Annotated in this window: 52 protein-coding genes and 1 riboswitch (2 of these 53 cut by a window edge); of the genes, 28 read left to right on the top strand and 24 right to left on the bottom strand. The window is 70.9% G+C overall.

The features are described 5' to 3' along the window. Window positions 1–746, bottom strand: the beginning of a protein-coding gene (locus tag ACTIMO_RS07380) for an ABC transporter substrate-binding protein (RefSeq protein WP_448181992.1). It extends 946 nt beyond the left edge of the window; 746 of the gene's 1,692 nt are visible here — the first part of the coding sequence; it begins with the start codon at window positions 744–746; its stop codon lies beyond the left edge, outside the window. A 144-nt stretch (window positions 747–890) separates the two neighbouring features. On the opposite strand from ACTIMO_RS07380, the gene ACTIMO_RS07375 reads away from it, so the two are divergent. Then, window positions 891–1,631, top strand: a complete 741-nt coding sequence (locus ACTIMO_RS07375) for a YoaK family protein (RefSeq protein WP_448181991.1) — start codon at window positions 891–893, stop codon at window positions 1,629–1,631. A gap of 4 nt (window positions 1,632–1,635) precedes the next feature. After that, window positions 1,636–3,060 (top strand): CPBP family glutamic-type intramembrane protease, encoded by a 1,425-nt coding sequence (locus ACTIMO_RS07370; RefSeq protein ID WP_448181990.1) that lies wholly within the window; start codon window positions 1,636–1,638, stop codon window positions 3,058–3,060. A 124-nt stretch (window positions 3,061–3,184) separates the two neighbouring features. Here ACTIMO_RS07370 and ACTIMO_RS07365 read toward each other — a convergent pair whose 3' ends face one another. Then, entirely contained in the window at window positions 3,185–3,856 is a 672-nt protein-coding gene (locus tag ACTIMO_RS07365) for a pentapeptide repeat-containing protein (RefSeq protein ID WP_422391443.1), read from the bottom strand. 162 nt (window positions 3,857–4,018) lie between these two features. Between ACTIMO_RS07365 and ACTIMO_RS07360 the strand changes: the two genes are divergently transcribed. From ACTIMO_RS07360 to glsA, 3 genes are all read left to right on the top strand, one after another. Continuing rightward, entirely contained in the window at window positions 4,019–5,470 is a 1,452-nt protein-coding gene (locus tag ACTIMO_RS07360; protein ID WP_448181989.1) for an APC family permease, read from the top strand. Window positions 5,471–5,540: 70 nt separating this feature from the next. After that, the gene (locus tag ACTIMO_RS07355; protein WP_448181988.1) at window positions 5,541–6,005 is read left to right on the top strand and encodes a hypothetical protein; all 465 of its coding nucleotides are present in this window, start codon (window positions 5,541–5,543) and stop codon (window positions 6,003–6,005) included. 45 nt (window positions 6,006–6,050) lie between these two features. Continuing rightward, window positions 6,051–7,865: a glutaminase A gene (gene glsA, locus ACTIMO_RS07350; protein WP_448181987.1), complete on the top strand. Its 1,815-nt coding sequence runs from the start codon at window positions 6,051–6,053 to the stop codon at window positions 7,863–7,865. 242 nt (window positions 7,866–8,107) lie between these two features. Here the strand turns inward: glsA and ACTIMO_RS07345 are convergent, their stop codons facing one another. Beyond that, window positions 8,108–8,605: an SRPBCC family protein gene (locus ACTIMO_RS07345; RefSeq protein WP_422391440.1), complete on the bottom strand. Its 498-nt coding sequence runs from the start codon at window positions 8,603–8,605 to the stop codon at window positions 8,108–8,110. A gap of 235 nt (window positions 8,606–8,840) precedes the next feature. Here ACTIMO_RS07345 and ACTIMO_RS07340 point away from each other — a divergent pair, with 235 nt between their 5' ends. Continuing rightward, the gene (locus tag ACTIMO_RS07340; RefSeq protein WP_448181986.1) at window positions 8,841–9,692 is read left to right on the top strand and encodes an NAD(P)H-binding protein; all 852 of its coding nucleotides are present in this window, start codon (window positions 8,841–8,843) and stop codon (window positions 9,690–9,692) included. Here the strand turns inward: ACTIMO_RS07340 and ACTIMO_RS07335 are convergent. After that, on the bottom strand, window positions 9,679–10,938 hold the full coding sequence (locus ACTIMO_RS07335) for a hypothetical protein (protein ID WP_448181985.1): 1,260 nt from the start codon (window positions 10,936–10,938) through the stop codon (window positions 9,679–9,681). The two genes, ACTIMO_RS07340 and ACTIMO_RS07335, sit on opposite strands and share 14 nt — an antisense overlap. Window positions 10,939–10,980: 42 nt before the next feature. After that, window positions 10,981–11,733: a TetR/AcrR family transcriptional regulator gene (locus tag ACTIMO_RS07330; RefSeq protein ID WP_448181984.1), complete on the bottom strand. Its 753-nt coding sequence runs from the start codon at window positions 11,731–11,733 to the stop codon at window positions 10,981–10,983. A 129-nt stretch (window positions 11,734–11,862) separates the two neighbouring features. Here ACTIMO_RS07330 and ACTIMO_RS07325 point away from each other — a divergent pair, with 129 nt between their 5' ends. Then, the gene (locus ACTIMO_RS07325) at window positions 11,863–12,810 is read left to right on the top strand and encodes an NAD-dependent epimerase/dehydratase family protein (protein WP_448181983.1); all 948 of its coding nucleotides are present in this window, start codon (window positions 11,863–11,865) and stop codon (window positions 12,808–12,810) included. Here ACTIMO_RS07325 and ACTIMO_RS07320 read toward each other — a convergent pair. The 3 genes from ACTIMO_RS07320 to ACTIMO_RS07310 all read right to left on the bottom strand — a co-directional run bounded on the left by ACTIMO_RS07320 (window position 12,807) and on the right by ACTIMO_RS07310 (window position 17,199). After that, on the bottom strand, window positions 12,807–13,784 hold the full coding sequence (locus tag ACTIMO_RS07320; protein ID WP_448181982.1) for a D-2-hydroxyacid dehydrogenase: 978 nt from the start codon (window positions 13,782–13,784) through the stop codon (window positions 12,807–12,809). The genes ACTIMO_RS07325 and ACTIMO_RS07320 overlap by 4 nt on opposite strands. Beyond that, on the bottom strand, window positions 13,777–15,102 hold the full coding sequence (locus tag ACTIMO_RS07315; protein ID WP_448181981.1) for an AI-2E family transporter: 1,326 nt from the start codon (window positions 15,100–15,102) through the stop codon (window positions 13,777–13,779). Before ACTIMO_RS07315 ends, ACTIMO_RS07320 begins: the two co-directional genes overlap by 8 nt. Before the next feature lie 66 nt (window positions 15,103–15,168). Beyond that, the gene (locus ACTIMO_RS07310) at window positions 15,169–17,199 is read right to left on the bottom strand and encodes a putative bifunctional diguanylate cyclase/phosphodiesterase (RefSeq protein ID WP_448181980.1); all 2,031 of its coding nucleotides are present in this window, start codon (window positions 17,197–17,199) and stop codon (window positions 15,169–15,171) included. Between the two features lie 195 nt (window positions 17,200–17,394). Between ACTIMO_RS07310 and ACTIMO_RS07305 the strand changes: the two genes are divergently transcribed. Both ACTIMO_RS07305 and ACTIMO_RS07300 read left to right on the top strand, forming a co-directional pair. Then, the gene (locus tag ACTIMO_RS07305) at window positions 17,395–18,369 is read left to right on the top strand and encodes an aldo/keto reductase (protein WP_422391433.1); all 975 of its coding nucleotides are present in this window, start codon (window positions 17,395–17,397) and stop codon (window positions 18,367–18,369) included. Between the two features lie 161 nt (window positions 18,370–18,530). Continuing rightward, window positions 18,531–20,228 carry an amidohydrolase gene (locus ACTIMO_RS07300; RefSeq protein ID WP_448181979.1) on the top strand — a complete coding sequence of 566 codons (1,698 nt, stop codon included), beginning with the start codon at window positions 18,531–18,533 and terminating at the stop codon, window positions 20,226–20,228. A 109-nt stretch (window positions 20,229–20,337) separates the two neighbouring features. Here ACTIMO_RS07300 and ACTIMO_RS07295 read toward each other — a convergent pair whose 3' ends face one another. Further along, window positions 20,338–21,150 carry an SDR family oxidoreductase gene (locus tag ACTIMO_RS07295; RefSeq protein WP_448181978.1) on the bottom strand — a complete coding sequence of 271 codons (813 nt, stop codon included), beginning with the start codon at window positions 21,148–21,150 and terminating at the stop codon, window positions 20,338–20,340. 83 nt (window positions 21,151–21,233) lie between these two features. On the opposite strand from ACTIMO_RS07295, the gene ACTIMO_RS07290 reads away from it, so the two are divergent. Together ACTIMO_RS07290 and ACTIMO_RS07285 are read left to right on the top strand one after the other, a co-directional pair. Then, window positions 21,234–21,680, top strand: a complete 447-nt coding sequence (locus ACTIMO_RS07290) for a hypothetical protein (protein ID WP_055769913.1) — start codon at window positions 21,234–21,236, stop codon at window positions 21,678–21,680. Between the two features lie 100 nt (window positions 21,681–21,780). Then, window positions 21,781–22,014, top strand: a complete 234-nt coding sequence (locus ACTIMO_RS07285; protein WP_055769911.1) for a hypothetical protein — start codon at window positions 21,781–21,783, stop codon at window positions 22,012–22,014. Window positions 22,015–22,134: 120 nt separating this feature from the next. Here ACTIMO_RS07285 and ACTIMO_RS07280 read toward each other — a convergent pair whose 3' ends face one another. Continuing rightward, on the bottom strand, window positions 22,135–22,290 hold the full coding sequence (locus ACTIMO_RS07280; protein ID WP_191931883.1) for a hypothetical protein: 156 nt from the start codon (window positions 22,288–22,290) through the stop codon (window positions 22,135–22,137). Window positions 22,291–22,631: 341 nt separating this feature from the next. On the opposite strand from ACTIMO_RS07280, the gene ACTIMO_RS07275 reads away from it, so the two are divergent. From ACTIMO_RS07275 to ACTIMO_RS07265, 3 genes are all read left to right on the top strand, one after another. Next, window positions 22,632–23,375, top strand: a complete 744-nt coding sequence (locus tag ACTIMO_RS07275; protein WP_448181977.1) for a DUF429 domain-containing protein — start codon at window positions 22,632–22,634, stop codon at window positions 23,373–23,375. A 61-nt stretch (window positions 23,376–23,436) separates the two neighbouring features. Beyond that, the gene (locus ACTIMO_RS07270; RefSeq protein WP_448181976.1) at window positions 23,437–24,414 is read left to right on the top strand and encodes a hypothetical protein; all 978 of its coding nucleotides are present in this window, start codon (window positions 23,437–23,439) and stop codon (window positions 24,412–24,414) included. Between the two features lie 119 nt (window positions 24,415–24,533). Beyond that, window positions 24,534–25,244, top strand: coding sequence for a GAF and ANTAR domain-containing protein (locus ACTIMO_RS07265; protein WP_235498735.1), 711 nt, complete (start codon window positions 24,534–24,536; stop codon window positions 25,242–25,244). A gap of 96 nt (window positions 25,245–25,340) precedes the next feature. Here the strand turns inward: ACTIMO_RS07265 and ACTIMO_RS07260 are convergent, their stop codons facing one another. Beyond that, on the bottom strand, window positions 25,341–26,081 hold the full coding sequence (locus ACTIMO_RS07260; protein WP_448181975.1) for a GAF and ANTAR domain-containing protein: 741 nt from the start codon (window positions 26,079–26,081) through the stop codon (window positions 25,341–25,343). Window positions 26,082–26,321: 240 nt separating this feature from the next. On the opposite strand from ACTIMO_RS07260, the gene ACTIMO_RS07255 reads away from it, so the two are divergent. Next, the gene (locus ACTIMO_RS07255) at window positions 26,322–27,041 is read left to right on the top strand and encodes a GAF and ANTAR domain-containing protein (protein ID WP_448181974.1); all 720 of its coding nucleotides are present in this window, start codon (window positions 26,322–26,324) and stop codon (window positions 27,039–27,041) included. A gap of 79 nt (window positions 27,042–27,120) precedes the next feature. Here the strand turns inward: ACTIMO_RS07255 and ACTIMO_RS07250 are convergent, their stop codons facing one another. Then, a complete protein-coding gene (locus ACTIMO_RS07250) occupies window positions 27,121–27,570 on the bottom strand; it encodes a poly(ethylene terephthalate) hydrolase family protein (RefSeq protein ID WP_448182105.1) in 450 nt (149 codons plus the stop codon). Window positions 27,571–27,908: 338 nt separating this feature from the next. Between ACTIMO_RS07250 and ACTIMO_RS07245 the strand changes: the two genes are divergently transcribed. Continuing rightward, window positions 27,909–28,196, top strand: coding sequence for a hypothetical protein (locus ACTIMO_RS07245; protein WP_055769899.1), 288 nt, complete (start codon window positions 27,909–27,911; stop codon window positions 28,194–28,196). After that, window positions 28,193–28,813, top strand: coding sequence for a sigma factor-like helix-turn-helix DNA-binding protein (locus ACTIMO_RS07240; protein ID WP_448181973.1), 621 nt, complete (start codon window positions 28,193–28,195; stop codon window positions 28,811–28,813). Before ACTIMO_RS07245 ends, ACTIMO_RS07240 begins: the two co-directional genes overlap by 4 nt. A gap of 12 nt (window positions 28,814–28,825) precedes the next feature. Here ACTIMO_RS07240 and ACTIMO_RS07235 read toward each other — a convergent pair whose 3' ends face one another. Continuing rightward, a complete protein-coding gene (locus ACTIMO_RS07235) occupies window positions 28,826–29,845 on the bottom strand; it encodes an LLM class flavin-dependent oxidoreductase (protein WP_055769895.1) in 1,020 nt (339 codons plus the stop codon). A 108-nt stretch (window positions 29,846–29,953) separates the two neighbouring features. Here ACTIMO_RS07235 and ACTIMO_RS07230 point away from each other — a divergent pair, with 108 nt between their 5' ends. Beyond that, window positions 29,954–30,370, top strand: a complete 417-nt coding sequence (locus tag ACTIMO_RS07230) for a VOC family protein (protein WP_055769893.1) — start codon at window positions 29,954–29,956, stop codon at window positions 30,368–30,370. Window positions 30,371–30,388: 18 nt separating this feature from the next. On the opposite strand, the gene ACTIMO_RS07225 is transcribed toward ACTIMO_RS07230, so the two are convergent. From ACTIMO_RS07225 to ACTIMO_RS07205, 5 genes are all read right to left on the bottom strand, one after another. Then, window positions 30,389–30,925, bottom strand: a complete 537-nt coding sequence (locus tag ACTIMO_RS07225; RefSeq protein WP_055769891.1) for a GAF domain-containing protein — start codon at window positions 30,923–30,925, stop codon at window positions 30,389–30,391. 320 nt (window positions 30,926–31,245) lie between these two features. Beyond that, complete coding sequence (locus ACTIMO_RS07220; protein WP_055769889.1) at window positions 31,246–31,641, bottom strand: universal stress protein; 396 nt, start codon at window positions 31,639–31,641, stop codon at window positions 31,246–31,248. Beyond that, window positions 31,638–33,257, bottom strand: a complete 1,620-nt coding sequence (locus ACTIMO_RS07215; protein WP_448181972.1) for a tripartite tricarboxylate transporter permease — start codon at window positions 33,255–33,257, stop codon at window positions 31,638–31,640. The genes ACTIMO_RS07220 and ACTIMO_RS07215 overlap by 4 nt, the downstream gene beginning before the upstream one ends. Further along, window positions 33,250–33,792, bottom strand: coding sequence for a tripartite tricarboxylate transporter TctB family protein (locus ACTIMO_RS07210; protein WP_055769887.1), 543 nt, complete (start codon window positions 33,790–33,792; stop codon window positions 33,250–33,252). Before ACTIMO_RS07210 ends, ACTIMO_RS07215 begins: the two co-directional genes overlap by 8 nt. 3 nt (window positions 33,793–33,795) lie before the next feature. Continuing rightward, window positions 33,796–34,803: a Bug family tripartite tricarboxylate transporter substrate binding protein gene (locus ACTIMO_RS07205; RefSeq protein WP_055769886.1), complete on the bottom strand. Its 1,008-nt coding sequence runs from the start codon at window positions 34,801–34,803 to the stop codon at window positions 33,796–33,798. A gap of 218 nt (window positions 34,804–35,021) precedes the next feature. Here ACTIMO_RS07205 and ACTIMO_RS07200 point away from each other — a divergent pair, with 218 nt between their 5' ends. The 3 genes from ACTIMO_RS07200 (at window position 35,022) to ACTIMO_RS07190 (ending at window position 38,126) form a co-directional block, all read left to right on the top strand. Further along, complete coding sequence (locus ACTIMO_RS07200) at window positions 35,022–36,614, top strand: ATP-binding protein (protein ID WP_235498734.1); 1,593 nt, start codon at window positions 35,022–35,024, stop codon at window positions 36,612–36,614. Continuing rightward, window positions 36,611–37,363: a response regulator gene (locus ACTIMO_RS07195; protein ID WP_448181971.1), complete on the top strand. Its 753-nt coding sequence runs from the start codon at window positions 36,611–36,613 to the stop codon at window positions 37,361–37,363. The genes ACTIMO_RS07200 and ACTIMO_RS07195 overlap by 4 nt, the downstream gene beginning before the upstream one ends. Window positions 37,364–37,442: 79 nt before the next feature. Then, window positions 37,443–38,126 (top strand): NADPH-dependent F420 reductase, encoded by a 684-nt coding sequence (locus ACTIMO_RS07190; RefSeq protein WP_055769880.1) that lies wholly within the window; start codon window positions 37,443–37,445, stop codon window positions 38,124–38,126. Between the two features lie 50 nt (window positions 38,127–38,176). Here ACTIMO_RS07190 and ACTIMO_RS07185 read toward each other — a convergent pair whose 3' ends face one another. After that, the gene (locus ACTIMO_RS07185; protein ID WP_448181970.1) at window positions 38,177–39,484 is read right to left on the bottom strand and encodes a hypothetical protein; all 1,308 of its coding nucleotides are present in this window, start codon (window positions 39,482–39,484) and stop codon (window positions 38,177–38,179) included. Window positions 39,485–39,499: 15 nt separating this feature from the next. Continuing rightward, window positions 39,500–39,574, bottom strand: a riboswitch (cyclic di-GMP riboswitch). 274 nt (window positions 39,575–39,848) lie between these two features. Between ACTIMO_RS07185 and ACTIMO_RS07180 the strand changes: the two genes are divergently transcribed. Then, window positions 39,849–41,921, top strand: coding sequence for a glycosyltransferase (locus ACTIMO_RS07180; RefSeq protein WP_082471399.1), 2,073 nt, complete (start codon window positions 39,849–39,851; stop codon window positions 41,919–41,921). After that, a complete protein-coding gene (opgC, locus tag ACTIMO_RS07175; RefSeq protein WP_448181969.1) occupies window positions 41,918–44,527 on the top strand; it encodes an OpgC domain-containing protein in 2,610 nt (869 codons plus the stop codon). The genes ACTIMO_RS07180 and opgC overlap by 4 nt, the downstream gene beginning before the upstream one ends. Window positions 44,528–44,540: 13 nt before the next feature. On the opposite strand, the gene ACTIMO_RS07170 is transcribed toward opgC, so the two are convergent. After that, a complete protein-coding gene (locus tag ACTIMO_RS07170) occupies window positions 44,541–45,305 on the bottom strand; it encodes a DnaJ family domain-containing protein (RefSeq protein WP_448181968.1) in 765 nt (254 codons plus the stop codon). A 142-nt stretch (window positions 45,306–45,447) separates the two neighbouring features. Beyond that, window positions 45,448–47,082, bottom strand: a complete 1,635-nt coding sequence (locus ACTIMO_RS07165; protein WP_448182104.1) for a glycoside hydrolase family 13 protein — start codon at window positions 47,080–47,082, stop codon at window positions 45,448–45,450. 205 nt (window positions 47,083–47,287) lie between these two features. On the opposite strand from ACTIMO_RS07165, the gene ACTIMO_RS07160 reads away from it, so the two are divergent. The 4 genes from ACTIMO_RS07160 (at window position 47,288) to ACTIMO_RS07145 (ending at window position 50,767) form a co-directional block, all read left to right on the top strand. Further along, the gene (locus tag ACTIMO_RS07160) at window positions 47,288–48,427 is read left to right on the top strand and encodes an ROK family protein (RefSeq protein WP_448181967.1); all 1,140 of its coding nucleotides are present in this window, start codon (window positions 47,288–47,290) and stop codon (window positions 48,425–48,427) included. 51 nt (window positions 48,428–48,478) lie between these two features. After that, window positions 48,479–49,117, top strand: coding sequence for a DUF2510 domain-containing protein (locus ACTIMO_RS07155; RefSeq protein WP_448181966.1), 639 nt, complete (start codon window positions 48,479–48,481; stop codon window positions 49,115–49,117). Between the two features lie 79 nt (window positions 49,118–49,196). After that, the gene (locus tag ACTIMO_RS07150; RefSeq protein ID WP_448181965.1) at window positions 49,197–49,862 is read left to right on the top strand and encodes an SDR family NAD(P)-dependent oxidoreductase; all 666 of its coding nucleotides are present in this window, start codon (window positions 49,197–49,199) and stop codon (window positions 49,860–49,862) included. A gap of 62 nt (window positions 49,863–49,924) precedes the next feature. Beyond that, entirely contained in the window at window positions 49,925–50,767 is an 843-nt protein-coding gene (locus ACTIMO_RS07145; protein WP_422391412.1) for an NAD(P)-dependent oxidoreductase, read from the top strand. Window positions 50,768–50,885: 118 nt separating this feature from the next. On the opposite strand, the gene ACTIMO_RS07140 is transcribed toward ACTIMO_RS07145, so the two are convergent. After that, window positions 50,886–52,370 carry a CoA-acylating methylmalonate-semialdehyde dehydrogenase gene (locus ACTIMO_RS07140; RefSeq protein ID WP_448181964.1) on the bottom strand — a complete coding sequence of 495 codons (1,485 nt, stop codon included), beginning with the start codon at window positions 52,368–52,370 and terminating at the stop codon, window positions 50,886–50,888. A 23-nt stretch (window positions 52,371–52,393) separates the two neighbouring features. Further along, a complete protein-coding gene (gene mmsB, locus ACTIMO_RS07135; protein ID WP_448181963.1) occupies window positions 52,394–53,284 on the bottom strand; it encodes a 3-hydroxyisobutyrate dehydrogenase in 891 nt (296 codons plus the stop codon). A 121-nt stretch (window positions 53,285–53,405) separates the two neighbouring features. On the opposite strand from mmsB, the gene ACTIMO_RS07130 reads away from it, so the two are divergent. After that, window positions 53,406–54,311, top strand: coding sequence for a LysR family transcriptional regulator (locus ACTIMO_RS07130; RefSeq protein ID WP_448181962.1), 906 nt, complete (start codon window positions 53,406–53,408; stop codon window positions 54,309–54,311). Between the two features lie 126 nt (window positions 54,312–54,437). Here ACTIMO_RS07130 and ACTIMO_RS07125 read toward each other — a convergent pair whose 3' ends face one another. Then, window positions 54,438–55,772, bottom strand: partial view of an MFS transporter gene (locus tag ACTIMO_RS07125; protein WP_448181961.1) — the 3' portion only. Its footprint extends 48 nt past the window's final position; 1,335 of the gene's 1,383 nt are visible here — the last part of the coding sequence; the start codon falls outside the window, past its right edge — the gene reads right to left on this strand; it ends in the stop codon at window positions 54,438–54,440.

Raw genomic sequence — 55,772 nt, 5'->3', positions numbered from 1 at the left:
GCGTCGTAGTAGAGCGGATCGCGCTCCACGGTGATCGAGGTCTGGGGCACGCGGTCCACGAACTTGAAGGGCCCCACGCAGACCGGGCTGGTGCCGAAGTCCGCCCCGTTCTCGGCGATGGCCTGCGGCGAGAGCATCATCCCGGCGCGGTCGGCGAGCGCGGCGGTCAGGGGAGCGAACGGCCGCTCGTAGCTGATCTCGACGCGGTCCTCGCCGACCGCGCGGATCCCGGCGATCGGGCCCAGTTCACTCTTGCGGGTCGAGCCCTCGAGGGTCAGGTGGCGTTCGAGCGTGGTCCGGACGGCCTCGGCGTCGAACGGGACGCCGTCCGCGAACACGGCGTCCGTGCGGACCGGGATGGTGACCGTGAGGCCGTCCTCGGAGACCTCCGGCAGCGCGGTGGCGAGCTGCGGGACGATCTCCCCCTCGGCGTCGATGTCGTAGAGCTTCTGGCACATGGTCTGCATGACGTACCGCGTGTAGAGGGAGGACGACGTCGTCGGGTCGAGGCGGTCCGGTTCGGCCGAGAGCGCCATCACGAGGTCACCGCCCTCCCGGACCGTGGCTTCCCCGAGGGGAACGCCCGTCACGTCCTCGCGGACCGGCGCTGCCGGCAGGGGCTGGATCGGTTGGCACGCGGTCAGGGCCGTGACCGCGATGGCGGCAGCGGCCAGGAGTCCGGCGGCTCTGCCGGACCTCCTGCCGCGCGCACTGCGGGCCTGCAGGTGCTGGTTCTGGTGCTGCATGGGGGTTCCTCACGAACGGACGGGACGGAACTGCTGCTGCGCTGCGGGATACAGCTTCTGCACGGGCGAAAGGATTGAATACAATCGCTCGTACGACGATAAGCTTCGTATACATTCGTTTCAAGACTGTTACCGAGGGAATTCATGGCGAAGAAGAAGGCGAAGAAGAACCCGCGCGTCGCGACGGACCGCCTGCACCTGTGGCTCATGCTCGTCCTCACCTTCTCGACGGGCGTGATCGACGCCGTCGGCTACCTCGGGCTCGACCGCGTCTTCACCGGGAACATGACGGGGAACGTCGTCCTCCTCGGGATGGCCTTCGCCGGCGGGGCGGACCTCCCGATCCTCCGGCCCGCCCTCGCCCTCGTCTTCTTCATGGTCGGCGCGGCTCTGGCCGGGAGCGTGCTGCGGAAGGGACCGGAGGGCTGGTCGGGGCGCACCTCGAGCACGCTGCTCACGGTGACGCTCGGACTCACCGCGCTCGCCGTCTACGTGGCCCTCGTCGACGTGCATGCCGCGGAGATCCTGGGCAGCATCACGACGTCGGTGCTCGCCACCGCGATGGGCATCCAGGCCGCCACGGCGAAACGCCTCAAGGTCGCCGAGATCACCACCGTCGTCGTCACCTCCACCATCACGGGCCTCGCGTCCGACTCCCGGCTGGCCGGCGGCAGGAGTCCCTTCTGGGCGCGCCGCTTCTCCGCCATCGCGCTCATCATGGCCGGTGCCGTCGTCGGGGCGCTCACCCTGACGGTGGACCTGTGGCTGGGCATTGCCGTGTCCGCGCTGCTGTCCGGCGTCGTGACCCTGGTGGGGCACCTGCGCCATCGGACGGACCGCCGCTCGGCGACGGCGGAGAACGCCAAGGAAACCGCATTACGGTAGGAGTATGGATCAGCTCGACCAGCACTACGCGTACCACCGCCTCGCCCGTTCATGGCCGCAGTACCGGTGGTGGAAACCGCTCCTGACCGGGCTGCTCGGACTGGCCTTCTACCTCGCGCTCACGGTACTGCTGCTCGTCGTCGGCGTGGTCGCGGCACTCGCGACCTCCGCCGACACGCAGCGGATCATGGAGGCTGCGGAGGCGCTCGATCTCAGCAACCCGGTGATCTTCGCCTTCACCCTGGTGTCCCTGATCCTCATGATTCCCGCCCTGGGCATGGCGACGTTCATCATCGGCCCGAAGCCCATCGGCCTGCTCTCCTCCGTGGCGGGGCGGATCCGCTGGCGCTGGCTGGTGACCTGCGTCGTCACGGCGATCGCCGTCTTCCTCGCGAGCCTGCTCGTCTCGACCCTCCTCACCGTGGTGTTCCCAGAGGACGGCCCAGCGCCGTTCGCTCAGCAGGACACGTCGGTCCTGTGGATCATGCTCGCGCTCTCCCTGCTCGCGGTCCCGTTCCAGGCAGCCGCCGAGGAGTACGTGTTCCGTGGATACCTGATGCAGGCGATCGGTGGCTGGCTGCGGCATCCGGCGTTCGCGATCCTCCTCCCCATCCCCCTCTTCGTGCTCGGTCACGGGTACGATCCCCTCGGCCAGGCCGACGTCGCGGTCTTCGCCCTCTTCGCCGGGTGGATCACCTGGCGTACAGGCGGACTGGAGGCGGCGATCGCCGTCCACGCGATCAACAACATGACCATCTTCGTCCTCGGCGCCGTCGGGGTGGTGGACGTGAACAACACCGAGGGCTCGGTGGGCGGGCTGGTCGTCTCGGTGGCGACCATGGCCGTCACGGCAGCCGTGATCGTGCGGCTGGCGAACCGGCGCGGGATCGGACGGACACGCCCCGGTGCGGCCGGTCCCACGGCGGCCCGGCCCGACCCCGTACCCGCGGGAGCCGGCCAGGGCGCACACCCCGGCTTCCCCGGGGGTATGCACGCCGTCGCCGGGGTCCCGGCCCAGGTCCGATCCTGGGACCCGACCCAGTACGGGACGGGCCGGTACGGGACCGACGGGCACGTCGACGCCCCGATCACTGCCCACTCCGCCGCCCCGCTGGTCCAGCATCCGGCCGGGCCGACGCCGGCACCCCTGCAGCGCCCGGTGTGGCAGGACCCGTTCGGATCGCCCGTCGACCGCCCGCGGGCAGGCGCTGCGCAGCCCGCACCGGGGCGCGACTACACCGCCGACCGTCATCCGCCCGGACCCTCGCATCCTGGCGGTCCGGGCTACCCCGCCGGCACGCCCTACCCGTCCGGTCCCGGCTACCCCGCGGCAACCTCGGCCGCGTCCGCGGCGCGCCCGGACTCTGGTGACGGCCAGGAGGCCCGGGACGACGACGGCGATCGGTCCGGGCACGAGGCCGGGCGCTGACCCTGCCCCGCGACGCCCGCCGGCACGACGCCGGGCGCCGGCCCAGGACGACGGCCAACGGTCCGGGGACGAGCCCGGCGCCGCCCCTACCCGACGACGCCCGCCGGCACCTCCGGCACCGGCGTCAGCCCTCCACCCGCAGACCCATGCTCTCGGCGAGGAACGGCGCGAGGAGGAGCATCTGCCCGTCGTCGATGGTCGCTCCCCGCAACCCGTCGATACCGTTGATGGTGCGGAAGCTGCTCGTCCGCAGATCCGTGTCCCTGAGCCGGGCCCCGTCGAGCGTGAGTGTGCCGACCGTGCAGTCCTGCAGGGCAACGCGCGTGGCCGTGCAGCCCGTAAGGTCCAGTTCTCCGATGATGCACCCGCTGATCAGGACATCCGTGAGACGGGCACCGCGCAGGTTCACGAAGTCGAGCTTCCCGCCGTCGAGGTGCACGGCGTCGAACCTGCTGTCGTACAGCTCGGCGGATCCCCAGCGCGTACCGCGCAGCGACGTCCCCCGCCAGCTGGTGCGGGAGGCCCGGAAAACCGGCGCGAACAGATCCTCGAAGGAACACTCGAGGAAGCGCGCGCCCCGCAGTTCCGTCCCGTCGAGGGAGACATTCTGCAGCAGGCACTCCTGCAGCGTGATGCCCGCGAGGTCGCCCGCATCGAGGACGGCGCGCGCGTAGAGCTCGCCCTCCCGGTGCTCGCCGTCGAGGAGGACGGGGTCATCGACCCGCGTGAGGTTCGACGGTGCGTGCAGGGCGAGGCGAGGGGCTTCGGTCGACGTGCGTGCTGATCGGGGTGGCATGGTTCCTTCCGGTCCTGACCCGCTCCACCGGCTGGGCAGGTGATCCTGATCCAATCACGGGCCGGTGTCGGATCGGGCAGCGCGGGCTGTTCTCCGGGGGCCCGCCATCCCCTACAGTGGTCCGACCATGACCGGGAGACGACGCACGAGATGGGAGGCACCATGTCGACCGACGACAGCACGCGAGGTGGTCCGGGCGGGCAGGATGCCTCGCTCCTGAGGGTCCTCGGCAACTGGGACGCACTGGCCCTGGGGTTCGGCGCCATGATCGGTTTCGGGTGGGTAGTCCTCACCGGCGGCTGGATCGCCTCCGCAGGCACGGGCGGGGCCGTCCTGGCGATGGTGACCGGCGGGGTCATCATGGGCGTCGTCGGACTCACCTACGCCGAGCTCACAGCGGCGATGCCGAAAGCCGGCGGCGAGCACAACTTCCTCCTCCGCGGCATGGGCCCGCGCTGGTCCTTCGTGGGGTCCTGGGCCATCACGGGAGGCTACGTCACCATCGTCGCCTTCGAGGCCGTCGCCCTGCCCCGCACGGCCGAGTACATCTTCCCGGACCTCAGCCGGATCCCCCTCTGGACGATCGCCGGCGACGAGGTGCACCTGACGTGGGCCCTCGTGGGCGCCGTCGCAGCGGTCGTCATCACGTTCGTCAACATCCGCGGCGTGAAGATCGCCGGTGCCGCGCAGACGTTCGTGGTCGTGTTCCTGCTCGTCATCGGACTGATCCTCGTCCTCGGCAGCTTCACCGGCGGCTCGACCGCGAACATGGAGCCGTTCCTCACGGGCGGCTCGGCGGGCTTCTTCGCCGTCCTCGTGGTCGTGCCGTTCCTGTTCGTGGGCTTCGACGTCATCCCGCAGTCCGCCGAGGAGGTGAACATCCCCGCGCGGCAGATCGGCCGGCTCGTCGTCGTCGCCGTCGTCCTCGCGACCATCTGGTACGTGATGACCATCGTGACCACCTCCTCCGCCATGCCGGCGGCAGACCTCGCGGGAGCGGACATCGCGACGGCCGACGCCATGGGCGTGATGTTCGGGAGCGGCATCATGGCCAATGTCCTCATCGCCGGCGGGATCGCCGGCATCCTCACCTCCTGGAACTCGCTGCTGCTCGGCGCGTCCCGGCTGATGTACTCGATGTCGCGATCAGGCATGCTCCCCCGCTGGTTCGGGGTCCTGCACCCCCGCTACCGCACCCCGGTCAACGCGCTGGTGTTCATCGGCGCGCTGTCCTTCGCCGCCCCGTTCTTCGGCACGCAGATGCTCGGCTGGCTCGTCGACTCCGGTGCACCGAGCATCGTGCTCGCCTACATCCTCGTGGCCCTCGTGTTCGTGATCCTGCGCCGCCGTGAGCCCGCCATGGAGCGACCGCTGCGGATCGGCGGCGCGGGCAACGGGGGCACAGTCATCGGTTGGATCGCGGTCCTCCTCTGCCTGGCACTCCTCAGCCTGTACCTGCCCGGCATGCCCGCCGCGCTCACGCCGCCTCCGTGGATCCTCTTCGGCCTGTGGTGGGTGCTCGGCGTGGTGTTCCTGCTGCGGATCCCGCGTGGTATCGCCCCGGGGCACGACGCCGAGGAGCGCCTGCTCGACGAGCTCGCCGCGCGCAGGTGAGGGCGGGGCCCGACGATCAGCCGCCGTGCTTTACTGGACAGCATTCGGCAGTCCAGGGGGAGGAACAGCGATGAGCACGGACCGACTGCAGGGCACCTACGATCCCCGCTACGAGGGCATCTACCAGCGGGGCGGCGCCACCGATGCGGTGCCGCGGATGACCTCCGAGGCCCCTCCCGCTCCCGCCCTTCCCGTCGCCCCGCCCGACGAGGCAGCCATCCCGGGGATCGTCGAGGTGGGACCGGACACCGCGCAGGAGACCGAGGAGCCACAACCCCGCAATCCTCTCGACGTCTGGATCTGGGTGGCGGCCGCCGTCCTCACCGCGCTCGGGGTGTACTTCTTCGCTGCGCCGAGCATGTACCAGAGGGCCTTCGACGAAGCCATGATGAACGGACAGGCGAACGGGATGTACGTCAACCCCTGGTTCAACACCACGGTGCTGGCGGCCCCGCCGCTGATCCTCCTCGGCCTGGCCACCGCCGTCGCCCAGCTCTTCGTCCTCTCCATCCGGCACACCCTGCGCACGCGCTGACCGGGCGGGCAGTCCGCCACCGGCCGCGCCCGTAGGCTGGGAAGCATGGAATCGCCGATCGACACGTACCTCAGGACCATCCACCGGGAGATCTCCGAGCTGCGGGACGGCAAGCCGTACAGCACCATCCCCGCCATGGCGAACGTCGATCCCGACAACTTCGGCATCTGCCTGACCACCGTGGACGGCTACATGTACGAGGTCGGTGACACCCGCGAGGAGTTCACCATCCAGTCGATCTCCAAGCCCTTCACGTACGGGCTCGCCCTCGCGGACCTCGGCATGGAGGCGGTGGACGCGAAGGTGGACGTCGAGCCGTCGGGGGATTCCTTCAACGAGGTCTCCCTCGCCCCCGGGACGGGACGCCCGTCGAATGCGATGATCAACGCCGGAGCCCTGACGGCCACGTCGCTGGTGCAGTCGCGCGGCGGCAACACCCGGTTCAAGCGGATCGTGAACGCCTATTCGGCGTTCGCCGGCCGCCAGCTCGGCGTGAACCAGGAGATCTTCCGGTCGGAGCTGGAACACGGGCACCGGAACCGCGCCCTCGCCTACCTCCTGCGCTCCTTCGACATCATCGAGGACGATCCGACGCCGGTCATCGAGGACTACTTCCGGCAGTGCTCGGTCATGGTCAACTGCGTCGACCTCTCCGTCATGGCCGCGACGCTCGCGAACTCGGGCCGGAATCCGCTCACCGGGGTGGAGGCGATGGACATCCTCGCCGTCGAGCGCGTCCTCTCGGTGATGACGACGTGCGGGATGTACGACGACGCCGGTTCGTGGATCAGCACCGTCGGCATGCCGGCGAAGAGCGGGGTGGGCGGCGGTACCATCGCCGTCCTGCCCGGCCAGGTGGGGCTCGCCGTGTACTCCCCGCCCCTGGACGAGCACGGGAGCAGCGTCCGCGGGATGGCCACCAGCCAGCGGCTCTCCCGCGACATGGAACTGCACTTCGTCCGGGCCGCGCGCGCCGGGCGCTCGGCCATCCGCGCCACCTACGACATCACGGCGGCGCCGTCGGGTATCCGCAGGACCGACGAGGCCATGGAGGTCCTCCGCGACCACGGCCACCGCGCCATGGTGATCGAGCTCAACGGGGACCTGCTCTTCGCGGGGACCGAGTCGATGGTGCGCGAGCTCAGCGGGCTGGACGACGACGTCGATGTCGTGATCCTCGACCTGCGCCGCGTCGACGAGGTGGCGGACGTGTCGCTGCGCCTGCTCGGCGAGGTCCGGGCGAACCTCGAGGCGGTGGACTGCGAGCTGGTGCTGATCGACGGCGAGAGCACCCTCGCCGAGACCTTCAAGGACGTCGACCGGGCCGTGCCGACCTTCGACACGCGCACGGCCGCCGTGGAGTGGTGCGAGAACGAGCTGATCACCCGCTACGGCGGCGATCTGGTCCTGCCCGCACGGGTGGAGGTGGCCCAGTGCCCCGCCCTGAGCCCGCTGTCCGAGGAGGCCGTCGAGGCACTGACGCTCCGGATGGAGGACAGGACCTATGAGAAGGGGCACGTGGTGCGCCGCGTCGGGCAGAGCTTCGGCGGGGTGTTCTTCATCCTGTCCGGAAAGATCGCCACGTCGGTACCCGGTCCTTCCGGCGAGCGGCTCAGGCTGACCACGCTGAGCGCCGGCATGACCTTCGGGGAGCTGGCCCTCGGCAGCGACGACCGGCAGGAGACCACCGTGAAGGCCCTCGAGGACGTCCATGTGAAGGTCCTCACGGCGCAGGCCATCAGGAGCATCGAGAAGGAGGATCCGCCGCTCGCCGTGGAACTGTGGAAGGCCCTGACCCGGGACGCCTACACGCGGGTGGACCTGTACCTCCGGGAGACTGCGGTGCGCATCCGCGGCTGACGACCCTGCCTGCGTCCTGGACCCCGTTCGGCTTCGAGGGATCCATCGCCCTCGGCCTGGCTCTGTTCATCGCCGCCGTCGGCGGCGGGGCCATCGTCGCTCTCGTGGGTGCGGTGCGGATCATCCAGCTGCGGACGGCGACCAGGCGAAGCCGCCGCTGAGCACTGGCTCCGAAAAAGGCAGGATCACCGTCACGGTGATCCTGCCTCCTCTATGCCGGGACGTCCGGTGTGCGGCGGGCCTCAGGCGGTCTCGGCCGCGGCCTTCAGGTTCCTGAGGGTCCGGCGGATGTTGCCGCGCTGGAAGGCGGCGAAGGTCGTGCCACCCGTCGCGACGTAGTCGAAGGCGCGTGCCGCGGCATCGTGCCAGGGTCGGTCGTCCGTCCAGGTCTCGGTGACGAGCGTGCCGCCGTCGCCCTCCTCGAAGGTGTAGCGCCATGCGGCGATCCTCGCGGGCAGCCGCCGCGTCCGCCCGCCGATCGCATGGACGCGGAAGGCGAACTCCCGGCCCGGCTCCGCGGCCGTCACGGTGCAGCGGGTGGTCCAGCTGACCCGTCCCCGCGTGTTGGCGCCGTCGAACACCGTCCCGACCCCGATGGGCACGCCCGGTGCCGCGAGCACCGCTCCCCTGTTCTCCGGGCTCCACTCGCCCATCCGCACCACGTCGCTGACCATGCCGTACAGCACCTGCGGCGACTGCGCGATCACCACGCTGTCCTGGACCGAGATCACCCGTCCCATGCGTTCCCCCCCTCGCTCGGATACCTGGCCGGACCCGGCCCGGTGGGAGCGGGGCGCCGCGGGCCAGTCTACGGCGCCTCCCCCTCCCTCCCCGCCGGCGCTCGGTGCCGGTACCGCCACGACCGGCACCGCCACTGTCGGCACCGCCACTGTCGGCACCGCCACTGTCGGCACCGCCCTAGACTGGCGGTCGGACGTGGCCGAACCAGGCCCGTGACGGAAGGACGGACGGCGCATGACGGTACTGATCGCGGGATGCGGGGACCTGGGCACGGAGGTCGGGCTGCGGCTCGCCGCCCGGGGGGAGCGCGTGGTCGGCTGGCGCCGCTCGCCGGAGCGCCTGCCGGCCGGCATCGAGGGGGTGCGCGCCGACCTGACGCAGCCGCTGCCCCCGGTCCCGGCTGATACCGACGTCGTCGTCATCGCCACCGCGGCGGGCGGCAGGACGCAGGAGGCGTACCGCAGCGCCTACGTGGACGCGACCGGCAACGTGCTCGATGCCCTCGAGCGCGACGGCGTCACCCCGCGCCGGGTCCTCTTCGTCTCCTCCACCGCCGTGTACGGGGATTTCGGCGGTGGCTGGGTCTCGGAGGACTCACCCGCGGAGGGCACCGCCCCGACCGCGCGCCTCGTGAAGGAGGCCGAGGACGTCCTCCTCGCACGGACCGACCACGGGACGGTGCTGCGCCTCTCGGGGATCTACGGTCCGGGGCGCACGCGTCTCATCGACCAGGTGACCGGCGGCAGCGCGGTTCTGCCGCAGGAGGTGCAGTGGACCAACCGGATCCACCGGGACGACGCCGCCGCCGCGATCGTGCACCTCGTGCTGGACGTCGAGGAACCGGAGCGGATCTACCTCGGCAGCGACGAACTGCCCGTGGACCTCGCCGAGGTGCTGCGCTTCCTCGCCGCCGAGCTCACCCTCCCGGAGCCGCCGGCCGGCGACGGCTCCGGCGGTCCGGTTCGGGGCGGGGCCCGCCGCGTGGACAGCAGGCGCCTGCGCGCGTCGGGCTTCTCGTTCACCTACCCGACCTACCGTGAGGGGTACCGCGCCGTGCTCGCCGGGGAGGGCGTCAGGCACCCCTGACGGATGGTGCAGACCCCGCCGTGCGCGTGCCGGCTGCGAGCCGTCCGAGGCGCACGAGGGACCAGACGAAGATACTCACGACGAGCAGGTTGCGCAGGGTGAGCAGGACGGCGACAGCGGGGTTGAGCTCGTAGCGCAGGGCGTCGTAGAACACCGGGTAGACCAGCGTGGTGAGGGCGGCCGTGGCCAGCATCGCGAGGGCGGGGTACCGCCAGCCCGCCACGCCGTCCAGGACCAGCCCTGCGGCGATCACCGCCGCGACCCACAGCATGAACTGCGGCGAGCCGACCTTGTTGAAGACCACGAGCGTGGCGACGAGGGCGAGCGAACCGGTGGCGAGCAGGCTCCCGGCGGCGGCCCCGCGGTGCAGGGCGACGGCCAGGGCGGCAGCCACCACCAGCACGGTCAGGACCAGTAGCGGTGTCATGAGGTCGCCGACCACGCCGCTGAGCGCGCCCCGGACCTCCATGGTGTTGATGACCTCGTCCTCGAAGAAGTAGGCGCCCGAGGAACCGGTGATGGCCTGCCAGACACCGGGGGTGCTGAGCGGGGCCTCGAGCTGCATGCCGCGGGCGCCCTGGGCACTGAGGAAGCCGGTGAGGTTCCGGACGTCCCCGAAGGCCGTGACCGCTGCGGCGATCGCGGCGGTGAGTGCGAGGCCGGCCCCCACGATGCGCAGCCTGCCGTCACGGACCACCACGAGTGCCGCGAGCACCACGGCGGCGGGCCACACCTTCATCCAGGTGGCGGCGCTGAGGAGCAGGGAGGCCACGAAGGGGCGGGCGGCGACGACGAGGAGCCCTGTGATGACGAGCGGGGCCGTCAGCCCGTCGATCCTGCCGACGGCGACGGGGCCGAGCAGCGCGGTGGCGGTCAGCCACCAGTACGCGGCGGTGAACGACGACGGCGTGCCGCGTCGCAGCAGGGCGGCGGTTCCCAGGGCGTTGAGCCCGGCGAAGAGCGCGAACCAGGCCAGCTGGTAGAGGAACGGACCGAAGGCCGCGGCGAGCACCATGGGCGCGAGCGCCCCCACGGGGTACACCCACGCCGTGTCGATACCTTCCCAGACGCCGTCGTTCAGTGCGCTGTAGGCCCATTCGCGGTAGAAGCGGATGTCACTGAGCACTCCCCCACCGATGATAAACGGCAGCAGCCGGGCCAGGAAGCCCGCGTGGATGACCGCGAAGAACAGCCAGACCGAGCGGGCGGTGTTCCGGGTCTCCGGGCTGGGCAGGCGGATGCGCACGGGTTGCTCCTGGTCGGGGTGGTGGCGGCAGCGGCCAGTCTCTCACCCGGTGCGCGGCGTGCGCCAATCTTTCCGCCTGCTCCCGGCGGGGGCGGGATGCGTCAGCCGCCGGAGGCCGAGCTGGACGGCGATCCGGTCCACCACGAGGTCGAACAGCGCCGCCGGGTCGGCGAAGGTGGAGGGACCGTACTGGCCGAAGACCTCGAAGGAGACGGCACCGAAGAGGGCGGACCAGGCCTGCACCGTTGCCGCGATCACCCGGTCCGGCACGGCGAGTGAGAGCTGGTCGCGGATGGCCCGCAGATCCGGTGCGAGCACGGGCGCGACGGGTTCGGCCGTGTCGTCGAGCTCCCCCGATCGCCAGGCACCGTCGATGATCAGAGCGAGCAGCGTGACCACGCGCGTGCCCTCGGCGGTGGTGCGTTCGGCCGGAGCGGCGTACCCCGGGACGGGACTGCCGTAGAGCAGCGCATAGCGGGACGGCTCGCGGACGGCCCAGGCGCGCACCGCCTGCGCCAGCGCCCTGAAGCGGTCGGCGGCGGCCGTCCCCGCGGCCTCCACCGCGGCGTCGACCTCGTCCCCCAGTTCGGTGTAGGCATCGACGACGAGGAGCGTCAGCAACTCGTCACGGTTGGCCACGTACCGGTAGACGGCGGACGAGACGACGCCGAGCTCCCGCGCCACCGCGCGCAGGGAGAGCGCGGCGGCGCCGACCTCGCCGAGGTGGCGGCGCCCGATGCTGGTGATGTCCCCGAGTGTCTGCTCCCGGGCCCGGGCCCTCGGTGTTCCTGACATGGCGCCAGCCTTACATGCGGGAGAGAGCACCGTCAACTGATGAGAGCAGTGCTCTTGACCTCGACGGGGAGGACGCGCACACTGGTTCTGAGAGCAGTGCTCTCACTTCCATTCACGAAAGGCACGATCATGACGCTCTACGTCGTCACCGGAGCAGGACCCGTCGGCTGGACCATCGCCGAGCAGCTCGCCGAGCGCGGAGACACCGTCCGTCTCCTCACCCGCTCGGGCAGCGGTCCCGACCACCCGTCGGTGGAGAAGCTGCGGGCGGACGCCTCGGACCCCGCGGCACTGGCCTCGGCCATCGCCGGGGCCGCCGCCGTCTTCCACTGCATCCACGGCAGCGCCTACACCGCCGGATCCTGGCGGCGCGAACTGCCCGCCGCCGAGGCCGTGGTGCTCGACGCGGCACATCGCGCCGGCACCGTCGTCGTGTTCCCGGAGAGCCTCTACTCCTACAGCCACCCGGACACCGTCATGACCGAGGACGGCGAGCGCGCGGCCACCGGAGGCAAGCGCGGCGTCCGGACGGCACTCCTGGCGGCGCGGGCGGCCTCGCCGGCGTGCACGGTCTCGGTGATCGCCTCGGACTTCTACGGTCCGCGGGCCCGCATGGCCCACGCGGGTGAACGGATGATCCCGGCCATCCTGGCGGGCAAGGCGATCCAGCTGGTCGGCGATCCCGGGGCACCGCACTCCTTCACGTACGTGCCCGATCTCGCGGCGGCGATGATCACCGCGGCCGGCCTGCCCCGCGCCGCGGACCGGATGCTGCACGCACCCACCCTCCCGGCGCTGTCCCAGCGCGCGATGGCGGAGGCGTTCGCCCTGGCGGCGGGCGTCGTTGTGCCTCCGCTCAGGGGCATTCCCGGGTGGCTGCTGCGGGCGCTCGGCACCGTACTGCCGTCCATGCGGGAGATCGCCGAGCTGGCGTACCAGTTCGACCGGCCCTTCGTCATGGATTCCTCGGCCTCCGAGCGGCTCCTCGGGCTCGCCCCTACTCCCCTCGAACAGGGTGCCGCGGAGACCGTCCGGTGGTGGCGGGAGGACCTGGCCGTGGCCGGATCAGCCGCCTAGGGCACGAGGCGTGACGGTACGTACCCGAGGGCCTTGTCGACCACGCCGGGGAGCGGCTCCCCCGCGGCCCACAGCAGGAAGTTGCGTTCGAACTGAGCGGCGAGATCATCCAGCCAGGAATCGGCATTGCTCGCCATGTGCGGCGTCACGAGCACCGACGGCAGGGACCAGAACGGGTGGTCCCCGGGCAGCGGCTCGACGGCGAAGGTGTCGAGCACGGCTCCCGCCAGGGTTCCCGCGGTCAGGCGCCGCACGAGGGCGTCCTCGTCGACGAGCCGGCCGCGGCCGGCGTTGACCAGCACGGCAGTGGACGGGAGCGCGTCGATGACCCGGGCGTCCACGAGATGCTCGGTGGCCGGGGTGAGCGGTGCGACGAGGACGAGCCAGTCGACGTCCCCGACGATCCGCTCCAGGTCGCTCGAGGCGTGCACGCGGCCGAAGTCGGCGTCGTCCCCGCGCGCGGTGCGACCCACCCCCTCGACTCGCACGCCGACCGCGCGGAGCAGGCGGGCCGTGTGGCGGCCGATGCTGCCGGTGCCCACCACCAGGGCTCGGGTCCCGGCGATGTTCCTGCCCTCACGCCACGCCCAGACCCCCTCGTTCTGCCGGTCGCGGAGGGGACCGAACCCCTTGGCCGCGTGCAGCATGCCGCCGAGGACGTACTCGGCCATCGGCTGGTCGAAGATGCCGTGGGCGTTGGTGACGACGACGCCGGAGGCCACCAGCCCGGGGAACAGCAGCCTGTCCACCCCGGCCGCCGCGACGTGCAGCCAGCGCAGCGAGCCCGCGGCGTGCCAGGCCGCGGGCAGCGCTCCCGAGAAGTAGTCCCAGAGGTAGAGCACCTCCGCGCCGTCGAGCGCCCGGTCCAGGTCCCCGGCCTGCGCGATGCGGACGTCGGCGAGTCCGGCCACGCGCTCGAGCCCGCGCACCGGGCGGGCTCCCTCGAGGACTGCGACGACCGGCCGCCTAGCCACCGGACTGCTCCGAGCGGTGCCCCACCGGCCCCGCCGGGGCACTGGGCTCGTCGTCCGATGCCGTCGCGGCCGGGCCCTCGCCGGACGCCGTGCTCGGCGCGGGCGGAACGGCGTCGGGGTCCCCGGAGGCGACGCCGGTCGCCGGTCTGTTCTCGATCGACTGGTCGCGCAGGTACCGCAGCACCACGATCGCCACCGCCGTCGTGGGGACCGCGAGGAACGCCCCGATGATCCCGAAGAGCGTGCCGCCGGCCGTCACCGAGGCGAGCACGACGGCGGGATGGATCTCGAGGGTCCGCCCCACGAGCAGGGGCTGGATGAAGTTGCTCTCGAGCTGCTGGACCAGGACCACGAGACCGAGCACCGCGAGCGCGCTCACCCAGCCGTAGGCGAGGAACGCGACGAGCGTCGCGACGAGCCCGGAGACGATCGCCCCGACCACCGGGATGAAGGCGGAGAAGAACACCAGCACGGCCAGCGGGATGGCGAGCGGGATGTCGAGGAGCACCAGGCCGAGCCCGATGAACACGGCATCGACCAGAGCCACCGTGGCCTGCGCGAAGATGTAGGAGGAGAGGGCCCTCCACGTCCCGCTCGCGATCATGGACGCATGGCCGAACGCCGTCGAATTGGTCCAGCGCGCCGCCCAGGGCATGAAGCGGTCGCCGTCCTTGAGGCAGAAGAAGGTGAAGACGAGGGCCAGCAGCACCACCACCGTGCCGGACGTCAGCTCGCCCAGGCCCGTCGTGATGCCGCTGACGATGTTCCCCACGTTGGCCTGGACCTGGCTCAGTGCCGTGTCCACGATGCTGTCGAGGTTCGGGGTGTCGAGGTTCAGCGGCGGCCCGGCCACGAACGCGGCGAGGTCGGCGATGTTGTCCCGCGCGAGTCCGGAGAGGTCCGTGACGCCGCTCGCGATCGCGGGGATGGTCAGCGCCCCGATCCCCACGACGATCCCGATGAACCCCAGCAGAGTCACGAGTGCGGCGAGGACCTTCGGGAGGCCGCGGCGCAGGAACCTGTTGACGGGCCAGAGCACCGAGGCGAGCAGGAGGGCGAAGAGCGTGGGCAGGACGATGGACCAGAGTGCCTTCGTGAGGTACCAGAGGACCACCAGCCCGGCGAGGACGATGATGGAACGCGCCGTCCACGCGGCACTCACCGTGAGGCCGTCGGCGAAGGCGTGCGGCCTGAAGCGGCGGGCGACGGAGGAGCCGTGTGCCGCGGGGACAGGCCGGGGCGCGGGTTTCCATCGCCGCGCAGACCGTCGTGGAGATGGGGTCTCGGTGTCCGGGCTACCGGCGTCTGCTTCTGTCACGTAGCCATCCTGCCCTAAGCGGGCGGCTGCGGGCTCACCGCGCAGGGCGGCGTGACCCCTTGCAACTCAGGATGCGCCGGCCACCGGGAGGGCGCTGACCTGCTCGGCCGTCAGCCGGACCTGCTGGACGAGCCAGTCGACCATGAGCTGTCCGGCGCCGAGGTGCACGGCGCGCCCGTCATGCTGCTGTGCGTGCCAGCGCTCCACGTCGGTCGGCGAGCCGACCGCGGACAGGAAGTGGCTGAGCGGACAGTCGGCGAGCTCGCGCGGGTGCGGGGACCCGAGGCGCGCGAACTGCCAGTGGTAGGCGAGCGCTCCGAGGTGGGTCCGGAAGAGATCGGGGTGGAAGGCCTCGCCGAAGCGGCCGGCGAAGGCGGGCACCTCGGCGGCCGGGATGGGCCGGCAGAAGTAGTACCCCTGCCCGAGGGCGGCACCCAGCACCGTGACGGCCTCGGCGACGCTGCGGTCCTCGATGCCCTCGATCACCACCTTCATCCCGAAGTCCCGGCCCATCTGGATCAGGGTGGCGATCATGCTCAGCGCATCCGTGGGGCGCGTGTGGATGCCTGCAAGGAGATCACGGTCCAGCTTGATGGTGGTGAACGGCAGCGTGGAGAGACGCTTGAGACTGCTGTAGCCGGCTCCGAGATCATCCATCGCCACACCGACGCCGAGCCCGGCGATCTCCTGCAGCACCTCGCTCTGCGCCTCGGAGTCGACGCTGTCCGATTCCAGCAGCTCCAGCGTGAGGCATCCGGCGGGCACGGCGTGCCGGGCGAGCGAGGATGCTAGGTCGCCGACCAGGGCCGGGCGCAGGAGCACGGAGGGCGGCAGGTTCACCGAGATCCCGTCGCAGACCCCGTCGCGGTACCAGGCGCTGAAACGGTCCAGCGACTCGTCGAGCACCCGCGAGAACAGCCGGTCGAGATCGGCGGCGTCGAGGTGGGGCAGGAACTCACCGGGCGCGGCGAGACGACCGCCCGGCAGCTCCAGCCGTGCGAGCGCCTCGAAGAGGTGGACGCCCCCCTTCCTGAGGTCGACCACCGGCTGGAGGTGTACCACGACACCCGTGTCCAGGGCCCGCCGATAGGACCGCCCGATCTCCTCGGACGGTCGCACAGGGCCGTCGTCGCCCGTGACGTCCGGGTCCGGCTCCCCTCCGACGGCGGCCCCGAGTTCCCACCACTGCACGCGGTCGGCCTTGCGCTGCTTCACGGCGTAGAGCGCTTCGTCGGCCGCACGGAGGACGTCGGCATCATCGGCGCCCTCGGCAGGCAGCAGGGCGATCCCCATGCTCATCCCGATCGTGACGTCGCTGCCGCCGACCAGGAAGGGCGTCCCCGCCATCTCGAGCAGGGGCTCGAGCAACCGGCGGAAGGCAGCGTCCGCGTCCGCCGGCGGGATGTCCCTGAAGATCACGAGGAACTCGTCGCCACCCATCCTGCCGAGGACGTCCCCGTCGCGGAGCAGCCCCTGGAGGCGCAGCGCCCACTCCCGCAGGAGCTCGTCGCCGGCCTCGTGGCCGTAGCTGTTGTTGATGTCGCGGAAGTCGTCGAGGTCGATCAGCCCGATGGCGGGGACGTGCTCCCCCGCGGTGCCGGACCCGAGGAGCAGCCTGATGCGCTCCCCCATGGCCGCGCGGTTGGGCAGACCCGTCACCTGGTCGTGCAGGGCCTGGAAACGCAGCTGTTCGTGGAGCGCCATCCTGGTGTTGATGTCCCGCTGGACACTGACGAAATGCGTGACGGCGCCGCTCGCGGACCGCAGCGGCGTGATGCGCAGCGCGTTCCAGAAGGCAGAACCGTCCTTGCGGTAGTTGAGGATCTCCCCGTTGAAGGGCGTGCCGGCGGTGAGGGCGTGGCGGATGGCCGCCGTCGTCTCCGGGTCGGAGCCCGGGCCCTGCAGCATGCGGCAATTGCGCCCGAGGGCCTCCTCACGGCCGTACCCGGTGATGTTCACGAAGGAGTCGGAGACGTGCAGGATCTTCTGGTCGGCGTCGGCGATGAGCGAGATCTCGGACGTGGCGGCCATCGCCTGGATGAGCAGATCCTCCGGCACCCTGCCCTCGCCGAAGTGCGGCCCGTTCACCCCGTGCATGTTCCGCCCTCCCGCTGCGCAGTGCCACGGTGATCCCGGCCGCGGTCCGTGGCCTGGCGGCCTCCTAGCAAGGATCGTAGCCGCCTGACCCAGAATGGGGTGATGGGCGCCTGACCCGCGCGTCCTGGCGCACCGCTCGCCGATCCCCGGGACTAGGGTGGGGAGGACATCCCCGACGTCGGCAGAAGGTCACCCATGCGCTCCGTGAAACTCGGCTCCACCGGACTCGACATCTCCCCCATCGCCCTCGGCTGCATGAGCTACGGAACGCCGGATCGCGGCAACCACGCCTGGACTCTGCCCGAGGAGGAGAGCCGCCCCCTGATCAGGGCGGCGGTCGACGCCGGCATCACGTTCTTCGACACCGCCAACGTCTACTCCGACGGCTCGAGCGAGGAGATCGTGGGCCGGGCGCTGGCCGAGTTCACGCGCCGCGAGGACATCGTGATCGCCACGAAGGTGCACGGCCGCATGCACGAGGGCCCGAACGGCGCGGGCCTCTCCCGCAAGGCGATCATCGCGGAGCTGGACAACAGCCTGCGGCGCCTCGGCACGGACTACGTGGACCTGTACCAGATCCACCGGTTCGACCCGGCGACACCGCTGGAGGAGACGCTCGAGGCACTGCACGACGTCGTGAAGGCCGGCAAGGTGCGCTACCTCGGTGCGTCCTCCATGTACGCGTGGCAGTTCTCCAAGGCCCTGTACCTGCAGCGCATGAACGGCTGGTCCCGCTTCGTGTCGATGCAGGACCACTACAACCTGATCAACCGCGAGGAGGAACGCGAGATGTACGGACTCTGCGCGGACCAGGGCATCGGCGTCCTCCCCTGGAGCCCGCTCGCCCGCGGCAAGCTCGCCCGGCGCTGGGACGAGACGACGTCGCGGTCCGAATCCGACCAGTTCGGTAAGACCCTCTACGGCACGCTCGACGCCGACCGCCGCGTCTCGGACGCCGTCGGGGCCGTCGCGGCGGACCGCGGGGTGACGCGGGCGCAGGTGGCCCTCGCCTGGGTGTCGCGGAACCCGGTGGTCTCCGCCCCGATCGTCGGCGTCGGCAAGCCCCACCACCTCGAGGACGCCCTCGCGTCCCTGGACATCGAGCTGACCGAGGACGAGGTCCGTGCCCTCGAGGAGCACTACGTCCCGCATCCGCTCGTCGGCTTCTAGCCGCTTCCGGATGCTGCACCTCACCCCGGTGGTGCCGGCCGACGGACCGGCGGAAGGACGAGCGACGAGGGCACGTCCAGCGCGGCCGGCAGCCGGCACGGGCCGCACGACGCCGATCGGCCGGGACGCGCCGGGCGCGGCGCCACAGGAGTCCGGGCGCCGTGACGGCTGACCTCGTCCTGCGGGGTGGCCGGGTGTTCGACGGGTTCTCCGTGCACCCCACCGCCACCGCTGTCGCCGTCGAGGGCGGCAGGATCACCGCCGTCGGACCGGAGGCAGCGGTCCGAGCCGCCGCAGGATCCCGCACCGAGATCGTGGATCTGCACGGCCGCCTCGTGAGCCCGGGTCTCATCGACGCGCACGCCCACACGTTCATGGGAGGCATCGAGGCGCTCGCGTGCGACGTCGGGCACTGCGGGGGCGCCGACGAGGTGCAGGCCGAGGTGTCCCGGTATGCCCGCTCCACCGATCCCGGCGACTCCCCCTGGATCACCGGCGCCGGCTGGTACAAGGGACACTACGACGGCGGGTTCCCGGACGCCTCCGTGCTCGACGCCGCCGTCCCCCACCGACCCGTCTACCTCATCAACCGCGACCACCACAGCGCGTGGGTGAACACCGCGGCGCTTCACCTCGCCGGGATCGACGACCGCACCCCGGATCCGGCGGACGGGAGGATCGGCCGGAGGCCGGACGGCTCGGCGAGCGGGATCCTGCACGAGGGCGCCATGTCGCTCGTGGCCCGGCTGCTCCCGCCGATCACCCGGGAGGCCGTCGAAGCGGGCATCCTCCACGGTCAGGCGCACCTGCACGCTCTCGGCGTCACGGGGTGGCAGGAGGCGATCATCGGCGAGTACGCCGGCTACCCCGACGCCGCCCCGGCGTACCGCTCCCTCGCCGCCTCCGGCCGCCTGACCGGACGGGCCTCGGGTGCTCTCTGGGTGCCCCGCGGCCTCACGCTCGGGGACCTCCCCGGCCTCGTCGACTCGTTCCGTGCCCGCCGGGACCTGAACGCCGCCGCCGGGTTCCCGACGTCGAGCGCCAAGATCATGGTCGACGGCGTCCCGGAGAACCGCACCGCTGCCATGCTCGAGCCCTACGAAAGCGCCGGGTGCACGTGCGGGGGCCAGACCGGGACGGACCGAGGCCCCACGTACCTCCCACCCGAGGTACTGGACGCCGCGGCCGAGGCCCTGGAGGCGGCCCGCTTCGACCTCCACCTGCACGCCATCGGGGACCGGGCCGTGCGGACGGCCCTCGACGCCGTCGGCCGCGCCGCGGTGGTCCTGCACCCGACGCCGGGCGGATCGCGATCCTGGGAGCCCCGGCACGCGATGGCGCACGTGCAACTCGTGCACCCGGACGACGTCCCCCGCTTCGGCCACCTCGGGGTCACGGTCAACGCCCAGGCGCTCTGGGCCTGCAGCGACGAGCAGATGCGTTCCCTCACCGTCCCGCTGATCGGGGCGGAGCGCGCGCGCTGGCAGTACCCGTTCGCGTCGATGCTCGCGGGCGGAGCACCCCTGGCGATGGGCTCGGACTGGCCCGTCTCCGACGCCGATCCTTGGCAGGCCATCCACGTCGCAGTGCATCGGGCGCACCCGGACCACGGCGACACCGGACCGCTGGTTGCCGCGGAGGCCCTGGATCTCACGACGGCGCTGAGTGCCTACACCGCCGGGTCTGCCCGGGTGACGCGCTCGCCCGCAGGCGTGCTGCGCCCGGGGGCACCGGCCGATCTCGCGGTCCTCTCGGCCGACCCGTTCGGGCCCGACGGTCCCGCCCTGCACCGGCTCCGCGCGGACCTGACGATCGTGGGCGGCCGCGTGGTGTTCGAGCGGGCAGCCCACCGGGCATGAACCATGCCCCGTCGATCTGCTGCCCGAGCGGCGTCCGCCGTCGTCGCCCTCCCCACCGACCAGCCCGGCGCTGCCGGCGTCACCATCGACCAGCCCGGCGCTGCCGGCGTCACCAGCGGCGGAAGCCGCCCTCCGAGCTGAGCACCTGGCCCACCATCCACCGGCCCTCGTCACTCACCAGCCACGCGATGAGCCGCGCGGGATCGTCCGGCTCCCCGAAGCGCCCGCCCGGGAAGTGCGCCAGCACGGCTTGGAGCGTCTCGAGCGGCCGGTCCGCGGTGTCCGGGTCGAGATAGCCCGTGTTCACCGGTCCCGGATTCACCGTGTTGAGGACGATCCGCCGCTCGATGAGCCGGTCCGCGACCGACGCCGTCAGCCCTGCGAGCGCGGCCTTCGACGCCGCGTAGGCGATCTCCGACGGCATGGGGCCCGCCACCTGCCCGGACGTCATCCAGATGACGCGCCCGCCCTCTCGGCCGTCGTGCTGGTCGGCGAAGAACCTGGTGGCGAGGATGGTGGACCGCGTGTTCACCCGCCAGTGGGCGTCGAGGGCTTCGCCTGTGATCTCGTCGAGGGTGCCGTCCCCGCCGCTGCGCGCGTGGTTGCAGATGAGACCGTCGAGGTGTCCGAGCGAGGCGCCGGCCAGCTCGATGAGCCGCTCGGCGCCGTCGTCCTCCGCGAGGTCGACACTGCCGTGCGCGAGGGAGGCGCCCCCGCGGAGCCGTGCGCCGATGGAGTCGACGACGTCCTCGAGGCGATCCGCGCCCCACGGCTGCTCCTCGTCGTGGGGCGCGTAGTGGTGGAGGAACAGGCCGGCGCCCAGGTCGGCCAGGCGTGCGGCGACGGCGTGGCCGATGCCCTTAGGGCGGCTCACCCCGGTCACGACGAAGGAGCGCCCGCTGAGGGGGTAGGTGGTGTCCATCCGCCCAGCCTAGGTCGGTGGGCTTCGCTAGGCTGGGACCACGTCCGGCGGTCCCCATCCCGTCCCGTCGCCCTAGGAGTCCCATGCACCGTCCGGTCCCCCGCTCCCGCCTCCTGGCAGCAGGCATCGGTCTCTCCGTCCTCGGCCTGGCGGCCTGCTCGGGCCCGGTGCTCGGCCTCCTGGATCAGGAGCAGACCGATCGGGACCGGCTGACCATCCGGACGGACCTCGACGGGATCGACCTCGCGACCACCCGCTTCCTCGCCGAGCGCGACGGCGTCGAGTACTTCGCGGCACGGCCGGTGCAGGGGAACAGCGACGAGGACACGGTGTGCCTCCTGATCGAGGAAGGGATCGGTGTGGGGCTCGAGTGCGCACCGCTCGCCCGCGGGGCAGCCGGCGCGACCATCCGCGACAGCCGGGTGACCGCGGTCCTGCTGCCCGACGACGTCGACCGCAACGACCTCACGGACGAGGGCTTCGAGCTGCTGCATCCGAACCTGGCGGTCCGGCCCGCCGACGCCGGATGACCCGTCCACCCGCCGCGCACATCTCCTGCTGGACACAGTGGTGCGGGGCGCGCCTAGCATGGGGGACACGGACAGCAGGACGCGACGACCGGGAGGCATCATGGCAGTAGCGGAGGACGACGGCGGCGAACTGATCGTCGGCGACGTGACGCACACGGGAGGCCGGGCGCTCGCCGTCGGACTCTCGCCCTCTCCCGGTCCGGACGGGAATCCGATGGTGCACATCGGCTGGGTGGAACAGGACCAGCAGCTCGAACTCTCGGTGGACGAGGCGCGCGCACTCCGCGACGAACTGACCCGCCTGATCGACGACGCCAGGACCGGCGGACCCTGATCCGCACGATGACCACGGGTCCCTGACGGCGACCGACTGACGGCGACCGACTGATCATTCGTCGACGTGATGGCCGGACGACGCCTGGCTGCGAGACCTCCGGCTGCCCCGTCGGTCCGGTCAGGCGGAGACCTGTGTCTCCCCCACGGTGATGCGGTGGTTCCGCTCGCACTGGTACACGGCGAGCGTTCCCGCCGGTACGGGCCCTTCCGCAGGCCACTGGTCCTCGCTCAGTTCGATCAGGGCGGAACCGCAGCTGGGGCATCGGGCTTCCATCGGTACGTCCTCTCCATGCATCGGGGTCGGCGCCGGACCGACGCGGACGGTACCGGCTGCCGGAGTGGCGGTCAGCCCAGTACACACCGCCCGGACACGCGGCGCCACACGCGTGCCGTACGCCGGGAGGACGTGACGGACAGCGCGCCGGCGGCTAGCCCGCCCTCCGCGCCGCCCGAGGACGTCGGCGCTCGGGCGAGCCGGGGCGTAGAAGGGATCTGCTGGGATGCGTCGGACGGCGTCCACGCCCGGCGGGCCGTATCTATCCGACCCCTGCACGTCAGGTCGGCACAGGGGCGGATTCCCGTCGTCAGGCGCCGCCTCGATGCCTATAATCGGGGGTGCTCACAGCCGGAGTGGACCTCGCCGCCGAATCCCGGGGGACGGCCCTCGCCGTCCTCGACTGGTCCGGGACCGCCGTGACGGTCGACGTGCGGCTCGGCATCGCCGACGCGGACATCGCCGCCGTCGCCCCGGATGTCGAGCGTCTCGGGATCGACTGCGCCTTCGGCTGGCCGGACGACTTCGTCACGTTCATCACGCGCCATGCCGCCGGGGAGCGGGTGGACGCGGGCCTCGACGAGGGGATGGCCTGGCGACGCCGGCTCTCCTACCGCGCGACGGACCGCGCCACGCGGGAGATCACGGGCAGGTGGCCGCTGAGCGTCGCCACGGACCGCCTCGGCCTGACCGCCATGCACTGCGCCGTGCTCCTCGACGCGGTGGGCGCCGCCCTGGGGACGCCCGTCGACCGCTCCGGCGGCGGGACCGCCGTCGAGGTCTATCCCGGAGCCACCCTGCGCGGGTGGGACTTCGGGACGAAGGGCTACAAGAACGACGCGGTCATCCGCGCCGCACTGCTGGCCCGCGTCCTCGAGCGCGCGCCCTGGCTGCTCCTCCGTCCGGAGGACCGGCGCCTGATGGAGGTCTCCGACGATGCGTTCGACGCCGTGATCGCCGCGCTGGCAGCCCGGGCCCATGCCCTCGGGCTGACGCATCCCGTCCCCGAGGAGTACCGCGACCAGGCGGGCCGCGAGGGCTGGATCGCGCTGCCCGTGGGCCGCTTGGAGGACCTGGCGCCCTGACCGGGCCGGACTTCCGACCACACCCGACCGCACCACCCGACACATCGGAGACGAGGAGCGCTTGAGCATGGATCTGGTGGGCAGGGCTGCAGCCCTCTACGCACTCCCCCTCGACGGGTTCGTCGCCGCGAGGAACCTCGCCGCGAAGGAGGCCGCGCAGGGCGGTGACAAGGACCTCGCCGCTACCCTGAGGAAGCTCCCCAAGCCCTCGTCCGCCGCGTGGCTCGTCAACCTGCTCGTCTCCCGCCGTCGGGAGGAGGTGGAGCAGGTGCTCGAGCTCGCCGCGTCCCTGAGGGAGGCGCAGTCGAGTCCCGACCGCGCGCAGCTGCATGCCCTCGGGCAGCAGCGGCAGCGCCTCCTCGCCGCCGTCGCCCGGCAATCCCTCGACGCGGCGTCCGAGGCGGGGCACGACGTCGGACCTGCCGCCCTGCCCGACGTCGAACAGACGCTCCGGGCGGCACTCGCCGATCCCGCTGCGGCGGAGGCGGTCCTGACCGGGCGGCTCGTCCGGACGCTGGAAGCCACGGGGTGGGAGGCCGTGGACCTGGACGGCGCGGTCGGCGGCCCGTTCGACGCCCCGGCGCGCCCGGTGGACGACGCGGACGACGCGAACGACACGGACGACGCGGACAACACGGACGACACGGACGACACGGACGACAGCACGGACAGTCGCGGCAGGGGCGGCGCCGAGGACGCCCGCCGGCCGGGACGGGCATCGCCCCAGAAGCGGTCCGCCGCCGGCCGGCGGGTCGCGGAGGCTACAGCGAGGGCGGCCCGGGACGCCCTCGAGAGTGCCCAGGACGAGGCAGCCCGGACGGAGCGGGCCGTGCAGCGGATCGCCATGCGGAGGGACGGCCTGACAGCTACCCTCGAGGACCTCGAGGACCGCATCGGCGCACTGCGCAGGGAGCTGGCGGACCTCGATGAGGAGGCCGCGGACCGGCGTCGTGAACAGGAGTCCGCGCAGGAAGCGCTCGAGGGTGCCGAGCAGGCCGACAGGACTGCCAGGAGCTCGCTCGCCGACCTCGATCCCTGATGTGAGGCGGGATCGGGCTACGGTGTGCCGGCCCACGGGATCCGGGACCGGGCCCCGAACCGGAGGCGCGGCGTAGGATGTGTCGAACGGGATGGGCCCCGCGACGCCAGGAAGGAACCGTGACCGAACAGGAAGTACTGAGCGACGTCAACGACGATCTGTTCGCGCTGTTGACAGAGACCGCAGGCATCCAGGAGTTCCTCGACGAGTTCGCGGTGATGGCTGCGCAGCGCCTGTCCTCCACCGGCGACGTCTCCTGCGCCATCACGCTCGTGCGTCGGAAGAGGGCCGGGACCCTGGCCGCGAGTGACGACGTGGCGCGCCGTGCGGACGAGTTCCAGAACCGGTTCCACGAGGGACCGTGCCTGCAGGCCGCCCAGACGCAGTCATCCGTGTACTGCCGCGACACGTCGACGGACTCGCGCTGGCCCGCCTATCTCGCAAGGCTCGACACCGATCACATCCGCTCCATCCTCGGTGTCTCGTTCGCCCTCGAGACCAGCGGCATGGCCGCACTCAACCTCTACTCGAGCCGGGTCGACGCGTTCGACCCGGCGGGCATCAGGGCCGCGGAGGCGCTGGCCGAGGCCGCGTCCTCCTCCCTCCGCTTCGCCGTGCGCGCAGCATCCGCTGATGACGAGCGGCACGACCTGGAGGCTGCACTGTCCTCGCGGCAGACCATCAACACCGCCGTCGGGATCATCATGTTCCAGAACAAGTGCTCGCAGGCGGATGCCCTGGCCATCCTGCAGCGCGCATCGAGCAGCCGGAACGTCAAGCTGCGACTGGTCGCCGAGCGCGTCGTCGCGTCGGCGACGGAGCGTCCCTGACCGACGGAACCCCCTGAACAGCCCCCGATCCGCTCCGCGCCTCGGCTGCGCGCCGCCGAACCGACGGCGGAGCGCAGCGGCCGGACGCAGGGGGATTCAGTCGAAGTGCGTGGAGACGGGGGCGTCGACCGTACTGATCAGCACGTTCCGGGCGAGCTCACGGAGCTTCATGTTCCGCGCACTCGAGGCAGCACGAAGGATTTCGATGGCCTCCTCCTGGCTGCACCTGTTCTGGGCCATCAGGACCCCCGCGGCGAGATCGATGGTGGTGCGGGACTCCATGGCGGCCGCGAAGTGATCGGCGCGGTCCCTCAGCCGGGCGAGCCGCAACGCCAGCCCCAGCGACGTGGCGCTTGCGGCGGCCAGTCGCTCCGCAGCGCAGCGGTGTTCGTCGGTGAAGCACGAGGGCCTCGATGAGTAGGACGTGATCACCGCCCGTTCCGGCCCTTGGACGGCGATCGGCGTCGAGAAGGCCGAGCGCACCCCATGACGGAGCGCGGCGGATCCGAAGAGGGGATCCTCACCGGCGAAGGAGAAGTCCGGCACCTCCACGGTGCGGCCGCTCGCGGCGGCCCGCACGGAGGGCCCGTCGTGCAGGTGGACCTCGAGCCGCGCGAGACGCCGTGCATCTCTCGTCGATCCGACGAGGAGGGGATGGGCCCGCGGTCTGAGGAGTGCGACGCTCGTGGTCGTGTCGTGGGGTCCGAACCCGGAAGCGGCCGACGTCGCTTCCACGAATCCTTCGAGGAAATCGTCGAGACCCGCACTGACGACCACGAGGTCCTGCAGGAAGCCCTGCAGATCCGTCTCCGGACGGATTCCGACGTCGTTCCCCATCGCCTACCCCCTCATGATTCGGGCGCCCGGGCACGGGCACCACGAACAACAAAGCTGCCGGCTGCTCAACAACTGCGGACCATGCTACCGACGCGGGATCCTTCCGGGCTAGACCGGACCGCGTGTCGGGCCGCCCGGGATTTGCCTGACCACCCCCGGAATCGCTATCTTGATCCTTGTCCAGCAGGGGGCGCCGAAGAGAGCCGGGACATCCGGCGCCAGGACATTTCGAGGTCTCCTTTGGACTCAGAGCCCAACCTCAACGAACTAGCCGTCGTCTTCGGTCGCGTCCGCGGCCTCCTCCTCACGGAACAGACGGTGCAGCACGCCATCGACCTCCTCGCGGAAGCAGCCCGCGACCTCATCCCGGGCGCGTTCGGCGCCGGGGTATCCCTCATCCATCAGGGACAGCGCACCAGCACCGGTGCCACCGACACCCTGGTCCGCCGCGCGGACGAGTTGCAGTACGAACTCTCCGAGGGACCGTGCCTGAGCGCCTGGTCCACCTCGAGCCCGGTCAGGACGGACGACACCCTGGCGCCGGACCAGCGGTGGGCCCGCTGGGCCGCAGCCGCCGCCGCGATGTCGGTCCGCTCGTGCCAGAGCGTGCCCCTCATCCAGGGCCGCACGACGATCGGGGCCATGAAGGTCTACTCCACGGACGCCGGCGCGTTCGACGAGACCACGGAGCGGGCCCTGACGCGCTTCGCCGTCCCGGCCGCCGCACTGCTCAGCCATGTCCAGACGACCGAGACGCCGCAGCAGATCCGTTCGGAGCTCTCCGCTGCCCTGCAGCTGCGGGACCGCATCGGCATGGCCAAGGGCATCCTCATGGCACAACTCGGCATCGACGACCGGTCGGCCTTCCGGGAACTGGTGACCCGGGCCGAGGAGGGCCGGCGATCGGTGGCGGACGTCGCGCTGGAGCTGACGGGCGGTTCCGGCACACCGGTCGCCTGACAGCAGGACCGCCGCCGCCGTGTGGCGGGGACGGTCCTGCTGATGCTCGTGCCGGTCGGCCGGCTGGGATCGGGAGCCGTCAGTACCCGCAGGGTGTCCGGTAGTCGGAGACCGCCGTGCTGGTGCCGGGCGCCGGGCAGAGGAACTGCGAGTACCGCAGGTCGTCGTCGACGAACCTCTTGAGCCAGGAGATGCTCGTCGACGCGATGGTCGTGTTGCTCGTGTTCGGTGCGTAGTGCGACGCTCCCCGGAGTTCCACGTATGCCTTCCGGGACAGGTTCGTCAGTCCGTTGTAGAAGGGGACGGCGTGGCGGCTGACGGGAGCCACGCTGTCGTTCTGCGCGCCGATGTACCCGGGTGAGATCGCCACGGCGCCGAAGGTGCCCGCCGTCGTCGTGCTCGGGTAGTAGATGGTGCCGCCGCCGAAGGAGCGCGCAGCGGTGCTGGACACCGTGGCGGTCGCGGTGGCAAAGCTTCCGCGGGACGCCTCGATGCTCGCCCGGGTGGGCGCAGGGACGCTCCGGAACAGGCCGGGAGCCCGCCTGCGGCGCGGTGCCGGCGAGCTCCGTCCCCGATCGAGAGTAGGGCCGGCGTTCCGCGCCGGGCAAGGGAATTCGCCGCGCTCTGGTCATCGGGCGGGAGCCGTGGGACGGTGGGATGTTGCCCGCCGGAACGGTCGCGCCGGTGGTGGCGGTGGTGGCGGTCGGTAACGCTTGGGCATCGGGAATCGCCGCCGGGAGCGTCGGACTGTCCTCTTCGCGCAGGCCCTGCCTACTCTGGGCACAGGCGCCCCGGCGTCCACGCATCCGCATCGAAGCACGTTCCGTGCTGGAAGGACCGGCACGGTCGACGCCGGTGAGGTCTCACATGTACTTCGACAACGCCCTGCCCGCCGCCGAGCAGGAGCAGCTGACGCTCCTCGAGGACACCCGCGCCCGGTTGCTCGAGACGATGTTCTCGCTGCGCTGCGCCTGCGCGGACGTGTTCGCCGATCCCTTCCGGGCGGAGGAGCGCGACGGCGCCGCCTGGGAACTCGCGCGGGCCGTCGGTGACATCCACCGCTGCGATGAGCAACTCCATGCCCTGCGTGAGGTGGACCGGCTGTCCCGGCCAGGAGAGGCCGGGCGGCTGATCGGATCCGGCCTCGCGCAATGACGCCGCCGGTGCGCAGGGTCCGGATCTCCTTCCCCGGCCGGGACGCCACCGGCGTCCAGCTCCCCCGCCCGGACCTCGGTGCCCTGATCGAGCGGGTCGCGACGGGTAATCGGCGGGCCTTCGAGGAGCTGTACCGCCGGACGGCCGGCAGCGTCTACGCGCTGGTGCGCCGCATCCTCGCGGACGAGGCAGCGAGCGCCGAGGTCACGCGGGACATCTACGTCCGTATCTGGGCCGGCGCCCACACCTACCGGCGCACGCTGGGCTCGGCCGAGAGCTGGCTCGTCAGCCTCACCCATCGCTGCGCGGTCGACTGCGCCAGGGCGGCCGCAGCCCCGAGCGCCCGGGCCCGACACGAGCAGCCCCTGCTGCCCGCGATCGCCGCCGGGGCGGCCGGGCGCTCGCTGTCCCTGCTGACGCCCGAGCAGGTGGAGGCGCTCGAACTCGCCTACTTCGGCGGCCTGACCCATGCCGATGCGGCTAGGAAACTGGGTGTCGACCGCTCCACCCTGCGCCTCCGGGTCAGCACCGCCCTCGCCCGGCTGCACCAGGGGATGGACGTCGCACGACCCCCGGGGTCCCCACGCCCGACCCTGCTCCCGCGGAAGCCCCGCTGACCGCCGTGCCTCTCAGCGGAGGCCGGCCGCCGGCCCCACGAGGGAGACGATGTTCCCGAGCAGGGCGGCATTGAAATCCACACCGAGCTGGTTGGGGATGGTGACGAGGAGGGTGTCCGCGGACTGCACGGCGGCATCGGCGGCGAGCTGTTCGGCGATGACGTCCGGCGCACCGATGTAGCTGCGGCCGAAGCGGGACCGGGCGCCGTCGAGGATGCCCACCTGGTCACGGGACTCGCGCTGGGCCTGGAGGCCGAAGTAGTACTCGTCCGCCTCGCTGACGATCGGCAGTATGCTCCGGCTGACCGAGACCCTCGGCGTCCAGCCGTGCCCTGCCCCGGCCCAGGCCTTCCGGAAAATGTCGATCTGCTCGGCCTGCAGTTCGTCGAAGGGGACTCCGGTGTCCTCGGTGAGCAGGGTGGAGCTCATCAGGTTCATGCCCTGCTCACCCGCCCACTGTGCCGTGGCCCTGGTACCCGACCCCCACCAGATGCGCTCGGGCAGACCGGGCGAGAGCGGGTCCACCGGCAGCCGCGCAGTACTACCGGACATCCGGGGATTGGGCTCGGCGATGCCGTGGCCCGCGATGGCCCGGCGGAACAGCGCTGCCTTGTCCCGCGCGAGGTCGGCGTCGGTGCCACCCTCCTCCGGCTGGTAGCCGAAGGCACGGGAGCCCTCGAGTGCGGTCTCCGGGGAACCGCGGCTGATGCCGAGCTGGAGGCGCCTGTTGCTGATGAGGTCGGTGACGGCCGCCTCCTCCGCCATGTACAGCGGATTCTCGTAGCGCATGTCGATCACGCCCGTGCCGAGTTCGATGGTCCTCGTCCGCGCGGCCATGGCTGCGAGCAGCGGGAACGGTGCCGAGTACTGCGGCGCGAAGTGGTGGACACGCATGTACGCGCCGTCGACGCCGAGCTCCTCGGCGGCCACGGCCAGCTCCACGGCCTGCACGAGGGCCTCCTGCGCGGTGGGGACCAGCGAGCCGCGCACGTCCTGGTAGTGGCCGAAGGACAGGAACCCGATCTTTTTCATACCCGGTGAAGCGCACCGCGGGCGTCGCGCATTCCCGTGCCGGCGGCCGCGCTGTCCGGTGGGTGGACGCGGGAGCATCCACCGGGCGGAGCATGCGAGACTCCGATCATGACGATCCCCATCAAGGCCTACGCCCACGTCCGCCTCACGGTCACCGACATCGATGCTTCCCGTGCCTTCTACGACGCCGTCTTCGGCCTGCCCGTGGCCTTCGAGGTACCCGACGACGCGGACGACGCGACCCGGGAGCAGCTCGGGTTCCTGTACGGCGGCGTGATCTACCAGCTCGGCGACACCCTGCTCGGCCTGCGGCCGGTGGCCGAGGACCGCTTCAGCGAGAACCGTGTGGGGCTCGACCACCTCGCCTTCACCGTCGCCGACCGCTCCGTGCTCGACGATGCCGCGTCGTTCCTCGACGGTCGGGGCATCGCGCACGGCGGCGTGAAGGACATCGGCGCGGGCTGCATCCTCGAGTTCCGGGACCCGGACAACATCGCCCTCGAACTCTTCGCTCCGCAGGCCTGACGGGTAGCGGTCCGGGCTTCAGGCGCCCGCGTTCACCTCGATCTCGGCCAGGTCCGCCAGCGTGCCGAGATACGCCCGCTCCCTGGCGCAGAGGTGGCGGGGCTCCGTGTCGACGAGGCACAGGCTTCCCACGAACCAGCCGCTCGGACCGCGCAGCGGTATGCCCGCGTAGAAGCGGGCGAAGGGCTCCCCGACCACGAAGGGGTGGGTGCTGAACCGCGGGTCGATCCGCATGTCCGGGATCAGCAGGAGTCCGTCCTGCTTGATCGTGGTGTCGCAGAGGGCGAGGTCCCGGGGGATGGTGCGTGGCAGGTCTCCGACGAAGGACTTCAGGAACTGACGGTCCTCGGAGATGAAGGAGATGATGACGGTCTGCACGCCGAAATAGGACTGGGCATCGCGGGTCAGGCGGTCGAACCGCTCCTCCTGCGGCGAGTCGAGCAGCCCGGTGCGGCGCAGGGAGCGCAGGCGCTGGCGCTCGGACTCCCGCCGCGAGGGGAGGGTGATGGACGGGTCCAGGGCGACGGGCGCTCCGGGGGGTGGGGAGAAGGGCAAAAGGTGGATCCGCTCGATGGGGTGAGACCAGGTCCCGCAAGTGGGGAGGGATATCTTCATCCTGCCTGCTCCGCATCAAGCCAGGGCGTCATTCGGGCCCTCCGGACCAAAGCTTTACCGAACGTTTGCACAAGCGTGGAAGACAGGACGGGCCCCGAGGGGGCGGATGGGGCCCGTCCTGCTACAGGTAGGTCGTTGCCGGACACCCGATCCGCACGGTGGAGAACCTGTGATGCCCGCCACAGCACGACGCCGGCCGCCTCCGAGGAGGGGCCGGCGTCGTCCGTCCGTGCGTCAGGACAGGGCGTCAGGGCAGGGCGTCAGGGCAGCTTGACCGCAAGCACGTTGCAACGGGCGGAGAGCAGGATCGTCTGCGCCGTCGAGCCCATGATCAGCTTGCCCACCGGTGTCCGGTGGCGCAGTCCGATCACGATCAGCTCCGCATCGATCTCCTCCGCCACGTCGACCACCTCCTCGGCCGCCGTGGCCTCGGAGATGCTGTGCCGGATCGAGTAGGGCACCCCCGTGGCGTTCAGCATGCCCTCGAGCTTGGAGACGTCCTCGGAATCCGCGTACGCCGGGTTGACGAGGCGGTCCGCCCGGGTGGTGTTGATCACCACGAGCTCGGCGCCGCGACGCCGCGCCTCCTCCACCGCCTGCGTGACGGCGGCCTCGCCCAGGGCATTGGGCACGTAGCCCACCACGATGCTGCTCATCGGTCGGTGTCCTCTCGGGTGTCGGGTGCGCGCGTCACGGGAGCGACGGCGGTCTCGGGTGCCGTGGCGGAACCACGGACGACGTCGGGGGCGTCGGCGTTCGCCGCCACCATCGCCTCGAACTGGCGCTGCCGGCGCTTCAGGAGCATGGACAGCGCGAAGATCACCAGGAGCACCACGTAGATGGTGGCCGCGACCGGCGACTGCACGAGCGCCACGGGATCACCCTGCGAGATCGCGAGCGAGCGCCGCAGCTGGCTCTCGAAGATGGGCCCGAGGATGAGTCCCACCACCATCGGTGCGATCGGGTAGCCGTAGCGGCGCATGAAGAACCCGAGGATGCCGACGATCAGCAGGATGATGACGTCGATCGGCGTGAAGTTCACGGAGAACGCACCGAGCACAGCGAACACCAGGATGCCCGAGTACAGGTAGGGCCGCGGGATCTGGAGGATCTTGACCCAGATGCCGACCAGCGGCAGGTTGAGCACCAGGAGCATCAGGTTGCCGACGTAGAGGCTCGCGATGAGCGCCCAGACCAGCGTGCTGTTGGACTCGAAGAGCTGCGGGCCCACCGGGATCTGGTAGCGCTGGAACGCCACCAGCATCATGGCGGCGGTCGCCGTGGTCGGGATGCCGAGCGTCAGGAGAGGCACGAGCACACCTGCGGCTGCCGCGTTGTTGGCGGCCTCCGGACCGGCGACGCCCTCGATGGCGCCCTTGCCGAACTCCTTCTTGTTCTTCCCCTTGGCGAGCTTGCGCTCGGAGGCGTAGGACAGGAAGGTCGCGACGTCCGCACCACCGGCGGGGATGGTCCCGACGGGGAAGCCGATCGCCGTGCCGCGGAGCCAGGGCTTCCACGAGCGGCGCAGATCCTCCTTGCGGAGCCAGCTGGTCCAGCCGCCGGTCACCGGGATGATCTTGATCGGGCCGTGGCGCAGGCGCGAACCCACGTAGAGCGCCTCGCCGACGGCGAAGAGCGCGACCGCCACGAGGACGACGTCGATCCCGTCCGCGAGGAAGGGGCTGCCGAAGGTGTAGCGCTGCTGGGCGGTGAGCGCATCGAACCCGACGAGTGCGATGAACAGGCCGAGCCCCAGCGAGGCGAGTCCGCGCAGCACCGAGGACCCGAGCAGCGCGCCCACCGTGAGGAAGGCGACGACCATCAGGGCCACGTACTCGACGGGGCCGATCTGCACGGCGAAGGCCGCGACATAGGGGGCCACGAAGCTCAGCAGCACCGTCGCGATGGTGCCGGCCACGAAGGAACCGACCGCCGCCGTCGCCAGGGCTGCCGCTCCCCTGCCGGCCTTGGCCATCTTGTTGCCCTCGAGCGCCGTGACGATCGACGACGACTCCCCGGGGGTGTTGAGCAGGATGGAGGTCGTCGAGCCGCCGTACATCCCGCCGTAGTAGATGCCGGCGAAGACGATGATCGCCGCCGTCGGCTCCAAACTGTAGGTGATGGGCATGAGCAGGGCCACGGTCATGGCCGGCCCGATACCCGGCAGCACGCCGACGGCGGTGCCGACGAGGACGCCGCCGAGCGCGTAGAGGAGGTACATGGGCTGCATCGCCGTGGCGAAGCCCTCCATGAGCAGGAAGAAGTTATCCACCGAAGACACCGAACCCTTCCAGGAAGCCGGGCGGCAGGGACACGCCGAGCAGCCCGCCGAAGACGAACTGCAGCACCAGCGCCAGGATGATCGCGGTCATGAGGTTGCGCCACCACGGGCGGGCTCCGAGCGACCAGGCGGCACCGAAGAACAGGAGCGCGGCGGCGACGGGCCAGCCGAGCGGCACGATCAGGAAGGCGTGCAGGAGGACGAACCCGCTGAGCTTGCCGACCGTCAGCCAGTCGGTCTTCGCCTCGAGGTCCACGTCCTCGCCCTCGTCGGCCGCACCGCGATGGCCGCGCAGGACCTGGAGCACCAGGCCCGCCCCGACGACCACGAGCAGGGCTGAGACGGCGAAGGGGAAGGCACGGGGGCCGATGTCGCTGGCCGACGGCGGGGTCTGGATACCGGCGCCCGCCACGAACCCGACCACACCGATGCTCACGATGATGAGCGCGAAGACCAGCTCACCGACCGGCGCTCCGGGAGCGGCGGCCGTGCCGCTCCCGGGGGCGTTCTGTACGGAGGTACTCATGGCCTAGAGCAGCCCGATGTCGGTGAGGGTCGTCTTGACGCTGGTGATGTCCTCGTCGAGGAAGGTCTGGAACTCCTCGCCGGCGAGGAAGGCGTCCGACCAGTTGTTCTCCTCGAGCGTGGCCGTCCAGGTCTCGGTCTCGTGGAGGTCGGTGACCAGCTGCGTCAGCTTCTCCGCCTGGGCGTCGTCGATGTTCCCGGGGGCCACGACGCCGCGCCAGTTGGTGAGGACCAGGTCGATGCCCTCCTCGGTGAGGGTGGGGGTGTCGGGCAGCTGCGGGGCGGCTTCCTCGCCGGAGACCGCGAGGGCGCGCAGCTTGCCTGCGTTCACCTGCTCCGCGTACTCACCGACACCCGAGATCCCGGCGTTCACCTTGTTGCCGAGGAGCGCCGCGAGGGACTCGCCGCCGCCGGAGTACGGGATGTAGTTCAGGTTGTCGGGGGTGATGCCCGCTTCCTTCAGCACGGACCCGGCGAGGATGTGGTCGGCTCCGCCGGCGGAGCCGCCCGTGATGGAGACGCCCTGGCCCTTGGACTCGATGTCGTCGAGCAGGTCCTGCACGGTCTGGTACGGCGAGTCCGCGGGGACCACGATCACGAGGGGCTCCTCGGTCAGGCGGGCGATCGGCGTGGTGTCCTCGATCCGGTTGGCGGCGTTGTTGGTCTCCACCGCGCCGACCATGACGTAGCCCATGACCATCAGCGTGTTGGGATCCGTCTCCGTGGCGAGCTGCGCGAGGCCGTTGGTGCCACCGGCACCACCGACGTTGACCACGGAGGCGTTGCCCACGAGGTCGTTCTCCTTGAGGTCCGCCTCCATGGCACGGCCCGTCTGGTCCCATCCTCCGCCGGGATCGGCGGGGACCACGATGTTGAGCTTCTCGATGGCGCCGCTCTCCTCGCCCGCCGTCGTGCTCTCCGTCATGGAGCTGCAGGCCGAGAGGGCGAGGGCGGAGGCGAGGGCCAGGGCGGTGAGGGTCGAACGGCGCGCCGTTGTGCGATCGATCGTCATGATGTTCTCTTCCTTGAGATGTGGTCGCTCGTGCCGAGCGGAAGGTGTGATGCGGATCACCACTGCTGTCCTCAGGGTAGGAAGGCCCCTGCACGGCGGTAAAGCATGCGGTCGTAGTGCTCGTATTGGTCTTTGTGGTCACGGGAGTCGGTCCACGAGGCCGGGCGGCCCGGGTGTGACGCGACGCAGCGTGTCACACTGTGAGGATGATCAGGACGATGTCGCTTCGATCTCAGCTGTTCTTCCTGCAGCTGACCATCGTGCTCGTCATCGTCGCCGTCGCCGGGTCCACCGCCGTCGCCATGCAGCGTCTCCAGATCCGCGAGCAGTACGAGGACCGCATGGTCGGCGTCGCGCAGTCCGTGGCGCAGCTGCCGTCCGTCGTGGAGGCCTTCGACCAGCCCGATCCCAGCGCCGCTATCCAGCCGATCGCCGATCTCATCCGCCAGTCCACCGGGGTGACCTACGTGGTGGTCACGGATGCCGACGGGATCCGGTACTCGCACCCCAACCCCGAGCTCATCGGGCAGCTCGTGTCCACCGATCCCTCCATCCCCCTCTCCGGTGACACCTTCGTCGGGACCCAGACCGGCACGCTCGGCACGTCCTGGCGCGTCAAGGTCCCCATCTACGGTGACGGCGGCGAGATCATCGGCACGGCGTCGGTGGGCACGCTGGAGTCCGAGCTCGACGCCGACCTGTACGAGGACCTGCCCCGCCTGCTGGCCTGGCTGATCGTCGCGGCCCTCGTCGGATCCGCCGGCGCCATCTGGATCTCCCGGCTCGTGTGGCGGCGGATCTACCGTCTCGAGCCGGAGCAGATCGCCTCGCTCCTCGAGACGCGGGACGCCATGATCCACGGCATCAGCGAGGGCATGGTGGCTGTCGACGAGGACCACCGGATCGCCCTGCTGAACGACGAGGCCAAGCGGCTGCTGGGGCTCGACGACGCCGCCACCGGGCTGCGCGCCGAGGACGTGATGGAGCCGGCCCTCGCCCGCCTCCTGACTGACCCCGCGGACACCGACGAGACCGTCCTGTCCGGCGAGCGCGTGCTGCTCGCCCGTACCTCGGACGCCCTCGTGGACGGCACGCGCGTGGGTCGCGTCATGATTCTCCGCGACCGCACCGAGCTCTACCAGCTGCTCACCGACCTCGACGGCGAGCGCGACGTGACACAGGCCCTCCGTGCGCAGGCGCACGAGTTCGCCAACCGGATGCACACCATCTCCGGTCTGCTCGAGCTCGGGCGCACCGACCAGGCGGTCGACTTCATCTCCCGCTCCGGGCACGGCGGCTCCCTCGTGTCGGGCACCATCGCGCCGGGCATCCAGGACCCGGACGCCGCGAGCCTGCTCATGACCAAGAGCACCATCGCCGCGGAGAAGGGCATCACCCTCTCGATCGACGACACCTCGACGCTGGAGCCCGACGGCACCACCGACGTCGTCACCGTCCTCGGCATCCTGATCGACAACGCGATGGAGGCCGTCACGGGGAGCGGGCGGACCGACGGCGCCATCGCGGTCCTCCTGCACACCGAGCCCGACGCCGTCCGGATCGAGGTCGCGGACAACGGGCCGGGTGTGGCGCCCGGGGACGTCGACGGCATCTTCTCCTCCGGCTACTCCACGAAGGACGGCGGGCACACGGGGACGCGGGGCTTCGGGCTCGCCCTCGTCGACCGCATCGCACGGCGACGGTCGGGGCACGTGGTGGTGGACGACGCCGAGCTCGGCGGCGCGGAGTTCACCGTCTGGCTGGCACCCTCGCTCGTCGACGCCCCGCGCACCACCCTGCAGGTGCCATGAGCACCCCACCCGCAGCACCCCTGATCCCGACGCTCGTGGTCGACGACGACCACGAGGTGGCCGGCATCCACACGGGGTTCCTCCTCGCGCACGGCGCCTTCGACGTCGTCGGCGCCGCCCACACGGGTGCGCGCGCGCTGGAGCTCGCGGAGCTGCTGCGACCCCGCCTCGTCCTGCTCGACATCCACCTCCCCGACATGACGGGCATCGACGTGCTGCGCGCCCTGCGGAACCGGCCCGGGGAGCCGCTCGACGTCATCGCCATCACCGCGGCGCGGGAGCTCGACACCGTGCGGGCCGCCGTCGCGGGGGGCGTGCTGCACTACCTCGTGAAGCCGTTCAGCGCCGCCGTGCTCAACCAGCGCCTGGACCACTACGTGGAGTACCGGCGCGAGCTCCACTCGCATGCGTCGGAGGGTGCCTCTGCCCTCGACCAGGGGCGGATCGATCAGCTCCTGCGCACGACGGCGCCGATCGGCGCGGTCCCGGGCACCGCCCGCACGGCCACGCTGGTCACCCCGAAAGGGCTCTCCGCGCCGACGCTCGACGCCGTCATGCTGGACCTCCGGGGGCACGGCCGGGGGACGTCGGCGTCGGATGTGGCCGACCGCCTCGGGATGGCCCGGGTGAGTGCCCGGCGCTACCTGGAATTCCTGGTCTCACGCGGGCAGGCGCGCATCGTGCCGCAGTACGGATCCGCAGGGCGGCCGGAGAAGTTCTACGTGTGGACGGACGGCGGGCAGGGCTGACCTGCGGGCTCGGCGTCGTCGCTGCCCCGGGCAGGACGTCCGGCAGGAATATCCACCGCTGGAGGGGGTTGTGCAGGACATGACAGAAAATACGGCAGCACCGTCGGGCGCACCCCGCAGCACCATCGGTTTCATCGGCAGCGGCAACATCGGCTCGCAGCTGGCACGCCTCGCCGTGGAGCGCGGCTACCAGGTGATCATGAGCAACTCCCGTGGTCCGGAGACGCTTCAGGACCTCGTCGCGGACCTTGGTGACGGAGCCCGCGCCGGCACCGCGGAGGACGCGGCGACGCAGGGCGACGTCGTCGTCGTCACCATCCCGCTGAAGGACATCGGCGCGGTTCCCGTGCAGCCACTCGCCGGCAAGCTGGTCATCGACACGTGCAACTACTACCCCGAGCGCGACGGCCACATCGCCGAGCTCGACGACGAGAGCACGACGACGAGCGAGCTGGTGCAGCGCCACCTACCCGGTTCCTCCGTGGTGAAGGTCTTCAACAACATCCACTTCGCGCAGCTGACGACGGACGGGACGCCCGCGGGGACCCCGGACCGCCGCGCCCTGCCGATCGCCGGGGACGATTCCGACGCGAAGCAGGCCGTCACCGAGCTGCTCGACGAGTTCGGCTTCGACACCGTCGATGCCGGACCGCTCACCGAGGGCTGGCGCTTCCAGCGGGACACGGCCGCCTACGGGCCCCAGCTCTCCGCGGACGCCATGCGCGAAGCACTCGGGCAGGCCCGGCGCTACGCCGACATGTAGCTCCGGTGCCCGACCGTCAGCCGTCGCCGACCGCCTGGTTGGCCGTGGCGTCAGCGCCCGCCGAGGACGATCGGTGAGCAGCGGGACGCGTCACAGATCTGGTACCGCGCGGAGGGTGCCTTCGACGAGGTCGCCACCCGGCCCGAGTTCACGACCGGGCGGCGGCTCCCGTCCGCCACCAGGGTGACTGTGGACCCCTGAGCCCGGGACCACGTCAGCGTCGTCGCGTACAGGCGGTGCGCCGTGGTGTTCCTGGCCGAGAGCGTGATGGCCTTGGGCTGGACGGTCGGCTTCGGCTTCGGCAACGGCTTCGTCGGGGTCTGCGACGGGGCCGGCTTCGTCGGAGCAGGTGTCGGGCTCGCGGACGGCGACGGCTTAGTCGGTGTGGCTGTCGGGCTCGCGGACGGCGACGGGGCCGGCTTAGTCGGTGTGGCTGTCGGGCTCGCGGACGGCGACGGGGCCGGCTTCGTCGGGGTCGCCGACGGGCTTGCGGACGGCGACGGCGCAGGAGCGGTCGGCGACGGGGTGGGAGCCGTCACCTGCGCCGGCGTGAACGAGAAGTCCCTCACCACTACCTTTTCCGGTTTCACTGCCGCGGGATCCCCTCCCCCGCCGTCGGTCACCCAGAGGTTGAAGTGGATGGTCTCCCGGGCCGGCTCGGGGACGTTCGGGCCCTGCATCACGGTGCGCTTGAGCAGGGGGCCGCCGTAGCCCTCCCCCGCGAAGGTCTCGAACGTCAGCCTGTCCGGCTCCCACACCATGCGGTGCGTGAGGATCGGGTGGTCCGTGACGCCGAAGATCGCCGTGTCGTTGCCGACCCCGGGTCCCTTGCTCGCGTCGAACCAGTAGCCGTGCCCCTGCGTGATGGGCCACACCTGGCCGTAGTTGCTGCCACCGCCCCATGAACTGGCCTCGCAGAGGTCCATCTCGTTGTAGCCCGGGGCGACGGCGGGGTCGTAGGTGAACAGGCATCCCCACACCACCTCCTTCTGGAGCGTGGTGAGGTCCTTCTCGATGGTGGTGCTGTAGGTGCCGTAGCCGAAGCCGTGGCGGGTCGTGTTGAACTCGGCCCCGATGGTGGCCGCGCCGGTCGGATTAGAGAGCGTCATGGTCACGTGGCCGTCGGCGTCAGGGCTGCTGACGTTGGCGGGGTCGAACTGCTTGTTGTAGTTCGGTGCGCCGCTCCACCAGCGCTTCTCCCAGTTGAGGCCCTTCCAGGCGAAATCACCCACGGGACCGGGAACGGCCGCCATCGGGGTCGTGTCCGCGGCGACGACCGGCGTGGGCACGGAGACGGCGAGCAGGAGGGCCGCGAGGACCCCGCTCAGAGCGGGACGGAGTGCTGGACGACAAAGCATGCACAGGCCTTCTGGTTCGGTAGCCCGGCTGACCCCTGGGGCCCCGTGGCTTTGCGTCTCCGGCTCGCACCGGGTTTGCCCTTCTCACCGGGCGGCTGCCCCGGCGGTGCCGACGCTCGCGCTGCCGACCGTTCAATCCTCCCGCACCGGCATGCGGCCGGACCCACGCGCCGGCGCAGATTGTGCCCAGCATTGCCGCAAGTCCATGCCCGACGTGGCAGCAGGAGCACGCTCGGGTACCTTTGGTGCATGCTGCACGGTCCCTCGTGGCCCGGTGAGCGTCTCAGTGCGGCCGGCCCGGCGCACACAAGTCACCGAAGCGACGCGCCTCCGCGCGTGCGCAGCAGATGGAGAGCACAGAAGCATGGGCAACACTCCGACGACCGGGCTGTCCGCGCGCACCCGGCGCCGCGCGGCGAGCGACGACCTCCCGAAGGGCAGGACGCTCCTCGTCCGGGCGATCGTGCTGGTCACCGCGGTGCTCGGCATCAACTACATCGCGTGGCGGTGGCTCTTCTCCATCAACTGGGACGCCTGGTGGATCGCCATCCCGCTGATCCTCGCGGAGACCTACTCGCTGATCGACTCCCTGCTGTTCGGCTTCACGGTGTGGAGGCTGAAGAAGCGCACGCCGCCTGAGGCACCCGAGGGCCTCACCGTCGACGTCTTCATCACCACCTACAACGAGCCGCTGGACCTCGTCCTCACCACGGCGCGCGCCGCCAAGGCCATCCGCTACCCGCACCGGACGTGGATCCTCGACGACGGCAACCGCGCCGAGGTGCGCGCAGCAGCCGAGGCGGAGGGCATCGGCTGGATCACGCGCTCCGCCGACTGGAAGGACATGCCGCGCCACGCGAAGGCCGGCAACCTCAACAACGCCCTGATGTCCACGGACGGGGAATTCCTCGTGATCCTGGACGCCGACCAGATCCCGGATCCGCTCATCCTCGACAGGACGCTCGGCTACTTCACCAACGAGAAGATGGCCCTGGTCCAGACGCCGCAGGTCTTCGTCAACGTCCCGGACTCCGATCCCCTGGGCAGCCAGGCCCCCCTGTTCTATGGACCCATCCAGCAGGGCAAGGACGGCTGGAACGCGGCGTTCTTCTGCGGGTCCAACGCGATCATCCGCCGCGAGGCCCTCATGCAGCTCGGCGTCACGCGGTACGTGACGGAGATCGAACTGGCCCTCCACAAGGCGCTGAAGACCTCGGACAAGGTCATCGCCAAGGCCAAGAAAGGCCTGGGCCCCGACTCCGAGCGGGTCGAGGAAGCCCTCGACCTCGTGGCGAAGGACATCCGGCGCGTGCGCCGGCGCCTCGGGAAGGGCCACGGCATCTCCGAGGTCACCTACGAGTTCCAGCAGCGCATGCAGGCCGTGACCCGCGGGCTCGTCGCCGCGGACATCGCCGCCTTCCACGAGGACCTCGCCTCCCTCGCGGACCTCGACATCATCGGGCTGGAGGAGGGACTGCAGGACGCCTCCATCAGCACGCCCGGGCTCGCCGTCGTCGACGACGCCGCGCTCGACCAGCTGGCCCAGCGCTCCTGGTCGCCCCTCGCCGCGATCGACGCCGTCCGGGTGCTCATCGAGTCGGTCAACGCGGACCGCGGCGGCGAGGCGCAGGCCGTGATGCCCATGGCCACCATCTCCGTCACGGAGGACATGGCCACGTGCATGCGCCTGCACTCCCTCAAGTGGGAGACGGCCTACCACCACGAGAAACTCGCCGACGGACTGGCGCCCGAGGACCTGAACTCCATGCTCACCCAGCGCCTGCGCTGGGCGCAGGGCACCATCCAGGTACTGTTCCGCGAGAACCCCTTCGCGCAGAAGGGCCTCACGATCGCCCAGAAACTGATGTACGGGGCGACCATGTGGAGCTACCTCTCGGGCTTCGCCGCGATCATCTACATCGCCGCGCCGATCATCTACCTGATCTTCGGCATCCTCCCCGTCAGCTCCATCAGCACGGAGTTCTTCATCCGCCTGATCCCGTTCCTGCTGGTCAACCAGCTGCTGTTCGCCGTCGTCGGGAAGGGCGTGAAGACGTGGCGCGGGCAGCAGTACTCGCTCGCCCTGTTCCCCATCTGGATCCGGTCCATCACCTCGGCGTTCGGCAACGTGTACCTCGGCCGGAGCCTGGACTTCGCCGTCACGCCGAAGACCCTGCAGCAGGACCACCAGCTCCGCTGGGACCTCGTGAGACCCCAGCTGTGGGCGATGGGCCTGCTGGTCGCCGCCGTGATCATCGGCGTCGTCCGCATGCTCGTGGGACAGGCCGACATCCTCGGCACCTCGGTGAACATCGTCTGGGTCGTCTTCGACCTGGTGATCTTCAGCGTCATCATCGAGGCCGTCCGCTACCGCGGATACGAGCACTACCAGGCGGACATCGCGGAGGCGAAGGCCCGGCAGGACGCGAAGGCGTGAGCGCGACGGTGACCACGGCGACAGCCGCCGGCCTGCGGGCCCTGGTCCTCCTCCTGGTCCTGGTGACCGGGATCCTCGGCGGTGGCACCCCTGCCCACGCCCTGGCCGGGAACCAGCCCGCCGCCACGGTGGATGCCACCATCAGCGCGGGGGCCGACCAGCTCCCGGTCGAGGACCCGACCGGCCTCGCGAAGGGGCGGTACTTCGGCCCGGAGCTCGACTGGTCCGCCGACAACGCCCGCGCCTACGCCGACCGCACCGGCATCACGCCGTCGTTCTTCAGCCGGCCCGTGGCCTATCCGCTCGACGCCGAGGCCGAGCGGGACCTCGCAGATCTCGCCCGCCAGGACGCACCGCTCGGTGCGCTCGCCGTCGTGACGCTCGAACCCTCGAGGCCGCTCGAGGAACTGACCACGGCGGACGCCGAGCTCCTCGCGGACACGCTCGCGCGCATCGGCGACGAGTTCCGCACCTCCTTCTTCCTCCGCTTCGCACCCGAGATGAACGGCACCTGGCACAGCTGGGGCCAGCAGCCGGACGCCTACGTCGACGCCTTCCGGGCCGTGGCGGGCGCCGTGCACGGGCGCGTACCGGGTGCCGCCCTGGTCTGGGCACCGTCCTACGCCGCCGGCTACCCGTTCACCGAGGCGTACGGGGCCGTCGAGGGGCTCGAGGCCGGCTCCGTCACCGCCCTCGACACGAACGGCAACGGCCTGATCGACGGCGGCGACGACCCGTACGCCCCGTACTACCCGGGCGACGACGTTGTGGACTGGGTGGGCCTGTCGATGTACCACTTCGGGAGCTACGAGCAGGGCCCGACGACGAGTGCCGACGGTACCCGCGAGTACTCCGGGGCCATCGAAACCTCCGTGCTCCCCGAGCCGGACAAGTTCGCCGACCAGCTCGCCGGCACCTACGGCATCGCACCCGGTGCCCCGACGATCGACTTCGCCAAGGTGTACGCCGCCGGGAAGGACAAGCGGTTCCTGGTGCAGACCGCGGCCCTCTTCGATCCCGAGGACGCCGACAGTGCGCCCGAGGCCGACATCAAGGCCGCCTGGCTCGACCAGCTGTTCGATCCCACGATCGCGGCGGAGTACCCCGAGCTCGGGATGGTCGCCTGGCTCGAGGCGTCCAGGCCCGAACCGGAGGCCGAGGGCCACATCGTCGACTGGCGCCTTAGCGTCGAGGACGGGGCGACGGCGGCGCTCACGGACACGCTCGGCACCTCCGCGGACCTCCGCCTGGGACCCGTCACCGACGTCATCCAGCAGGAGGACGCCAACGAGTCGACGTCGCAGGTCTGGCAGTCCGGGGCCTCGACCAACACGGCGATGAGCTGGTTGGTGGCCTCCGTCGTCGGGCTGTTCCTGCTGGTGCTCCTCGCGGGCCTGGCCCGGAAGATCGTGCCGCAGTGGCGCTACCCGAACGAGCAGAACCCGCGGGACATGCGCCTGGACCTGCTGCGCGGCTGGATCATCACCGCCGTCGTCGTCACGCACATCGAGGTGGCGGGGCCGTGGTCCTTCGTGGCGCTCAACATCGTCGGCGCGATCACCGGGGCCGAACTGTTCGTGCTGCTCTCCGGCGTCGTGATGGGGATGGTCTATCCCATCGCCGTCCGGAAGCTCGGTCCGATGGCCGCCCTCAAGGGCAACATGAAGCGCGCCCTGCGCCTCTACCTCACCGCCCTCGGCGTCGTGATCGCCGTCTACCTGCTCTCGCTCGTGCCGTTCATCGACGCCTCCGTGATCACCACCTTCACCGACCGCGGGACGGGGGACACCGGGGAGGGCGCCGTCGGGCGGGTCTACGACCTCTACCCGAACGCGGCACGCCTCTTCGACTACCCACCGCCCGGCTATGCCATCCAGGACCTGCTGCTGCTCAGCATGGGGCCGTGGACGTTCAACATCATGGGACTGTTCGTGGTGCTGACCCTCTCGGTGCCGCTGCTCGTCGAGCTGCTGCGCAGGAAGCTGTGGTGGCTGCTGCTCCTGGTCAGCTGGGCCCTGTACGTGCTGGACAGAATCGTCCACGTCCGTGTGCTCGACTCGCAGTTCCAGGACGTGTTCCCACTGCTGACCTGGCAGGTGATCTTCGTGCACGGCATCGTGATCGGCTTCTACCGCCGCCGCATCATCGACACGCTGAGCCGGAGCTGGGGCAAGATCCTCATCGGCACGCTGCTCGGCCTCTACGCACTCGGCCTCGGCCTGCTCTGGCTCGATTCGACGTTCCGCCTGCAGCTCCCGTTCATCCTCGCCGGCTTCTACGAGAGCCTGTACGATGCCGGGTACGTCCGCGTCTTCATGCAGCCGGGGCGCCTGATCGACCTGGCGTTCTTCGTCGTGGCGGCGCACGCCATCCTGACCTCCTTCTGGAAGCCGCTGAACAGGGCCTTCGGCTGGCTCTACATCCCGCTCGGGCAGTCCAGCCTGTACGTGTTCATCGTCCACGTGTTCTTCGTGCTCGCGGTCGGGAACCTGCCGGGACTGGACCGCACCAGCTTCTGGCAGGGCCTGGTCATCCACGCCGTGGTCACCCTGATCATCTGGGCCATGGTGAAGAAGAAGGTCCTGTTCTCGGTCATCCCCAACTGATACCGGCTCCGGCCTAGGTCGAGCCGCGCCACACCCTCCGCCAGAAGGACGTCCTGCGGGGCTCGGGCGGCGCGGCTGCCTCGGCGGCGCGGCGGGCGGCGTCCCGGCGCGCACGCCAGCGCTCCACCTCGGCGTCGACGTCGCGGAGTCCGGTGATGACGGGCGGACCGCCGAGCAGCTGGCGTCTCGCGTCCACGACGCGGTAGTTGAAGTCCTCGAGGACGTCCCGCACCTGTTTCTCGGTGTACTGGCGGTCCAGGCGGTCGTCGAGCTCGGCGTCCTCGGTGCGGAGCAGGATGGCCCGCGGTCCGAGCCCCGTGATGTTCTCCCGCTGGATGAGGCCCTTGACCCACCAGTCCGGGTCATGGGCCTCCCCCAGCCCGGGAATGGGTTTGCCGGCGAGCGCCAGGTTGTCGAACTCGCCGCGGGCGATCGCGCGGTCCACGATCAGCCGGGCGCGTCTGACCTCGTCCTCACCCTGGCGCAGGGGCGCCATCCCGCTGTCCGCGGAACCGCCGTCGTCGTGCTGGCGGTCGAGTTCGGCCATGGCGTCCGCGGCGTCGCCGCCCTCGTGCGCGGCGCGGTACTGGGCGGCCTTGCGCAGGCGCTCCTCGTGCTCGTTCGACCTACTGATGCCGCTGCCCTCCCGCGTCGGTCCGCCGTCGTGCCTCGCATCCCAGTATTCCGAGCACGCCGCTCCCTGTGCAACCGTCCCCGCAGACGAGCGTCCTGCCCTCCGGGGGTGTACGCCCGGCAGGCGCATCAGCCCGGCAGCCATCCCGCGATCCGGCAGCCGGACGTGGCGCGTCGAGCCCGGCGGAGCGGATCCGGCAGCCCGCATGTCTACCCCGAGGCACGGCGCACACGACGACGGCGGGCCACCCCGGAGCCGTGGTGACCCGCCGTCGCAGGTCCGCTCGTCAGACCAGCCAAGCCGTCGTGTCCCCGGGGAGCTTCCCGCCCTCGAGGGGCGAGCTGCTCAGCAATACGCGTCCCGCCGGCAGGTCCACCGGCGCCGAGCCGAAGTTGGTGATGCTCTGCCAGCCGCTGGGCCGCGTGAAGTGGAGGACATCGGCGGCGGTCCCGTCCTCCCAGGTGAAGTCCTCGTCGCCCTGCAGCTCGCGCCGCAGGTCGAGCGCGCGGCGGTAGAAGCTGAGGTGCGATCCGGGGTCACCCTCCTGCACCTCGACCGCGTACTCCCCGAACCAGGCGGGCTGCGGCAGGTGCGCCCCGTCGAAGCCGAAGCCGAAGGACGTACCGTCCTTCGTCCAGGGCAGCGGGACGCGGCAGCCGTCGCGGCCCACGTCGACGCCGGTGTTGCGGAAGAAGGTGGGGTCCTGGCGGTCCTCGTCGGCGATGTCCGCGACCTCGTGCAACCCCAGCTCCTCGCCCTGGTAGACGTAGGCCGAGCCGGGCAGGGCCAGCATGAGCTGCGAGACCGCGCGCGCCCGGCGCTCCCCCAACCCGCGGTCGAGCGTGGGTGCGGTGCCGCCGCTCAGCAGCCAGTTCCTGCTGGTCTCCGCCGGGGTGCTGTCCGGGCCGGCGGCCGGCAGGCCGTAGCGGGTGGCGTGCCGGACGACGTCGTGGTTGGAGAAGACCCAGGTGGACGACGCCCCGGAGGAGGTCGCCTCGGTGAGGTTCCTGGTGATGATCTCGCGGAACTGCGCCGGGTTCCAGTCGGCCTGCAGCAGGTCGAAGTTGAAGGCCTGGCCCAGTCCCTCGGGGCTGGCGTACCGGGCGCGGCGCTCGGCATGGACCCAGGCCTCGGCCACGGCCGTGCGCGGCGGGGTGTACTCGTTGAACACCGCCCGCCACTCGGCGAAGACCTCGTGGACCTCGTCGCGGTCCCAGAAGGGGTGCTGCCCGTTGTTGTTCTCGCTCTCGGAGCCGAGCGCGGCCTTCAGCGGCAGCGGCTCGGTCATGTCCTTGGTGAGGGCGTGCGCCACGTCGACGCGGAAGCCGTCCACCCCGCGGTCGGACCAGAAGCGGAGGGTGGTGAGGAAATCGTCCCGGACCTCGCGGTTGTCCCAGTTCAGGTCCGGCTGCTCGCGGGCGAAGATGTGCATGTACCACTGCCCATCCTCGGTGCGCTCCCAGGCGGGGCCGCCGAACACGGAATCCCAGTCCGACGGCGGCTCGGCGCCGTCCGGTCCCTTCCCGTCGCGGAAGATGTAGCGGTTGCGTGCGGCCGAGCCCCTCGGTGAGGCGAGGGCCTCCTGGAACCAGGCGTGCCGGTTGGAGGTGTGGTTGGGGACGATGTCCGCGATGAGCTTGATGCCGGCCTCGTGCAGGGCGGCGATCATCTCGTCGAAGTCCTCGAGCGTGCCGAGCTTCGGGTCGACGTCGCGGTAGTCGTCGACGTCGTAGCCGCCGTCCGCGAGGGCGGACGGATAGAACGGGCTGAGCCAGACGGCGTCGATGCCGAGGGACTTCAGATAGGGGATCCGCGAGGTGATGCCCCTGAGGTCACCGATGCCGTCGCCGTTGGAGTCGGCGAAGCTGCGCGGGTAGATCTGGTAGACGGCGGCCTGGCGCCACCAGTTCGGGTCCTGCATGCGCTCGTCGAGGGCAGCGGGGGCGAAGTCCGCCGTCGCGTCGACGGCCGAGTCGAGATCGGGGTTGACGGTCGAAGTCACGTGGGTCTGGCCTCTCGGTGGTGGAACGGCTTTCCGGAGGAAGGCAATCGACTTCCCCTCTTTATTTTTACGGTAGAAATAAAGATACTGTCAACGAGGAACCGAGCCTGAAGGAAGTGATGCCATGCAGGCGCTCATGTCCCTGTCGCTCCAGAGCCCGGCCCGGGCCCTCGCGCGCGAGGTGCTCGTTCGCGGGCCCATCTCCCGGGCGGACCTCGCGGCCCGCCTGGGCCTGTCCGTCGCGAGCCTCACCCGGCTCAGCAGGCCGCTGCTGGAGGCCGGCGTGCTGCGCGAATCGGAGGAAGCCACCGCGGCGGCCATCGGACGGCCCGTCCGGCCCCTCGAGATCAGCCCGGATGCGCACCGCTTCATCGGCGTCAAACTGACCGGCGACTCCGCAGCGGTGGTCGCCACGAACCTGAAGTCCGACGTCGTCGCCTCCGGCGAGCGCAGGCTGCCCGGCCACGGGGTGGGCGACGTCCTCGACACCATCGTGGAGGCCATCGCCGATCTCGGCCCGCTCTCCGGGTTCAGCGGGATCGGCGTGAGCATCGGCGGCAAGGTGGGCGCTGGCGGAGAGGTCCTCCGGGCTCCGTTCCTCGGCTGGCGGGACGTCCCCCTCGCGGATCTCCTGCACGAGCGGACGGGCCTGCCGGTCGTCGTCGAGAACGACGTCGTCGCCCTGACCGTCGCGGAGCAGTGGTTCGGCGCGGGGCGTGGGGAGAAGCACTTCGCCGTCCTGACGGTAGGAGCGGGCGTGGGGTACGGGCTGGTCATCAATGACACCGTCATCGCCCCTCCGGACGCCGGCCTCGGCCTGGCGGGGCACTACCCGCTGGATCCCTCCGGGCCGCGCTGCAGCGAGGGACACGTCGGCTGCTCGTCCGCCGTCCTGACCATCCGCGCGATCCGCTCGCAGTTCACCGCGTCGACCGGGGAACAGCGGAGCTACGACGAGATCCTCGCGCTGGCGGTGGCCGGACATCCCGTCGCGGACCGCGTGGTGCGCTCCGCGGGCACGGCCCTGGGACTGCTGATCTCGGCGGTGGCCAACCTGACCATGGTGGACCTCGTGGTGCTCTCCGGCGAGGGCATGGACCTCGCCGAGGTCGCAGCACCGGCCGTGCAGGCCTCGATCGCCTATCACCGTGATCCGGAGGCCGTCCCGATCCGGCTGAGCCGCCAGCCGACCGACTTCGCCCAGTGGGCGCGGGGCGCGTCCGCCGTCGTCATCCAGCGCACCATCCTCGGCACCCTGCACTGATCGCGCTCCCCCGCTCTGTACGGCCGGCGACTCCCGCCTTAGCCTGTGGGGATGGACATCAGCGCCGACCGTTGCATCCACCTCCAGCAGCAGCTCGAGGATGCCGGTTTCAGCCGGCCCGACGCTCTCCGCCTGGCCCGTGCGTCCGCCGACGACCCGTCGGGGAGAAGGGCCGACCGGATCGCCGCAGCGCTCGACGAGTTGCACTTCCCTGCCGGACCCGCTGCCGAGAGCGTTCGCGCCCGGTTGTGGCAGGGCGTGTTCCAGAGCCCGGTCGACGACGCCTCCGGTGGCACTGCTCCGGAACCCGGCTGGTATGCGGGCACGCACGATGCGGGTATCGAGCGATACTGGGACGGGACCGGCTGGACCGGTTGCCGCGCCGCCTCACCCGCCGGCGAGTACGTCGCGGACGCCACGCGCGGGACCGTCCTCATGATCATCGGCTTCTGCCTCGGCGTCGTCGCACTGGTGATCACGCCGCTGCTGCCCGGCAGTCTCGCGGTCGCGCTCGCGAGCGTCGTCGTCGGGACGATCGGCCTCGGCAGTCCGGCGGCGGCGCTCCACGGCGGGGTACGCGCACTGGGTACGGCGGGCCTGGTCCTCGGCATCATCGCGCTGGTGCAGGCGCTGTCGGTCCATGTCCTCCCCGGGACGGCGGCGACACCCTTCGGCGTGATGGTGCCCTGACGCTTCGGGAGAGGGACCGGCAAGGCCTGACAGTCCTGTCCGCGCGGAATTATTCAGCCTCCTGATCAATTGCACCCACATGACAACTATTGCGATCATCGGAGCAGGACGCGGCCTCGGCGCCGCCGTGGCACGGCGTTTCGGAGCCGAGGGGATGGCCGTGGCCCTCATCTCCCGCAGCCAGGGCAAGCTCGACGCCCTCGCGGAGGACCTGGGCAAGGAGGGCATCCACGCCCGGGGATTCGCAGCCGACGTGCGCGATCCCGAATCCATCGCCGCAGCACTCGAGGCGGCCACGGAGACGCTCGGTCCCATCGAAGTCCTCCAGTACAGCCCCCTGCCGCAGAAGGACTTCATGCGGCCGGTCCTCGAGACCACGCCGGCCGATCTCAAGGGGCCCATCGAGTTCTCCATCTACGGACCCGTGGCCGCCGTCCACCAGGTGGTGCCCGGCATGCGCTTCCTCGGCGAGAACCGCGGGACCATCCTCTTCGTCAACGGCGGATCCGCCGTGAAGCCGGGCCGCGCAGTGACCGGCACCTCGGTTGCGTTCGCCGGCCAGGCCGCCTACGCCCAGTTGCTGAACGAGGTGCTCGGCGAGGAGGGGATCCAGGTGTCGCAGCTCATCATCGGCGGCCGTATCATCGAGGGCGATCCGGAGAAGGACCCTGCGGTCCTCGCCGGGATCCTCTGGGATCTCCACACCCAGCGCTCCACGTTCCGCCACCAGGTCAGCGCCGACTGACCGGCCGGTACGCCGCACCGGCGGCCCGGACCACCCCGACGAACCCCTACCCGGAGGACTTCATGAAGATCGCACTGCTCGGCATCGGCCGCATGGGACACGAGCTCGGAGTGCACCTGCTCCAGGCGGGCCACGACCTCACGGTCTGGAACCGGACGCCCGCCGCCGCGGAGCGCCTCCGTGATGCCGGCGCCACGCACGCCGACTCCCCCGAGGCCGCGGTGCAGGACGCCGACGTCGTCATGACGGTCCTCTTCGGTCCGGACACCGTCCGCGAGGTGGTGCTCTCGGGCCTGGAGGTTCCGGCCGAGGCCGTCTGGTTCGACGTCACCACCGTCTCCCCCGAGGATGCCCGTGAGTTCGCCGACTACGCGACCGCCGCCGGCGTCCGCTACGTCCACGGACCCGTGATCGGGAGCCTCGCACCGGCCCGGGCCGGACAGCTGGGCGTCCTCCTCGGGGGTGCCGCGGAGGACATCGACGTCGTCGAGCCCCTCGCAGCCCTCTGGGCCGACGCCGAGCGCCTGCGGCGCGTGGCAACGCCGGCGGACGCCGCGACCGGGAAGCTGCTCGCCAACCTCGCCCTCGGGATCACGCTGCAGGGCCTGGTCGAGGCCCTGCGCCTCGGCAAGGCCAACGGGCTCGACGCCGCAGCCGTCCTGGACCTGCTGAAGGGCACGGGCCTCGGCGTGATCGCCGGGATGAAGGGCCCCGTCATCACCGACGGGACCTTCGGCGACACCCAGTTCTCCGCGGATCTCCTCGCGAAGGACGCGCGCCTCATGCTGCGCTCCACGCCCGATCCCCTGCCCGCGGTCACGGCCGTCCTCCAGTCGCTCACCGAGGCACAGCGCGCCGGCGCGGGCGACGACGACATCGCGGTGATCGCAAAGCCCGAACTGTAGCCATCCGCCGGCCAGGGCCTGCGTCGCCCTTCACGGGCAGCGATGGCTCGCTACCCGCGAGGGGTTCCTCGAAGGGCGGGACGCAGTTCGCCGGACCTGCGCCCCGTCCGCCGAGGCCTCAGTCGACCTGCGGGAAGCCGAGGTCTATCGCCGACGTCGACGGGTCCGGCCAGCGCGTGGTGACGACCTTCCCCCGCGTGTAGAAGCGGATGCTGTCCGGGCCGTACATGTGCGTGTCCCCGAACAGGGAGTCCTTCCAGCCGCCGAAGGAGTAGGTGCCCACCGGCACCGGGATGGGCACGTTGACGCCCACCATGCCGGCCTCGGCCTCGACCTCGAACTGCCGCGCCGCACCGCCGTCGCGCGTGAAGATCGCGACGCCGTTGCCGTACTGGTTCTCGTTCACGAGCCGGACGGCGTCGGCGTACGTCGCCACCCGGACCACGGAGAGCACGGGCCCGAAGATCTCGTCGTCGTACACCTTCATGCCCGGCTTCACGTGGTCCACGAGGGAGACACCGATGAAGAAGCCGTCCGAGCCGAACTCCTGCTGCGTCCCGTCGACGACCACCGTGGCGCCCTCGGAGGATGCGCCGGTCACGTAGGACGCGACCCGGTCGCGGTGCTCGGCGGTGATGAGCGGTCCCATCTCGGACGACGGGTCGGTGCCGGGCCCGATCCTCAGGCCGGCCATGCGCGAGCGGACCGCCTCGACGAGATCGTCCGCGATGTCACCCACCGCGACCACGACGCTGATCGCCATGCAGCGCTCCCCTGCGGAACCGTAGGCGGCGGAGATCGCGGCGTCGGCAGCCATGTCCAGGTCCGCGTCGGGCAGGACCACCATGTGGTTCTTCGCACCGCCCAGCGCCTGGACGCGCTTCGCGTTGGCGGCGGCCCGCGCGTAGATGGTCCTCGCGATCGGGGTGGAGCCGACGAAGCTCACCGCCTTCACGCCCGGGTGATCGAGGATGGTCTCCACGGCCTCGCGATCACCGTGCACCACGTTCAGCACGCCGTCCGGCAGTCCCGCCTCGGTGAACAGCTCGGCGATGAACACGGACGAGGACGGATCCTTCTCGCTGGGCTTCAGCAGCACGGTGTTGCCGCAGGCGATCGCGCTGCCGATCATCCACAGCGGGACCATCGCCGGGAAGTTGAAGGGCGTGATGCAGGCGACGACGCCGACGGGCTGGCGGATCGAGTGCACGTCCACACCCGTGGAGACCTGCTCGGACCGCTCGCCCTTCAGCATGTGGCCGAGTCCCGTGGCGAACTCGATGTTCTCGAGGCCGCGGGAGATCTCCCCCTCGGCGTCGGAGAGCACCTTGCCGTGCTCACTGGTGAGGATCGCCGCGAGCTCGGACTTCCGCTCGGTGAGCAGCTGCCGGACCCGGTAGAAGACCGCGGCACGCTTCGCGAGGCTCGCCGACCGCCAGCCGGGAAGGGCCGCCTCGGCAGCCCGGACCGCTTCGTCCACGCGCGCCGGCGAGGCCAGGGCCACCTCCTTCTCCTGCCGGCCCGTGGCGGGGTCGAACACGGGACCGAAGCGCTCGGCGTCGGCCACGCGTACTCCGTTGATGTAGTGCGGGATCTGCTGCATGGGGGTGAGTCCTCTCGGGGGGATCAGAGCGAGCCGTCGACGAGTTTGATGATCATGGAGCAGTCCCTGCCGCCCTCGCCCTGGTCGATGAGGCGCTGGAAGAGCTGCTGGACGTGCTCGCCGATCTCGAGGGGCGTATCGGTGCCCCGCGCAGCGGCGATGGCGAGTCCGATGTCCTTGTTCGCCAGTTCGGTGGTGAAGGTGGGGGCGAAGTCGTTGTTCGACGCCGCCGTGTCGACGACGCCGGGCACCGGGTACCAGGTGCGCAGGGCCCAGCTGTCCCCGGAGGACACGGACGCGATGTCCCAGAACACCTGCTTGTCGAGGCCCAGGCGGTCGGCGAGCACGGCTCCCTCCGCGGTCGAGGCGAGGTTGATGAACAGCATCAGGTTGTTGCAGATCTTGGCGGCCTGCCCGGTGGTGGCCCCGCCCGTCGGGATGATGTTCCTCGCCATCGGCTCGATGAATCCGGTGGCCTCCTTCACCGCGCCGTCCTCGCCGCCGATCATGAACGTCAGGGTCGCGGCCTTCGCCCCGCTGATGCCGCCCGATACCGGGGCATCGACGAACCGGAAGCCCCGCTCCGCGGCGGCCTCGTGCAGCGCGGCTGCGGACTCGATGTCGATCGTCGAGGAGTCGATCAGGAGGGTCGAGGTGTCCGCGTGCGCGAGGACGCCGTCCTCACCGAGGTACACCGCCCGTGCGTGGTCCCCCTTCGGCAGCATCGTGAAGACCACGTCCGCGCCCTGGACGGCCCCGGCGATCCCCTCCACCGCCGTCACGCCCTCCGCCACTGCAGCCGCGACGGCGTCGGCGCTGAGGTCGAAACCCTGCACCGTGTGGCCCGCCCGCACCAGGTTGGCGGTCATCGGACCGCCCATGTTCCCGAGTCCTATCCAGCCGATCGTTGCCATGTCCAAGCTCCTTTGCTCGTGGGTGTCTCCATGTCAGCCTCTCCCGCTGTTACAGTGCGATCAAGGGAAGAAATCACAGACGGTGTGAACGTTTGTGCACAGGCGCGGACGGAGGAGGACCATGGTCGACGTCCGCCGCCTGCCGAGTCCGGACGATCTCCTCATCCTGCTGACCGTCGCCCGCCTGGGCCGCTTCAACGCCGTCGCGGAAGCACTCGGCACCACGCACACCACGATCTCCCGCCGGATCGTCGCCCTCGACCGGCAGCTGGGTGGACGCACCCTCGAGCGCACTCCGCAGGGCTGGGAGCTCACCGCGCTCGGAGCGGACGCCGTCACCGCCGCCGAGGCGATCGAGCAGAGCCTCGGGGACCTCGAGGCGCGCCGCTCCAGGTCCGACGCCCTGACCGGGATGCTCCGCATCAGCACGCCCGACGGCTTCGGCGCCCGCTTCGTCACCCCCGCGCTCGTGCGGCTGCAGCAGGAGAACCCGCGGCTCGACGTGGAGATGCTCAGTGCCACGCGGAAGGCCAGCCAGAACCGCTCCGGCGTCGATCTCGAGGTGGTGGTGGGACGCACCGAGACCGCGACGGCAGAGCCCATCTTCCTCACCAACTACTTCCTGCGCCTCTATGCCGGGCCGGCGTACGCGGAGCGGCGCGGCCTGCCCGAGCGGCTCGAGGACATCCGGCACCACAGCTTCGTCTCCTACGTGGAGTCGGCGCTCCAGGTGCAGGAGCTCGGTCACCGCTCCTCCCAGCTGCCCCTGCCCGTCTCGTCCTTCCAATCGACGAGCATCTTCGCCCAGGTCGAGGCGGTCCACGCTGGGGCGGGGATCGGCCTGCTGCCGAGCTTCATGGTGCCCGCCGGCTCCGCGCTGCTGCCGGTGCTCCACGACGGCTTCCACCGTCAGCTGCCCATCTGGGCGGTGGCGAGACCGGAGTCGCTCCGGTCCGCAGCCGTGCAGGTCGCGGTCGCGGCGATCCGTCGGGAGATCGGCGAGCGCGCGGACGAGCTGGCCGCCTGACCGCTCGGCACGCACCGACACCTCGGGCGCCCACACCGCAGCATCACCGTCATGCCGCTCAGGGCACGGGACGACGACGGCGCGGGCCCGCCGCCGTCGTCGTCCCGTGTCATGGCCGTCGGACCGTTACTTCTTCGAGGCGGCGAGGAGGTCCGCCGTGCCGCGGGCGTCGGCCTCGTCCACGTCGAGCAGGGAGATGCCGCGGGTCTCCTTCAGCAGGAGCACGGCGACGATCGTCACGCAGCAGGCCAGGAGCAGGTAGATGGCCACCGGTGTCGAGGAGCCGTAGTCCCGCAGCAGGGTCGCGGCGATGATCGGAGCGAGTGAGCCGGCGACGATCGAGGTGACCTGGTACCCGAGCGACACCCCGGAGTAGCGCATGCGCGTGGGGAACATCTCGGCCATGATGGCCGGCTGTCCCGCGTACATGAGGGCGTGGAAGAAAAGCCCGATCGTCACGGCCGCGAGGATGATCAGGTCATTGCCGGTATCCATCATCGGGAAGGCGAAGAAGCCCCAGGTCGCACCGAGGACGGCGCCGGCGAGGTACACCGGCTTCCGGCCGAAGCGGTCGGAGTACCGGCCGACGATCGGCACGGCGCAGAAGTGCAGGAAGTGCGCGACGAGCAGCAGCAGCAGGATCCGCGTACGGTCCTCCCCGACCACTGTGCTGAGGTAGGTGATGCTGAAGGTGACCACCAGGTAGTAGAGGATGTTCTCGGCGAAGCGCAGGCCCATGGCGGTGAAGACGCCGCGCGGGTAGCGCTTGAACACCTCGACGACGCCGTAGCCCTTGGCCTCGTCGACGACCTCCTTGCGGGCCTCGAGAAAGATCGGGGCGTCATTGACCTTGGTGCGGATGTAGTAGCCGATGATCACGATCACGGCGGAGAGCCAGAAGGCCACGCGCCAGCCCCAGCCGAGGAAGGACGCCTCGTCGAGGACGGCCGACAGACCGAAGAGCACGCCGGTGGCGAGCAGGTTGCCCATGGGCACGGCGGACTGCGGCCAGCTCGACCAGAAACCGCGGCTCTTGCTCGGGCTGTGCTCGGCGACCAGCAGCACGGCACCGCCCCACTCGCCGCCCACCGCGAAGCCCTGGATGAAGCGCAGCACCACGAGGAGTCCGGGAGCCCAGTAGCCCACCTGGTCGAAGGTGGGCAGGCAGCCCATGAGGAAGGTGGAGACGCCCACGAGGATGATGCTGACCTGGAGCAGCTGCTTGCGGCCGTACTTGTCGCCGAAGTGCCCGAAGACGATCCCGCCGATGGGCCGGGCGACGAAGCCGACGGCGTAGGTCAGGAACCCGGCGATGATCGCGTCGAGCTCGGAATCGGCGCTCGGGAAGAAGACGGTGGCGAAGACCAGCGTGGCCGCCGCGGCGTAGAGGAAGAACTCGTACCACTCGACCACGGTGCCGGCCATCGAGGCGACCACGACCTTCTTGAGACCCGACTGCTC

The organism is Arthrobacter sp. CP30, from assembly GCF_053470025.1.
Note: the sequence above shows the minus strand (reverse complement) of the source record. Positions and strands in the feature narration are given on the sequence as shown.

Excerpts from the sequence above, each read along its gene's own strand:
- ACTIMO_RS07375 (WP_448181991.1), top strand. The coding sequence starts at position 891 with ATGGCGAAGAAGAAGGCGAAGAAGAACCCGCGCGTCGCGACGGACCGC.
- ACTIMO_RS07370 (WP_448181990.1), top strand. The coding sequence starts at position 1,636 with ATGGATCAGCTCGACCAGCACTACGCGTACCACCGCCTCGCCCGTTCA.
- ACTIMO_RS07365 (WP_422391443.1), bottom strand. The coding sequence starts at position 3,856 with ATGCCACCCCGATCAGCACGCACGTCGACCGAAGCCCCTCGCCTCGCC.
- ACTIMO_RS07360 (WP_448181989.1), top strand. The coding sequence starts at position 4,019 with ATGTCGACCGACGACAGCACGCGAGGTGGTCCGGGCGGGCAGGATGCC.
- ACTIMO_RS07355 (WP_448181988.1), top strand. The coding sequence starts at position 5,541 with ATGAGCACGGACCGACTGCAGGGCACCTACGATCCCCGCTACGAGGGC.
- glsA (WP_448181987.1), top strand. The coding sequence starts at position 6,051 with ATGGAATCGCCGATCGACACGTACCTCAGGACCATCCACCGGGAGATC.
- ACTIMO_RS07345 (WP_422391440.1), bottom strand. The coding sequence starts at position 8,605 with ATGGGACGGGTGATCTCGGTCCAGGACAGCGTGGTGATCGCGCAGTCG.
- ACTIMO_RS07340 (WP_448181986.1), top strand. The coding sequence starts at position 8,841 with ATGACGGTACTGATCGCGGGATGCGGGGACCTGGGCACGGAGGTCGGG.
- ACTIMO_RS07330 (WP_448181984.1), bottom strand. The coding sequence starts at position 11,733 with ATGTCAGGAACACCGAGGGCCCGGGCCCGGGAGCAGACACTCGGGGAC.
- ACTIMO_RS07325 (WP_448181983.1), top strand. The coding sequence starts at position 11,863 with ATGACGCTCTACGTCGTCACCGGAGCAGGACCCGTCGGCTGGACCATC.
- ACTIMO_RS07310 (WP_448181980.1), bottom strand. The coding sequence starts at position 17,199 with ATGCACGGGGTGAACGGGCCGCACTTCGGCGAGGGCAGGGTGCCGGAG.
- ACTIMO_RS07305 (WP_422391433.1), top strand. The coding sequence starts at position 17,395 with ATGCGCTCCGTGAAACTCGGCTCCACCGGACTCGACATCTCCCCCATC.
- ACTIMO_RS07295 (WP_448181978.1), bottom strand. The coding sequence starts at position 21,150 with ATGGACACCACCTACCCCCTCAGCGGGCGCTCCTTCGTCGTGACCGGG.
- ACTIMO_RS07290 (WP_055769913.1), top strand. The coding sequence starts at position 21,234 with ATGCACCGTCCGGTCCCCCGCTCCCGCCTCCTGGCAGCAGGCATCGGT.
- ACTIMO_RS07285 (WP_055769911.1), top strand. The coding sequence starts at position 21,781 with ATGGCAGTAGCGGAGGACGACGGCGGCGAACTGATCGTCGGCGACGTG.
- ACTIMO_RS07280 (WP_191931883.1), bottom strand. The coding sequence starts at position 22,290 with ATGGAAGCCCGATGCCCCAGCTGCGGTTCCGCCCTGATCGAACTGAGC.
- ACTIMO_RS07260 (WP_448181975.1), bottom strand. The coding sequence starts at position 26,081 with ATGGGGAACGACGTCGGAATCCGTCCGGAGACGGATCTGCAGGGCTTC.
- ACTIMO_RS07245 (WP_055769899.1), top strand. The coding sequence starts at position 27,909 with ATGTACTTCGACAACGCCCTGCCCGCCGCCGAGCAGGAGCAGCTGACG.
- ACTIMO_RS07240 (WP_448181973.1), top strand. The coding sequence starts at position 28,193 with ATGACGCCGCCGGTGCGCAGGGTCCGGATCTCCTTCCCCGGCCGGGAC.
- ACTIMO_RS07235 (WP_055769895.1), bottom strand. The coding sequence starts at position 29,845 with ATGAAAAAGATCGGGTTCCTGTCCTTCGGCCACTACCAGGACGTGCGC.
- ACTIMO_RS07230 (WP_055769893.1), top strand. The coding sequence starts at position 29,954 with ATGACGATCCCCATCAAGGCCTACGCCCACGTCCGCCTCACGGTCACC.
- ACTIMO_RS07220 (WP_055769889.1), bottom strand. The coding sequence starts at position 31,641 with ATGAGCAGCATCGTGGTGGGCTACGTGCCCAATGCCCTGGGCGAGGCC.
- ACTIMO_RS07210 (WP_055769887.1), bottom strand. The coding sequence starts at position 33,792 with ATGAGTACCTCCGTACAGAACGCCCCCGGGAGCGGCACGGCCGCCGCT.
- ACTIMO_RS07205 (WP_055769886.1), bottom strand. The coding sequence starts at position 34,803 with ATGACGATCGATCGCACAACGGCGCGCCGTTCGACCCTCACCGCCCTG.
- ACTIMO_RS07200 (WP_235498734.1), top strand. The coding sequence starts at position 35,022 with ATGTCGCTTCGATCTCAGCTGTTCTTCCTGCAGCTGACCATCGTGCTC.
- ACTIMO_RS07195 (WP_448181971.1), top strand. The coding sequence starts at position 36,611 with ATGAGCACCCCACCCGCAGCACCCCTGATCCCGACGCTCGTGGTCGAC.
- ACTIMO_RS07190 (WP_055769880.1), top strand. The coding sequence starts at position 37,443 with ATGACAGAAAATACGGCAGCACCGTCGGGCGCACCCCGCAGCACCATC.
- ACTIMO_RS07185 (WP_448181970.1), bottom strand. The coding sequence starts at position 39,484 with ATGCTTTGTCGTCCAGCACTCCGTCCCGCTCTGAGCGGGGTCCTCGCG.
- ACTIMO_RS07180 (WP_082471399.1), top strand. The coding sequence starts at position 39,849 with ATGGGCAACACTCCGACGACCGGGCTGTCCGCGCGCACCCGGCGCCGC.
- ACTIMO_RS07170 (WP_448181968.1), bottom strand. The coding sequence starts at position 45,305 with ATGGCTGCCGGGCTGATGCGCCTGCCGGGCGTACACCCCCGGAGGGCA.
- ACTIMO_RS07165 (WP_448182104.1), bottom strand. The coding sequence starts at position 47,082 with ATGCAGGACCCGAACTGGTGGCGCCAGGCCGCCGTCTACCAGATCTAC.
- ACTIMO_RS07160 (WP_448181967.1), top strand. The coding sequence starts at position 47,288 with ATGCAGGCGCTCATGTCCCTGTCGCTCCAGAGCCCGGCCCGGGCCCTC.
- ACTIMO_RS07155 (WP_448181966.1), top strand. The coding sequence starts at position 48,479 with ATGGACATCAGCGCCGACCGTTGCATCCACCTCCAGCAGCAGCTCGAG.
- ACTIMO_RS07150 (WP_448181965.1), top strand. The coding sequence starts at position 49,197 with ATGACAACTATTGCGATCATCGGAGCAGGACGCGGCCTCGGCGCCGCC.
- ACTIMO_RS07145 (WP_422391412.1), top strand. The coding sequence starts at position 49,925 with ATGAAGATCGCACTGCTCGGCATCGGCCGCATGGGACACGAGCTCGGA.
- ACTIMO_RS07140 (WP_448181964.1), bottom strand. The coding sequence starts at position 52,370 with ATGCAGCAGATCCCGCACTACATCAACGGAGTACGCGTGGCCGACGCC.
- mmsB (WP_448181963.1), bottom strand. The coding sequence starts at position 53,284 with ATGGCAACGATCGGCTGGATAGGACTCGGGAACATGGGCGGTCCGATG.
- ACTIMO_RS07130 (WP_448181962.1), top strand. The coding sequence starts at position 53,406 with ATGGTCGACGTCCGCCGCCTGCCGAGTCCGGACGATCTCCTCATCCTG.